Raw genomic sequence first — 57,671 nt, 5'->3', positions numbered from 1 at the left:
AGTCGCTATCCAGACGGGTGAGCTTGACGGCGTTGCATGGTGTGGCGCGACCGAGGCTTATACAGTCGGCTGGGCCGACATCAACAAATACTATCTGACCAACAATATCAACGGCGCATGGGCCGGTTCCTATTTCGCGAACACCGAGAAATGGGACGCCGTGCCGGATCACCTGAAGACGCTCTTCAAGCTGGCAATGGACTCATCGCATTATTATCGCCAGCATTGGTACTGGTGGGGCGAAGCTCACTATCGCACCACCGGTGGGAAGCTGGAACTGACAACTATTCCGGAATCGGAATGGAAGCAGATCGAGGACGCTGCCGAACAGTTCTGGGATGAAATCGCAACCAAGAGCGAGAGAAACGCGAAGGTGGTCGCAATCCTGAAAAAATATCAGGAAACCATGCGAGGTGCGGGTGCACCTTACCGTTATGCCTAAGGATTTTGGACGCGGCACACTGTGCCGCGTCCATCACTTTTTTCCGTTCTGGAGCGAGCATAAATGGCCGGACAATTGACTTTCGATGCATTGAAAAAAGCTGTTGCGAATGATGAAATCGATACGGTTCTCGCATGTTTTGTGGACATGCAGGGACGCTTGATCGGCAAACGCTTCTACGGGCAGTTTTTCGTGGAATCTGGTTACGACGAGACCCACGGCTGCAATTATCTTCTTGCCGACGATATCGATATGGAACCAGTGCCGGGCTATGAGGCCGCCGGATGGGACAAGGGCTATGGTGATTTTGTCATCAAGCCGGATCTTTCAACCTTGCGCGTCGCCACATGGCTGGAAAAGACCGCCATCGTGCTTTGCGACGTGCTCGATCATCACGACCATCAGGATCTGGCGCATTCCCCGCGTGCTATCCTTAAGAAACAGCTCGCGCGCCTGCACGAGCGCGGCTATCGCGCCTATTTCGCGTCTGAGCTTGAGTTCTATCTTTTTGACGAGACCTATAAGACAGCCCGCGCAAAGCACTGGCAGGATATGGAAACGGCATCTCCTTACGTGCAGGATTATGTCATCCACCTGACCACCAAGGAGGAACCGGTTCTACGCGCAATGCGCAACCAGCTCGCGGCAGCGGGAATTCCGGTCGAAAACTCCAAGGGCGAATGGGGTCCGGGACAGGAAGAACTGAATGTGCGCTATGCCGAAGCGCTCGAAATGGCAGACCGCCATGTCATCATGAAGAATGCGATGAAGGAAATCGCCGAAGCACACGGCAAATGCATCACCTTCATGGCCAAGTATGATTACGGCAAGGCTGGAAGCTCCAGCCACGTGCATAATTCCATCTGGAGCGCCGATGGCAAGGAACCGCTCTTCTTTGATCCGAAAGCCCCATACACTATGACGCCGTTGATGCGTTCCTGGGTGGCCGGACAGCTCAAATACGCCACCGACTACACCTATTTCCTGGCGCCCTACATCAATTCCTACAAGCGCTTTCAGGCAGGCACTTTTGCGCCGACGAAAATCATGTGGAGCCAGGATAACCGCACTGCAGGTTTCCGCCTTTGCGGCGAAGGCACGAAAGGCATCCGTATCGAATGCCGCATCGGTGGTGCTGATCTCAATCCATATCTGGCCTTTGCAGCGCTTATCGCATCGGGCTTGCAAGGCATAGATGAACAACTGGAACTTGATGAGCCCTTTGTCGGCGATGCCTATAGTGCGGTCAAACTCAAGGAAATTCCTTACACGCTCCGGGAGGCCGCACAGGCGCTCAAGAACTCGTCGTTTCTCAAGGAAGCTTTTGGGGAGGCTGTGGTCAACCACTATGTCCACACCGCCCATTGGGAGCAGATCGAATACGACCGGCGCGTGACCGACTGGGAACTACATCGCGGTTTCGAGCGCTATTGACCCGCGTGACCGGTCCCGAAATGAATAACGCAATGCCAGACTTCAGAGGAAATTGCAGATGAGCGGCACGGCCAAGATCATCTCTCCGATAGACGGCTCGGTTTATGCCGAGCGTCCTTTTTTAAATGAGGCTGCAATCGCCTCGACGGTGGCGGCAGCGCGCGCTGCGCAAACAGGCTGGGCTCAGTTGAGTATTGCTGAGCGCGCGCGCTATTGCCGGGCCGCACTGGATGCGCTTGCCGGGATGCAGGAAGAGATTATCCCTGAAATCGCATGGCAGATGGGGCGCCCGATCCGTTACGGCGGGGAGAATGGCGGCGTGCAGGAACGCGGCCAATATATGATCGACATCGCCGAAGAGGCGCTGAAACCTTATGTGCCCACACAGAAGGATGGTTTCCGTCGGTATGTGAAGCACGTGCCGCTCGGCGTGGTTCTGGTGATTGCACCGTGGAACTATCCCTATCTCACCGCCGTCAACACAATCATTCCCGCACTTATGGCCGGGAATACCGTGATCCTCAAACATGCAACGCAGACGCTTCTGGCTGGTGAACGCTTTGCAAAAGCGTTTGAGAAGGCCGGGCTGCCCAAGGGTGTCTTCCAGAATATCGTTCTCGATCACGCATCGACCGAAAAGTTGCTTGCATCCGGCACAATTGACCACGTGAATTTCACCGGCTCGGTTGGCGGGGGGCGCGCCATCGAAAAGGCTGCTGCAGGCACATTCATGACGCTCGGGCTGGAGCTTGGCGGCAAGGACCCGGCCTATGTGCTTCCTGATGTCAATCTGGACCATGCCGTCGCCAATCTGGTCGATGGTGCTTTTTTCAATTCCGGCCAGTGCTGCTGCGGGATCGAGCGCATCTATGTTCATGAAGCAGTCTATGACCGCTTCGTCGATGGTTTCATCGACCTGACGAAGCAATATGTCGTCGGCAATCCGCTGGATAACTCAACGACGCTTGGACCAATGGCGCAGGCGCGCTTTGCCGATCTCATCCGCGAGCAGAAGGCGGAAGCGTTGCGCAAGGGTGCGAAGACCCACGTCAATATGAGCGTCGAGAATGATCGCGCGGGCTCTCCCTATGTCGCGCCGGAAGTGCTCACCAATGTCGACCACCAGATGAGCGTCATGCGTGAAGAAAGCTTCGGCCCCATCGTCGGCATCATGAAAGTACGCAATGACGAGGAAGCTCTCGCGCTCATGAATGACAGCATCTACGGCCTCACAGCTTCGCTCTGGACAGCAGATACGGACCACGCTGCCGCTCTCGGTGACCGCATCGAAACGGGCACGGTTTTCATGAACCGCTGCGATTATCTCGACCCCGCACTTGTCTGGACCGGGGTCAAAGACACTGGCAAGGGTGCTGCCCTGTCACCCATCGGCTACGGCAACCTCACGCGACCGAAATCCTTCCACCTGCGTGAGAAAATCTGATCTGAATTGAATTTCTGGAAAGCAATCGACATGACCACTTTGACTGCCAAATGGAATTTCCCCACCACCGTGTTTTTTGGCCCAGGCCGCATCAAGGAATTGCCTGCCGTCCTCAAGGCCGCTGGCATTCAGAATCCGCTCTTTGTGACTGACCCCGGTCTGGCAAAACTTCCAGTGGTGGCGTCCACGCTCGCTATTCTGGATGAAGCCGGTGTGAGATACGGGGTTTTCTCCGACGTCAAACCTAATCCGGTCGAAAGCAATCTCTATGCGGGCGTTGAGGTCTTCAAAAGCGGCAAGCATGATGGTGTCATCGCTTTTGGTGGTGGTTCAGCGCTCGACCTCGGCAAGCTGATTGCCTTTCAGGCAGGGCAGACACGACCGGTCTGGGATTTCGAAGACATTGGTGACTGGTGGACGCGCGCTGACAGCAAAGCAATTGCCCCGATCATTGCCGTGCCCACGACCGCTGGCACAGGATCGGAAGTTGGCCGTGCAGGTGTCTTGACCAACGAAGCGACCCATACCAAGAAGGTCATCTTCCACCCCAAGATGCTGCCGGTCACAGTCATTGCCGATCCTGAGCTTTCCACCGGAATGCCACCTTTCATCACTGCGGGCACTGGCATGGACGCACTGGCACACTGCCTTGAAGCCTATTGCGCTCCGGGATTTCATCCGATGGCCGATGGCATCGCGGTGGAGGGTATCCGTCTGGTTCTTGAAAACCTTCCCACCGCCTATGCCGATGGCAAGAATATTGAAGCGCGTGCGAACATGATGGCAGCGGCCGCAATGGGTGCAACGGCCTTCCAGAAAGGGCTCGGCGCAATCCATTCGCTGTCGCATCCCATCGGTGCCCTTTATGATACCCATCATGGCATGACGAATGCGGTTTTCATGCCCTATGTCCTGCTTCAGAACCGATCTGCCATCGAAAAGCGTATAGAACGGCTTGCCGATTATCTCGGCATCAAGGGCGGATTCGACGGATTTCTGGCAGCAGTCATGAAATTGCGGAGCGATTTGAGCGTCCCCAATACGCTGCCCGAATTCATCAAAGGCCTCACAATGGATGACGCCCGGAAAGACCTGATTGCCGAGATGGCTATCGTCGATCCAACCGCTGGCGGCAACCCGATTGAATTGACAAAAGAACGCGCGTTGAAGTTGCTAAATGCTGCACTCGAAGGTAAGGTCTGACACGCTGAATTCAGGCTCGGCAAGGGCCATAAAAGTAAGCATCGCACCACCTATGGCGGGGGGCGATGCATTGGGGGAGCAGGTTCTTGGGGAGGAGCCTGCTCCCTTTCATTTTGCGCAACATTCAGTCCTGCCCAAAACAGCGAAAACCCGGCTTTCCGCCTGTAGAAAAGCGGGAACAAATCGATATTTCAAGCGTTTACCTTAATCACCTAAGACGGAGGGTTGCACGTGAATATCTTCAAACAGACCTGTGTCGGTGCGTTGGCCGTGATCTTCGGAGCGACGTCCATCGCGCCGACAATGGCAGCGCCTTTGAATCTGGAACGTCCGGTCATCAATCATAATGTGGAACAGGTGCGCGATCATCGCCGCCCGCCACGTCACTATAATGGCCATAGGCCCCACCGGCCGGGATACTGGAACGGTCATCGCGGCTATCGGCATTATCGTCATGGCTATCGTCGCTATAATGACGGGTGGTGGTATCCGCTGGCAGCTTTCGGCGCAGGTGCCATCATTGGCGGTGCCGTAAGTCAGCCTCGCCCCGTTTATCGTGCACCGAGGATGTCCAACGCGCATGTTCAGTGGTGCTATAACCGCTACAAATCCTATCGCTCCTCGGACAATACATTCCAGCCCTATAATGGGCCGCGCAGACAGTGCTATTCGCCCTATTCTCGTTGATAATTGGAAACGCGCCCTTTGAGGGCGCTTTTTCATATAGTTTACGATGTGCCGAACAGAAACGTGATGAAATTTCCGGTTTCTGCGATAACCCAATGCTGGACGCCTCTCTCAAAGAGGAATAAGCAAGCCCGCGTCATAGCAATGTCGCGGGCAAAATTTTCTTCGTTCCCATTCTTTTGCGACATGACGGACAATATTCAGAACGTGGATGGTGAAAGAAATGTGCTCGACTTTCTCCACGACCAGTTCAGTCCAAAGCCGGCAGTCGCTCTTTAGCTGCGTGCATTGCGCGGGCAACAGAACGATTTCGGCACAACCTTGAGTTTGAGAATGTCGCATACCACCGCCGCAAGCCCCGCTCCTACCAATGCGCAACGTCTGGCGATGACCGCTCTGATCGTTGGCGGAATCGCTATTGGCAGCTCGCCGATCTTTGTCCGACTTTCCGAGGTGGGTCCGCTCGCAACAGGCTTCTGGCGTCTTGCACTCGCAGTTTTACCGCTTCTGCTCATGGATGGTCGCGAACGGCGCGACGAAAAGGATACTACCCCGCTCACGCTGTCCGACTGTTTGCGCCTCGCCCTGCCAGGCCTATTTATCGCTTTTGACCTCGGCGCGTGGCACTTGTCGCTGCACATGACATCCGTTGCAAATGCCACGCTGCTTGCCAATATGGCGCCGATTTTCGTGACATTGGGCGCTTGGTTGCTTTTCAAATCGCGCGTGAGCACGTCTTTCATGATCGGCCTTGCCGTCGCGGTCATTGGCGTCGTCGTGCTAAAGGGTGGACCGGGCGAGCTTCTCCAGTCCCAATCGTCCGGCGATGCGATGGCGCTTCTGGCCGCAGTCTTCTATGCCGGTTACATTCTCTCGGTTGGCCGCTTGCGCAGCCGCTTTTCCACCATGCGCATCATGCTGTGGAGCAGCGCGATTGCAGCCGTCTTTTCGCTGCCGGTTGCGTATTTCATGGAAGGTCAGATACTGCCTGCCACGCTCTATGGATGGCTTATTCTTGCAGGCCTCGCATGGGTAACTCATGCCGCAGGCCAGAGCATGATCGCTTATGCCCTCGCCTATCTTCCGGCATCGTTCTCGTCACTCACCCTGCTTCTGCAACCGGTTGTCGCAGCGTTTCTTGCCTGGACTATCCTGTCGGAACCTATCGGCATGTTGCAGGCTCTGGGCGGTATCATCGTGATATCGGGCATTTTGATCGCTCGAAGAGGATAAGGCATGAAAAAGCCCCGGTTTCCCGGGGCTTTCTTCCGGGGCTGATTACTCAGCCAGCCATTCCTTGATGCGGTCCGGATGGTCCGCGATATATTTATCGACGGCCTTCTCATAGGATGTTTCCTGCGCATCGAACATTGCAGCTTCGAGCTCGCTGATCGGAATGCTCATCTTGGTCAGCAACGAAGCAACTTTCGGATTGTCTTCCTTGAAGCCCTTACGTGCAATGGCGTCGATATGTTCGGCACCACCCAGTGCGCCTTCAGGATCGGCAATATAGCGGAGCTTGTACTTGCCGAACATCCAGTGCGGGCTCCACGAAGTTGCCACGAACCAGCCGTCGGAACGTGTGGCGCGATCAACTGTCGTCAGCATGGCCGCTTCACTCGAAATATTGAGCTTGTAGTCCAGCCCATATTTCTTGATCGCTTCCTGCGATAGACGAGTGAGGCCTGCGCCCGGATCGATGCCCTGAATTTCGCCCTTCAGCTTCTCGCGAACTTCTGGCTTCTTCAGGTCTTCAATGGAGCTGATCTCGCTTTCCGGGATGTAAGCCGGAACAATCCAACCGAGCTTTGCACCTTCATAGAGCGGGCCTAGGTCTTCGACCTTGTCCTTCACACGTGCATAGTAATCGGCGTGCGTTTCCGGCAGCCAGGCCATCATCATGGCATCGATATCGCCACGGCTCACGCCCTGATAAAGTGGGGCCACGTCCGTCTGAACCAGTTCAACCTTCTGGCCGAGATTGTCTTCGATCAGTTTCTTGGCAAGTTTGGTGACGAACTCAGCATCCGACCACGGTGCCCAGCCGATCTTCACCGGCTTGCCGTCCTGCGCAAATGCTGCGCCCATAGTCATCGTTCCCGCCACAACTGCCGCCAGACCGAATTTGGTTAGTTTGCCTAACATAGCTTCTCCTTTTCGATTGGTATCAGTTCCCATTGTTATTATTGGGTTATTCTTGGTTATTTTGGCTTTCTTTATGCTTCCTGCTTGCGAAAGGACGAGGCGGACTGAGTGTCCGCCGCCTTTCTTAAAGATGCGAGCCTTTTGAAAAATCCGGCTCCGCCCTTGCCGAAGCTCTGGGTAATGCGGTCGAGAATGACCGCCAGAATGACCACGGCAAGGCCACCTTCAAAGCCGAGGCCCACATTGAGGCGCTGGATGCCGGTCAACACTGTATTGCCGAGGCCGCCCGCACCGATCATCGACGCGATGACCACCATTGAAAGCGACAGCATGATCGTCTGGTTGATGCCGGCCATGATCGAGGGCATGGCGTTTGGAAGCTGCACCTTGAACAGAAGCTGCCGTGACGTGCAGCCGAAGGCCAGCCCGGCTTCAACGAATTCGGCATGTACCTGCCGGATACCAAGATTGGTCAGACGCACAACCGGCGGCATGGCGAATATCACCGTCGCAATTGTTCCGGGCACGGCACCGAGGCCAAAGAACATTGCTGCCGGAATAAGATAGACGAAAGCGGGCATCGTCTGCATGAGGTCGAGCACCGGGCGCACAATCGAGGCGACTGTATCGCTGCGCGCCATGGCGATGCCAAGCGGAATGCCGATCACGACAGCAATAACCGTTGATGCCAGCACCAGAGAGAGGCTTTCCATCGTGCCCGTCCACAATTCCATGTGGATGATAAGGCCCAATGCGAGAGCCGTGAATATCGCGAACTTCCACCCCACACGCCACAGCGCGAGCAGTGTAAGAATTGCGACCCCACCTATCGGCGGGACTGCGAGAAGAGCGTTTTGAATACCGTCAGTCACAAAACCGATGGCGGCTGCGATCATATCGAGCGCAGGCGTAAAGTGGTCGAGAATGTAGTTGACCACAACATCCGCCCATCCGCCGACACTGAAATTCAAATCCATGTTTTACCGTCCATTTCCGTATTTCTTCTGGATTGGACCAATTCTGCCTTCATCAGGCAAAAGGCCGTTGGCGCGCAGGTCTCAGCCCGCGCGACCAAGCGTTTCAAGCAAGGCCGATTTGCTGATAGCACCGACATAACGGTTCTGGCGGTCAGTGACCGGGACCGGCCAAGGGCTTTCCGCCACCTGTGTCAGCAATCCGGCAAGCGGCGCTTCGGCTTCGATAGCAGAGACGCTATCCAGTCTCTCGCCATCCTGCGCGACAGCACCCTTTGCCAGCGCATCACGACTGACCATGCCGCGATATGTACGGTCGGCATCGATCAACACGCCGAACGTCTTGCCGCTCGCGTCGAAACGCTCGAGCGCCGTCGCCAGCTGTTCGGGTTCAAACACGATCAGCTCGTCGTCGCGAGCCACATCAGCGGCTTTGAATACGCGGGACACGTCGACATTGCGGAAGAAGGAACGAACATAATCGTTGGCCGGTGCGGACACGATTTCGTTCGGCGTTCCCACCTGGACGACCTTGCCGTGCTGCATGATGCAGATACGATCACCGATACGCATGGCTTCGTCCAGATCATGGCTCACGAAAATGATCGTCCGGCTATGTTCAGCCTGCAACCGCTTGAGTTCGTCCTGCATTTCGGTGCGGATCAGCGGATCAAGGGCAGAAAATGCCTCGTCCATCAGAAGAATGGTCGGCTCGCTTGCCAGCGCGCGCGCCAGTCCGACACGCTGCTTCATACCGCCGGAAAGCTGATCCGGCATACTGTGGGCATATGGTTCAAGACCAACAGCAGCGAGTGCTTTCAGTGCCTTCTGGTGACGTTCAGCCTCACCCATTCCGGCCACTTCGAGACCGAACGACGCATTGTTCAGAACCGAACGATTGGGCAGGAGCGCAAAAGACTGGAACACCATGCTCATGTCGCGACGACGAAGATCGATCAGCTCGCGCTTCGTCATTTTGACGATATCGCGGCCGTCCACTTCGATGGAACCGGCAGTCGGTTCGATCAAGCGATTGAGCAGACGCAGAAGCGTGGATTTGCCCGAGCCGGAGAGGCCCATAATAACGAATACTTCGCCTTCATAGATGTCGAAGGTCGCATCATCGACGCCGATTGTTGCGCCAAGTTCGCTGTGAATCTGGGTTTTTGATTTACCTGCGCGCAATTCTTGCATTGCACGCTCCGGGTCATCGCCGAAGACTTTAAAAACGCTCTTCAAGCTTATTTTCGTCTCAGCCGGCGACTTCATACTTTCTTCCTTGTATAAAATACCATGCATTAAGTTTAACCCCGCTGTGCTGGCGGACTTAATCTCCTTTTTAACATTGATAGAACTTCATTCCAGCGCAAAGTGCCCACACGCGATCTGCGTTCCGCAAACGGTCCGCATGGAATGATTATCGATAGATTGCTTGATTCTATATAGGTCATTTCCCGACATGTCCACCCACAGCCGTGAATTCATCTGAATGATCCGTCCAGCAACCGTCCCCTTGAATGATTTTTTTGAAGGGTTGCACGACGCATTTCGAGGGCTGTTCGACACTGCCTAAAGCAGGAGGCAATCGACCAGCTTGAAGACAATAGTAGTCCCGATCCAGTCAATTACCGGAACACCCTGCGACAAATATGCTATCAGCTGCGACATCGTCCGAATTAGTATAATTCGGGATAAAAATGACTATAATTACAGAAAAATAGTGTGATTATACTGTCGCTCGGAATTATCTAGTCTATACATAAAGACGACGCGGATTGAGCAATCCGCGCCGTGATAGACCTGTTTCAAAGGCCTGTTTCTTCAACGATAAGCCATATATCCGACAAAGCCGGTGATCTTCCAGCGTGCCCCGTCGCGACGACAAAAATAAAGCGTCTGCCAGTTGAGGCGATCGATTGTTCCGTCCTTTCTGGCGATCGTTCCATCGAATTTTTTCCGTGCGAGAGCGACGTCGCCGGTAATATCGATCACACTCAGGTTGGTCGCACGAAAGATACCGTCCGCCAGAGATTCGGCATATTCCACCGCTGCACTCTCCGCTGCCTGTCGCAGCCATTCATCGCGATAACTTGCGAGCGTCGGAAAACCGGCGTCCCAATTGTCAGGATCGCGATCATTGTGCGCATGAATGCCAAGGAAGCGCACCTCATCGAAATCATCGGCCACCAATGACCAGTCCTGCGATACGAAGGCCTCGATATCGCGCCGTACAAGCATCTCCCAAATCTGCTCGCGATCCTTGTCGCCAGCAAACGGATTGGCCGCACCCTTCATGCTATCCTCCTGATTATCTTAATTTTCCACGTGCGGCGACCGGCAGGATATCGACGACATCCTCGCCCGAAACAAGATGAACTTCATCAAAGAGATTGGAAACGACGCAGACGTGGTCGGGAATAATTCGGAGCCGCTCACCAACCTTCAGACCCGCGACATCACCAACCAGCTTGCCGTGCTCCTCACTCAGGCCGATCACACGGGCATCGGGACGGCCCATCACTTCACCAAAGTCGCTCAGTCCCAGCGTATCGCTGGATAGTGCCTTGGACCCGGCATCAATGATCGCTCGTTCTGATGTTGGATGGCTGACGACCGTTGAAAGCACCGTCAAGGCGCAGTCATCCACTGTCGCCGCGGCCTTTTCGACCTGATAACGATCGAAATAGATATAGGTGCCGGGGCGATATTCGGTGACGACGCTGTCGCTGGGTTTGCGCCACATATCGGGCGTGCCGCCGCTTGAAATCGTCTCGCAGGGAAGGCCATTCGCCTCCAGCAACTCACGGGCCGAATAAAGCCATTGTTCAGCCTCGTCCGGCTTACCCGCTGCGGGATAGGTCATCAGACCACCGAAACGCAGTCCTGCGCTCTGGTCTATAATGCGTGCCAGCTCCAGGGCTTCGGCTGGCGTCTGCACGCCACAGCGCCCCATGCCCGTGTCGCATTCGACAAGCACTTTCAACGGATGCTTTTCATCAGTGAAACGCGCCGCCAGTCCTGCAAGGGAGGTTCGATTATCGACCGTTACAGACAGGGTGATGCGTTGATGCAGCGTATGAAGGCGATCAAGCTTTTCCTGTCCGAGAATATTGTAGGGCAGGAAAATGTTCGTCAGCCCGGCATCGGCCATGACTTCTGCCTCGCCTAGCTTCTGGCAGGTGATCCCGGTCGCGCCCGCTTCCACCTGCATTTTGGCGAAGAGCGGCAGCTTATGCGTCTTGATATGCGGGCGCAGTTTAATCCCCACCGCATCCGCATGGGCCTGTGCCTTAGCGATATTCGCCTTCACGCGATCAATATCGATGAGGATCGCAGGTGTATCCACCTCGTGAACGGTTTTCGGTCTGGTCATGGATCAGTCTCCCAGCGGCAAGCGCGGATCGTCTATGGTGAGCGTATTGAGGCTATGCTTGATGCGGCGCAGGCTTTCCAGCACCTTCGGGCCACGCGCTTCTGCTGTCGCCGTGGCGATCATGTCGAGAATGGCCAGCAGCGCGAAGCGTGACGATGTCGGCTTGTAGATATTGCCGTCTTCATTGGCCTGATATGGAATGAGCACATCCGCCGCCTTGGCGAGATCGGAACCGGCAGGCGTGATCGCTACCGTCTGCGCTCCATATTGCCGCGCAACCAGCACGGCCTCCACCACCGAACGCGCAAAGCCGGAGACGGAGAAAGCGATTACCGTTGTTTCATGCGTGGTGACGGCGGCATACATGCGCTGTAATTGCCCATCAACCTGTGCGCTGACCGGAATACCGAGCCGGAACAAGCGGTTCTGCATTTCTGTTGCCAGCATGGACGAGATGCCGCCAGACCCGAGACATAGCACAGGGCCACCGGCGGCAAGCCGTTCGGCCACTTTCATCAACACGCCCATGTCGAGCCCGTCGCTGGCGCGCTGGATAGCAGCAACTGCCGCATCGGTCACAGCCGTCGCTATGCGGCTTTCACGCACATCCCGCGCGGGGATTTCAGCCGTCAGATACTGCCCGCCGATGGCCAAGGCCTGCGCCAGAAAGAACTTGAAGTCGCGAACCCCGTCACAGCCAAGTGCCCGGCAAAAACGTGTCACCGTGGGTTCGCTGACACCTGCTCTGGCTGCAATTTCCGAGATTGCCGCCTTGGAAGCATAATCGGGATCAGCCAGCACGAGCGCAGCCAGCCTCCGGTCGGATTTCGATCCGTCCTGCGCCACGACATGCAGCCGCGTGATGATGTCGGCAACCTTGCTCATCGGAAATTTAAAGCGGGAGACCGCTATCCTTGTCGAAAAGATGTATGTGTTCGCTCTTCGCAGTTACAGGCACTTGCTCGCCGGGCGCAAGATGTATGCGCTCGCGAAACACAGCTCGTATAGGCTGTCCTGCAATCCGGCCATAAATATGCGTTTCCGGACCAGTCGGCTCGATCACCTCGACGGTGAGTTTCAGCCCCTTGCCATCCGGCGCGACCGTAAAATTTTCCGGTCGAATGCCTGCTTCCACCTGCCGGATTTCGGATGATCCCGCGCCAACAGCGATTTCCTCGCCCTCTCCGGTACGGAATACTCCGTCTGACACAGTTCCCGGAATGAAACTCATCGACGGCGAGCCGATAAAGCCCGCGACAAACTTGTTGGCAGGACGATCGTAAAGATCCAGCGGCGCACCGATCTGTTGAATCCTGCCCTGATTCATGACCACAATCCGGTCGGCCATGGTCATGGCCTCAATCTGGTCATGGGTGACATAGATCACCGTCGACTTCAGCCGCTGATGTAGCGCCTTGATTTCCGTGCGCATCTGTACGCGCAATTGCGCATCGAGATTGGAAAGCGGCTCATCAAACAGAAATACCGACGGTTCGCGAACAATGGCGCGCCCCATGGCGACGCGCTGGCGCTGCCCGCCTGAAAGCTGGCGTGGGTAGCGATCAAGATAGGAATGGAGATTGAGGATGGACGCCGCCCTGTCCACCTTCGCGGCCGTTTCTTCCGATTTCTCGCCGCGAATGCGCGGACCAAAGCCGATGTTTTCACGCGCCGTCATATGCGGAAACAACGCATAGGATTGAAAGACCATCGCAATATTGCGCTTTTGCGGTGGCAACTCGTTAGCCCGTTCCCCACCAATCAGAAGGTCACCACCGGAAATGGGTTCAAGCCCGGCCACCATCCGCAAAAGCGTGGATTTTCCGCAGCCGGAAGGGCCAACTAGCACAAGGAATTCCCCACTTTGAATATTAAGGTCGACATGGTCGAGGACCGTCAATTGTCCGAAAGTCTTGGTGATGCCGCGCAGAGAAACTTCTTTCATCGGTCAGTTCCCTCCGAGAATATCTTCGATGAAAGGACGGCAGCCCGCAGTCAGCCCGGCATCGACCGGAAGGATCGCGCCGGTAATCCCCGATGCGCGGTCAGAGGCCAGAAATGCTACCGTTTCCGCCACTTCACGCGTGTCAACGATGCGCCCCAGCGGATAAAAGCGCTGTAGGCGCTCCAGCACGCTCGCATCCTGTGCGATACGATGATCCCATGCGGGTGTTCTTATCGACCCCGGACAGACGACGTTGGCACGCACGCCCTTCCTTCCGAACTCAACCGCAATACCACGCGCAAAGGCATTGATTCCGGCTTTGGCAGCTGCATAAGCCGGGTTTCCGAAATGCAGGAGACCGTTAACCGAGGAAATGAAGACGAAAACGCCGTGTCCGCGCGACGCCATGGCCTGCGCCATGACATTTGAAAATCCGGCAACCGCAGTCAGGTTGAGATCGATCTCAGCGTCGATGTTGCCCTGATCCAGCCCATCGAAGGTCTCGGCACGGGTCCAGCCCGCATTGTTGATGACAATATCGGGCAGGCCCGATTCCGCTATTATCCGCTTTGCAGCCAGCTCCAGCCCGTCGCGGTCAAGCAGATCAAAGGCATGACGCGCATGAAAATCATCGCCGGTCATTGCCTCCAGTGTCGTATCGCAACCGATCACGCGGGCGCCGCGTTCAGAGAACAGCTTGACCAGCGCGCTTCCAACACCGCCACCGGCTCCGGTAACCAGCACCGACTTTCCGGTAAATTCGCCTGCTTGCTCCACGCTATTCCCCTTTTATGCGGCAGCTTTCTGCACCTGTTTATTCCCACCAGCGTAAAAGTCAAAATGTAAGTTTGCAACAAAACTTTTCGCTTGAAAGTACGGATTAAGCCGATAATGTAAGAAAATAACAAAAATAGATCGTCATCGCACCAATGCGGGGCAAAACAAGGGAACGGGAAGATGTCTATCAATAAATGGAAGGCCGGCCTGCTGGCCGGATTGAGCGTTCTGGCGCTGTCATCGGTTGCGAATGCAGGCGAAGTGCGCATGACTGTCGCGGAGTACAGCTCCAAGACCGGCCCCTACTTCGAAGAGGTCAAGAAGGCATTTGAAGCTGCCAATCCCGGCATCACGCTCAACTTTGAAGTGGTTCCATGGGATGTACTTCTGCAGAAACTGACTACCGATATTTCAGCAGGCACCAATGCGGACCTTTCGATCATCGGCACACGCTGGTTGATCGATTTCGTGCAACAGGGCATCGCCGAACCGCTCGACGATTACATGAACGACGAGTTCAAGGGCCGGTTCATCGAGACTTTCCTGTCTCCGTCCATCCTTGAGGGCAAGACTTACGGCCTGCCGATCGCAGCCTCTGCCCGCGCTATGTATTACAACAAGGATCTGCTGGCCAAGGCAGGCGTCGAAAACCCGCCCGCAACCTGGGACGAGCTGAGAGCCGCCGCCACCAAGATCAAGGCACTTGGCGGAGAGAATTACGGTTTCGGCCTACAGGGCAAGGAAATCGAGACCGACGTTTATTACTATTACGGCATGTGGTCCTATGGGACAGAAATTCTCAACAAGGACGGCACGTCGGGCCTCAGCACACCCGGCGCGCTTGAAGCCGCGAAGCTTTACAAGTCGCTGATAGATGATGGCCTGACCCAGCCCGGCGTCACCTCCTATGCCCGTGAAGACGTTCAGAACCTCTTCAAGCAGGGCAAGGTCGGCATGATGATTACCGCGCCTTTCCTTTCCAACCAGATCAAGGAAGAAGCGCCAAACCTTAAATATGGCGTTGCAGCCATTCCTGCCGGACCGTCAGGCGCGCGTGGTACCTATGGCGTGACCGATTCCGTCATCATGTTCCAGAATTCCAAGAACAAGGAGGAAGCCTGGAAGGTGCTCGACTTCCTGTTCCAGACTGAATGGCGCGCCAAGTTCACGCAGGGCGAAGGTTTCCTTCCGGTCAACAAGGAAGAAGCGAAGATGGATTATTACGTCAATAATGCCGATCTTGCCGCCTTCACCGCGCTTCTGCCGGATGCCCGCTTTGCACCGATCATTCCGGGCTGGGAAGAAATTGCCGACATCACGTCCAACGCCATGCAGAGCATCTATCTCGGCAAGGGCGAACCTGATGCCGTGCTGAAGGACGCCGCCGCCAAGGCGGATGCAATCCTGAAGAAGTAACACTCCCCGCCTGCCCGGCAGTGCCCTCGCTCTGCCGGGCTTTTTTCTTTTCAGGGATTTTGATTGCCAATGCAAAGCCGCACCCTGCCCTATTTCCTGATCCTGCCGAGCCTGCTTCTGGCTGCGGTGGTGATCTTCTGGCCCGTGGTGCATCTCGTTGAAATTGCCAGCCATGACGTAAACCGCTTCGGGCAGCTACGCGATTTCAACGACGGCGCAAATTTCACTGCACTTTTCGCAACACCCGATTTTCTGAATGCACTCTGGCGCACCGCACTCTGGACCGTCGCCGTGGTTGGCGGGGCACTTATCGTCTCCATTCCGGTCGCCATCATCCTCAACATGGATTTCTATGGCCGTTCGGTAGCGCGGGTCATCGTCATGCTGCCGTGGGCAGTTTCGCTCACCATGACAGCCATTGTCTGGCGCTGGGCGCTCAATGGCGAAAGCGGAATGCTCAATTCCGCACTGCGCAATCTCGGTATCATCGACAGCAATATTCAATGGCTGGCGAGCGCGGCCACCGCCTTTCCAATGCAAATACTGGTCGGCATTCTGGTCACCGTGCCGTTCACGACCACCATATTTCTCGGCGGACTGTCATCCATCCCGGAGGATCTTTATGAAGCGTCGTCTCTCGAAGGCGCTAGCCTGTGGCAGCAGTTTCGCGAAATCACGTTTCCGCTGCTCAAGCCCTTCGTCAACATCGCCATCGTGCTCAATACGATCTATGTCTTCAATTCATTCCCGATCATCTGGGTCATGACGCAGGGTGGACCGGCAAACTCCACCGATATTCTGGTAACGCATCTCTACAAGCTGGCTTTCCGCCTCGGAAAGCTGGGAGAAGCCTCCGCCGTATCGCTTATCATGCTGGCAATACTCCTCGTCTTCACGGCGATCTATATCCGCCTCGCAATGCGGGGAGAACGCGCATGACCGGCTCGAAGCTGAAACGCACAATCATTGCCTGGGCCGTTCTGTCGCCGCTTATCGTGCTGACACTGTTTCCCTTCGCGGTGATGTTTTTCACCGCCGTCAAGCCTCCACAGGAGGTCCTGTCTCCAACATGGTGGCCAAGCAGCTTCCGCTGGCAGAATTTTTCGGAAATGTGGGTTCAGACCAAATTCGGGCAAGCGCTTCTGAACTCGCTTTACGTTTCGGTTATTGCTTCCGTCGGTGCCATCATTGTTTCCATTCCTGCCGCCTATGCCATGTCGCGCTTCCGCTTTGCAGGCCACGGTGCATTCCGGCAATTCCTGCTGATTTCGCAGATGATCTCGCCCATCGTTCTGGTGCTGGGCCTTTTCCGGCTGCTCGCCGCCTATGGATTGATTGAAAGTGTCTCCGCGGTCGGCGCGGTCTATATGGCCTTCAACATCGCCTTCACCGTGTGGATGCTGCAAAGCTATTTCGACACCATACCGCGCGATCTGGAAGAAGCTTCGTGGATGGAAGGCGCCGGGCGCGGCAAGACACTGATAAAAGTGTTTCTGCCGCTCTGCCTGCCCGCCATTGCCGTCACGGCAATCTTCACCTTCATCAATGCATGGAACGAATTTGTCGTGGCGCTGACCATGCTGCGCAGGCAGGAAAGCTACACCCTGCCCATTCAGGTCTTCTCGCTCGTCGCGGGGCGCTACACGGTCGAATGGCACTACGTCATGGCAGCCACCTTTCTTGCAACACTGCCGGTCGCCATCCTTTTCATCTGGCTCCAGCGCTATCTCATCAAGGGACTGGCCCTTGGAGCAGTCAAATAACCGGAGAAAATCATGTCCAGAAAACAGGTCTTCGGCGCATCACATGTGCCACTTTCCCCCGCCGTTCGCGCAGGCGACACAGTCTATGTTTCGGGTCAGGTACCGGTTGGACCAAACGGCCAGATTGTTGAAGGCGGCATCGAAGCCCAGACAAAACAGGTCCTCGAAAACGTCAAGGCCGCACTTGCGCTTGCAGGCGCCACAATGGAAGACGTGGTCAAAACCACCATATGGCTGGAAGATGCTCGGGATTTCGGGCGGATGAATGCCGTTTACGGCACCTATTTTCCAAAAGAGCCTCCCGCGCGCACCACGGTTGAATCCCGCCTGATGATCGACATCAAGATCGAAGTCGAAGCCATCGCCTACGCACCACAAAAATAAGCACGTCACCTCCCCGCACAGAGTATTTCCATGCGCATTTTCACCGCATCGCTTGCGACAGAAACCAACACGTTCTCGCCGGTTCCAACCGACAGGGCCTCGTTCGAGATGGCTTTTTATGCCGCGCCGGGCAAGCATCCGGAAACGCCGACGCTTTGCTCTTCGCCCATTGTCGCGTTGCGCAAGCGTGCGGCAGCGGAAGGGCTGACCGTCATCGAAGGCACTGCCACCTGGGCGGAACCGGGCGGATTGTTGCAGCGGCAGGCGTTCGAGGAATTGCGCGATGAAATCCTTGACCAGCTGAAAGCCGCAATGCCCGTTGATGCAGTCGTGCTCGGCCTGCATGGCGCCATGGTCGCTCAAGGTTACGACGATTGCGAGGGGGATCTTCTGGAACGCGTGCGCGCCATTGTCGGGCCGGATATTCTGGTTGCCAGCGAATTCGATCCGCATAGCCACCTGACGCCGAAGCGTGTCGAAAACCTCAATATTTTCGCGTCGTTCCTCGAATTTCCTCACACGGATTTTTATGAGCGCGGCGAGCATGTGGTCGATCTTGCGCTGGACGCCCTGAAAGGTCACATCAAGCCGGTCATATCCACATTCGACTGCCATATGATCAGTGTGTTTCCCACAAGCAAGGAGCCGATGCGCTCCTTCGTCGATCGCATCAAGGCGATGCACGGCAAAGACGGGATTCTGTCGATCTCCGTCATTCATGGCTTCATGGCTGCCGATGTGCCGGAAATGGGAACCCGCATTCTCGTCGTCACAGACAACGATCCGGCAAAGGGGGCAGCACTTGCCGAAAAACTCGGGCGTGAACTGATTGCGATGCGCGAGCAGACATTGATGACCATGTTCGACACCGATCAGGGCATCGACCGGGCGCTGGCTGCCCATGCAGCCAATCCCGCCAAACCTGCGGTGATCGCCGATGTATGGGACAATCCCGGCGGCGGGGTTGCAGGCGACGGAACCTATGTCCTTCGCCGCCTGATCGAACGCGGCATCGACAATATAGGCATTGCTACGATCTGGGACCCCATCGCAGTGACCTTCTGTCATGCGGCAGGCGAAGGCGCGGTGATCGATCTTCGTTTCGGCGGCAAGTCCGGTCCGCTTGGTGGCGAACCCATCGATGCCCGCGTGACGGTCATGAAAACCCTTGCCGAAGGCTGGCAGAGTTTTGGCCCAAGCCGCGTGACGCTGGGGGCCTCGGCGGTTGTGCGACTTGAAGGCACCGAGATCGATATCATTCTCAACACCAACCGGACGCAGACATTCGAGCCGGATATCTTCTCCAATATCGGCATCGATCCGATGAAGAAGGATATACTGGTAGTCAAATCCACCAATCATTTCCACGCAGGCTTCGTGCCGATTGCTGCCGAGATTATCTATGTCGCGGCGCCCAGCTCCTATCCGAGCAATCCGCGCACGACCAATTACCGCAAGCTCAGCCGTGCCATCTGGCCGCGTGTCGAAAACCCGTGGTGAACAAACGAAAAAAGCGCGGGAATTTCCCGCGCTTTTTTCGAGCATTTCCGGTTTAAATTAAAACATTGGAAATGCTCTATCTCTTTGTTTTTAAGCATTATCCTACGCAAAACCGCTTCGCATTTTTGCTGAAAATGCTCTAATGAGCCAGATAGGTTGAGATAATCGGCACGTAAGTGACCAGCGCCAGCAGGATGAACAGCGCCATATACATGCTGAATGCCTGGCGGGTGAAATCTCCCACCCTCACCTTCGCAATATTGCAGACCATCAGCATGACCGTTCCGACAGGCGGTGTCAGCGTGCCAATCGACAGGTTGATAATCACGATGATACCGAAATGCACAGGATCAATGCCCAGAGCCTTTACCGTCGGTATCAGAAGCGGCACCAGAACGATCATCAGGGCCGTGCCCTCGATCAGCGCGCCGAGAATCAGCAAGATCACGTTGACTGCCAGCAAGAACGCATAAGGATTGCTGGTGAAGGACGAGATCAGCTGCATAAGCGACTGGCCGGCCTGTTCAAGCGAAAACACCCATGCGAGCGCCGATGATGCCATAATGACCAGCATGACGGATGCGGTCGATTTCGCCGTTTCGATCAGCGAATCCACCACATGCGAGACGCGCATTTCGCGATAGATCACGAAGCCGATAATCAGAACCAGCGTAACGGCAACTGCACCGGCTTCCGTCGGGGTGAAGATGTTCAAGCGGATGCCGCCGATGATCGCGAACAGCAGCAGCACCGCAGGCCATGCCGAAGCAAGCGTCGAGGCAACTTCGGCGCCGCTCATCCGCTTTTCACGGCTTGGCTTGTAGCCGCGCTTTACCGATGTCGCATAAGCCGCGATCATCAGGATAACGGCGCCCAGAATGCCCGGCAGCACACCTGCCATGAACATCTTGCCAATGGAAACATCCGCAATCAGACCATAGATGATGAGCGCAATGCCGGGAGGAATGATCGGCGTAATCAGCGAGCCAGCTGCCGTCACCGCGCAGGAGAACGCTTTGTCATAGCCACGCTTGACCATTTCCGGCACCATCATGCGGGTGAGCATGGCGCTGTCGGCCAGATTGGAAGCGCTGACGCCACCCATCAGGGTGGAAACCATGATGTTGGTGAGTGCCATGCCGCCGCGCATACGACCGACCAGAATTTCCGCGACCTTGATCAGACGTTCTGCAATGCCGGTATGCGACATCACCGTACCAAGCATGATGAAGAACGGAATGGCAAGCAGCGACGTGTTCTGTGCCGGGCTGATGAAGCGCTGCACGGCAATCGCTATCGGCATCTGGTTGAAAAAGGTGAAATAGGTGAAGACCGCAATCAAAATGGCCACATAGAGGCGCATATTGAGCGCGATCAGCGCCAGCATGATGAGAACGATGGTTGTCAGGTTCATGCCTTGCCTCCCGCAAAAGCGGCGCGCAAGGATTTGAATGCGCCTGCAAACATATAAAGAGCGATAATGACGAAGCCGACCGGCACAGCGATATCGATCCAGTAATAGGAGACCCGCAGCACGTCAGTCACTTTGAACTGAGCCGCAACCGAAAGCTTGTAACCGGCATAGGACACGTAAAGCAGGAACAGTCCCGACAGGATGGAGACGATGGCGTTGACGACATCGCGCACCTTTTCCGACAGCAGATCCACGAGCATCGGAATGGCAAGATGCTGGTTGCTGCGTTCTGCGGCGACACTGCCAAGCATCACGATCCAGATCATCAACAGACCGGCCATTTCCTCGGTCCATTGCAATGGCTGATGCATCCAATAGCGCATGACGACGGCGATGTTGAACATCGCAAGCAGGATGAACAGCGGCACAGCAGCCAGCCATTCGATCAGTTTTTCAAAGTATTTCATCGGATTGAGTTCCACGATCGAGCCATGCCGCGGCAAACCGCGACACGGCATTATCCGAGTAAGGATGGATCAGTTCAGTTCGGCTTTGATCTTGTCATAAAGGCCGGGCGACCATTCCGGGAACTGGGTGTAGACCTTTTCAGCAAGTGCCTTGAAAGGAGCGCGGTCGACATCGATAATCTCGACACCAGCTTCCTTCATCTTCTCGATCATTTCATTGTCTTTTTCGATCGTCAGCTTCTGGCTGTAGAGACCCGCATCGTAAGCGGACTCATGGATCATCTTGAGCTGATCTTCCGGCAGCGTGGAGAAGAAGGCTTCGCCGCCGACAATCAGAGCAACGTTGGTCAGATAGCCGACCTTGCTCAGATATTTGGCTTCTTCCTGGAACTTCTGGCCGTAAAGAACCGAGATCGGGTTCTCAACGCCATCAATCACGCCCTGCGCCAGCGCAGGGAAGGTTTCGCCCAGCGGCATCGGGGTCGGCGTTGCGCCCATGGCTTCGAAAGTCTTGATCTGCATGACGTTGTTCGGCACGCGAATCTTCATGCCCTTCAAATCTTCAGGCGTACGGATCGGCTTCTTGGAAATGATCTGACGAATGCCGTAGAGATAGTTCGGCATTACGATGTGAATGCCCTTCTTCATCAGCTCTTCACTCTTTTCCTTGAACCAGGGACCATCATAAACTTTGAAAAGCTGTGCCGGATCATCGGTCAGGAACGGACCGTAGAGTACGCCGAGGTCCGGGTCATATTCGGCCAGAAAGCCAACGTCGGAAATGGTCACGACATTGAGCCCCATCATGGCCTGCTCGGTCACGTCCTTCTTGGAGCCAAGCTGCGAGCTTGGATAGAGTTCGAGCGTGATCTCGCCATTGCTGCGCTTGGCAAGATCATCTTTCCAGTAATGCATCACCTCATCGAAAGGCTCGCCGGGGTTGTTTTCATAGGCAACCTTGATCGAAACATTGGCAGCATAGGCGGCCATGCTTCCTGCCAGCAGCATGCTGGCGGCGATCATGCCGGTAACGAGTTTCTTCATCTTTGTCCTCCCATATGGGGTCATTAAACAATTGGCCCTAGGGCCGGTTTCCTCCGTTAGAGCGCCATGCGTCCAATTTGGACGCTTAAAGGACGCTCTAATTTCTTCAGTTTACGCATCGATTTTCCATCGATGCGTGGCAGCCCACGTCTTCCTTCCCGACGTGGAGCATTTGCTTCGATTTCAGTCGCGTTCGATGATGATCTTCAAAACGTTACGGTCGCCGTCCCAGTAAGGGAGTGCCGCTTCAGCCTCATCAAACGGAAATATCTTCGAGATCAGCTTGTCGGCATCCGCCCCAAGCTTTTCCAGATGCGCAATGACGGCCTCGAAATCGGTCAGCGTCGCATTGCGTGATCCCATGATGTCGAGTTCCTTCAGGTTGAAGAACTGCGTCTGATAGGTGACTGGCGCCTTGGAATAGCCGACATAAACCACCCGGCCCGCAAAGCCCGCCAGGTCGACAGCCTGCGTGAAGGTGATCGGCAGGCCGACCGCTTCGAAAGCAACATCCACGCCGTCGTCGTTGGTCAGTTTCTGAACCTTGGCGACGACATCCTCACCGCCCGGCAATGCGTGCGTTGCGCCAAATTGCAGCGCGAGTTCGCGCTTTTCGGCACTTGGATCAATGGCGATGACCTTGGCACCGCGCGCCAGCGCGCCGATGAGAACACCCATACCGATCATGCCGCAACCGAGAACAGCAACCGTATCACCTGCCTGAACACGTCCGCGCTCGACGGCATGGAAGCCAACCGAAAGCGGCTCGACCAGCGCCAGATGACGGGGCGCCAGTGTCTCATTGAGGATCAATTTTTCGGCAGGCAACACGATCTGGTCGGCCAGTCCGCCATTTTGCTGCACGCCGAGCGTCTTGTTATAACGGCACGCATTGAGCTGACCTTTGCGGCAGGACGAGCATTCACCGCAATTCGTATAAGGCAGCACGATAACCCGCTTGCCTTTGACATAGGCAGCGCTGACACCCTCTCCGGCTTCCATGATCTCGCCGCCGATTTCATGCCCAGGAATGCGCGGCAGCTGCACCAGCGGATTAAGCCCCTTGAAGGTGTTCAGATCGCTGCCGCAGAGACCCACGTGCCGAACCCGCACACGGACCTGACCGGCCAGCAACGGCGCTTCGTCGATTTCTGCAAAACGTGTGACGTTTTCGCTCTCGATACGCAGAGCTTTGACCATCGAATTATTCCTGTCAGTCGTCATTAAAGAAAGGGATCAGGTTACGGCGCCGACCTGCCAAGGCACGAATTCGTTGTCGCCATAGTCGTAGACTTCACTCAACGTCTTCTCGCCGGATGCGACCGCGATGATATGTTCGAAGATGCGGATGCCGGACTGTTCGATGGTCTCGTCGCCGGTGACGATACCGCCGCAATTGATGTCCATGTCTTCCTTCATGTGCTCGTACATTTCGGAATTCGTGGCAATCTTGATGCAAGGCGAAGGTTTGAAACCGGAAACCGAACCACGGCCAGTGGTGAAGCAGATCACGTTACAGCCACCGGCCACCTGTCCAGTCACCGCGACGGGATCGTAACCCGGCGTATCCATGAAAGTGAAACCCTGTTCCGTGACGGTTTCGGCAAACTCATAGACGGCCTTGAGCGGCATGGAACCACCCTTGGCAACTGCACCGAGCGACTTTTCCAGAATGGTGGTCAGCCCGCCGAGCTTGTTGCCATGCGATGGGTTGTTGTTGAGTTCGTCGCCATTGCGCGCCGTGTAATCACGCCACCAGTCGATGCGCTGCAACAGCTTTTCAGCGACCGCAGGCGTTACTGCGCGACGGGTCAAAAGATGTTCGGCACCATAGATTTCCGGCGTTTCCGAAAGAACGGTCGTGCCGCCATTGCGCACGATAAGGTCCGAGGCATAGCCCAATGCCGGATTGGCCGAAATGCCGGAATAGCCATCCGAGCCGCCGCATTCCAGCGCTACTTTCAACTTTGACAGAGGCTGTTTGGTGCGCACCGCCGAATTGACCAGCGGCAGCATTTCCTTGATCTCGGCGATCGCATGATCGATGGTCTTGCGCGTGCCGCCATGCTGCTGGATCGTCATGGTACGCAGGCGCGAGCCTTCTTCCATGCGGTAATGTTCGAGGATCGGCGCGATCTGGTTGGTTTCGCACCCAAGGCCGATCAGCAGGATGCCGCCGAAATTCGGGTGCTTGGCATAGCCCTGAATAGTGCGCGTCAAAAGGCGATAGCCTTCCGACTTGGTGTTGAGCGCACAGCCGCTGCCATGTGTCAGCGCCACGACGCCATCGACATTGTCGAAACCATCGAGACCGCCCATGCGGTTGAAATAATCGGCGATGTAACGTGACACCGTGGCCGAGCAATTGACCGACGAAATCACCCCAATGAAATTGCGCGTGCCGACACCGCCAGCACCCCGGTCATAGCCCATGAAATGACGACGCTCCGCCTCGGGCAGCATACCGCGCTCTTCAATATCGATGGAGAACTGATGCTCGTGTTCGGAGGGCAGCATGGCGAGATTCTGCAAATGCACATGCTCGCCCTGAGCGATATCCTTCGTCGCAACGCCGATCACCTGACCGTATTTCAGGACTTCCTTGCCTTCCGGAATATCGCGAATGGCAACCTTATGCCCGCGACCGATCAGTTCGCTGGCCCTGATCCCGTCAAGGCCGATCGGATCACCGGCGCGAACGGAAACGCGCGCAACGGCAACATCATCCGACGGATGCAGCAGAATAACCGGCGCAACCGCTGTATCAACGGATTCATTCATTTGTCTGACCTCACTCCCAAATCGTCCCGGCTAATTACTCGCTGGGTTCATTATCCATCCAACGCTGCTTGGACCGGTCCAGATGCGTTCGCATGGCTGCCTGCGCCTGAAGCGGATCCCTCGCTTCCAGCGCCGCATAGATGGCTTCGTGCTCGGCCAAAGCCAGAGCCCATGTATCGTTGTCCTCGAAGCGCGTCCTGATATGCGACGTCAGCGGACTATGCCGCTCGTCAAAAAGGTCGCGCACGATGCGCACCAGCACGGAATTGCCTGATTGCTCGGCAATGAGCAGATGAAACTGCCTGTCGAGCTCAATCGCCTTGCGCCCGGCATCGACATTCACCTTCATTGCGTCAATCGTTGCGCGCAACTCGGCAAGCCTTTCAGGCGTCATGCGCGCACAAGCCGTGACGACCACGCTGCCTTCGACCATTTCGCGCGCCTGCATGATTTCAAGCGGGCTCTCGCCGATGGAAGCGCCATGTAAAAGCGAACGCTTTTCCGACTCTGCCGTGACATAGATGCCCGACCCCATGCGGATTTCGACATTACCGGCGATTTCGAGTGCGATAAGCGCCTCGCGCAGCGAAGGCCGCGACACGCCAAGTTGCTGCGCCAGCTCGCGTTCAGCCGGTAGCCTGCTGCCAGCAGGAAACTGGCCGTCCTGGATAAGGCTTCTCACCCGGTCTGCAATCTGCTGATAAAGCCTGCGCGGTTCCGCAGTTGCCGTAAAATCGCTCATAGCGCTCCCAAATCCGCCTCTCCTCGAATTGGCCTTACCATATTTCCAACCGGACAGAAGCGCAATATGCTTAAAAACCCGGTTAATTGCGGCAAATCGCGCATTTCAACATGTGGAACCGAACCAATCGTTCGATAAAGAATCCTACTGGCTTGACCAATTTACCCTGCATCGCTTAGTTAAAACCACTGATTTATGGGAGAAGGTCATGCACGAGAAGCCAGCGATCCTGCAGTTCGGCACCAGCCGTTTTCTGTTGGCTCATGTCGATTTCTTTGTTTCGGAGGCGCTTTCCAAGGGCAAAGCCATTGGGACAATTGCCGTCGTGCAGACGACTTCAAACCCGCAGAGCAGCCAGCGCATCGCGGCTTTGAACGAAAGCAACGGCTATCCTGTGATGATCCGTGGGCTTGTCGACAGCAAGCCATCCGAGACGGAACATCAGGCGAAGGGCGTTACCGCTGCCTATTCCGCACATCACGACTGGGCGGCGATTCTCGACCTCGGTGCCAGCGTCGATGTGATCCTCTCCAACACCGGCGACAAGGGCTACGAACTCGACAGAAGCGATGACAGCTCGCTTCTTGCGAACCCGGATGCTTTGCCGAAGAGTTTTCCAGCCAAACTTCTGGTGCTTCTACATCACCGCTGGCAGCACAATCCCGATGCGCCATTGTCGCTGTTTCCCTGCGAGCTGATCTCGCGCAATGGCGACAGGTTGCGCTCGATCCTCATCGATCTTGCCCATAACTGGAAACTGCCGGACGGTTTCGTGCAATGGCTCGAAACCCGATGCATTTTTGCCAACAGCCTTGTCGATCGCATCGTTTCCGAACCCATCGAGCCAATCGGCGCCATCGCCGAGCCCTATGCGCTCTGGGCAATCGAGAAGGCCGATGGCCTGACGCTTCCTTGCGAACACGAAGATATCGTCGTCACCGACGATCTTGCGCGCTATGAGCATCTGAAACTCTACTTGCTCAACCTTGGCCACACATTCATCGCGGAACAATGGCTCAAGGGCAGCCGTCCGAAAGACGAGATCGTACTGGAAGCCATGCAGGACGAAACGATCCGGAATGAACTGGAAGCGGTATGGCGCGAGGAAGTCCTGCCGGTATTTGCTGCGGACGGCCTTGGCGAACAGGCCGAAGCTTACGTGGCTTCGGTGCGGGAGCGGTTTCTCAACCCTTTCCTCAAGCATCGCATCGCAGACATTGCTTCCAACCATGACGAAAAGAAGCGGCGTCGCTTCGCTCCGGTCATCGCCCGTGCGTCGGAACTCGGCCTCAATCTCGCACAGAGCCGTTTGAAGGCAGCTGTCGGCTAAGCCATTCGTTCAGTTCGATTTCTGCGCGTTCCAGCGCACTGTAATTCAGTAGTTTGCGCAAAAGCGCTACCGTCACGGCACGAGCCCGGAGATTGAAACGCCCTTCCTCCGGCTCGCCTTTCTCCTGATAAACGCCAAGTTTTTCATAGAGTTGCTGCAATCTGTTCTGGACGCTTCTCAGCGACAGATTGCGGCGGCGCGCAATAACGCGATCCGTAAGCCCCAGCGCAATATCGACCAGAATTTCATACTCACTTTCGCTGAAACCGCTGGCATGACCGAGGCTCTTTTGCTGCAGGCCGCGCACCTCGCGGTCGATGACGCATTGTGCTTCGACAAAGATACTGCGCAATGCCAGCCGCAGCTTATCGTCGGACGCCGATTTCAGCACATAGCCATAAGCCGCCCCTTCCGGCACGATGCGCGACACACCGCGCACATAGGCTTCGTCGGCATAGTTCGACCAGAACAGGATGCGCGTTTCAGGATTCTCCTTCCAGATGGTGCGGGCGGCCTCAATGCCGTTACGTCCACTCATCTGCAGGTCCATGACGATATGGGCTGCGCGATGCTGACGGGCCAGCTTCTCACCTGCCGAGCCGTTGTCGGCTTCCAGCACATCGCTGCATTCAGGCAATGCCGCACGCACAGCCTCGCCAAGATAGGCGCGATGCAATGGATCATCTTCCACGATCAGAACATGCATTTTACCCTCCCGTCTCCCGGCACATTTCCACAGGCAGATGGATCGTCACGCTGGTGCCACCGCCTTCCCCATTTTTCCTGATAGCAAAACTTGCAGAAATCAACCGCGCGCGCGTGCGCATATTGTCGATCCCATGTCCGACACCATGCCCGTCACTGGAACGTTGCATCTGGCGATCCATGCCGATGCCATTGTCAGCGACTTCGACGTGCAGGCGACCGCCCTTGTCGCGAAACGTAACCCGCAACCGGCTGGCATGAGCATGGCGGATCGTATTGTTGATCGCTTCCTGCACGATGCGGAACAGCGAAGTCGCAACTGTTTCCTCCAGCCGATCGGCCATGCCGTCGCTGCGGTCGTCCAGCGTCCACTCGATGGACGATCCACTGTCGCGCACCGAACGGTCAAGATGGTTTTCCGTCGCTTGCACAAAACCGAACAGCTGAAGAATTGAAGGCTTAGCTTCTTCAATGATTTGCCTGAGATCGTGCATGCAATGCTGCAGCCCGCGAAACAGCGGTTCAAGCTGCTCGCCCGAGAGGTCCGGTGCATGGGTAAGCCGCTCCACGTGACGCGCAAGGCGTGTCAGGTCGGCCAGCGTCTGATCATGCAAATCCATACCGATGCGATGGCGCTCTGTCTCCAGCGCTTCGGTCAGCTTCAACGCGCCGAAACGCAAGCCTTCCTCGCGAGCGCGCGCTTCCGTTTCCACGATAGCGGAACGCTTGGCCTGTTCCGCCGCGCGGATCGCAAAAAAATATGGTGCAAGCAGATCGGCAATCGACTGGGCGTTTTCCACGTCCCGCATGGTGTAGCAGGCGAGCGCGAGACTGGAGCAGCTGAGCGCGCCGATAATATCGCCCTGCGCCTTCAAGGGCACATGCAGGCGGCCTTTCAGATCATGCTCGATGATCGGACTGGAAAAGGAACCTTCAAAGTGAAAACGCTGATCGGTGCGCGCATCGTCGGTCAGAAGATGGTCGACTTCGCCGGAGAGCACTGTTCGAATGGGACTGCCCGACAACAGGGCGGGAGGATTACGGCTCCAGGCCGTCGATATGCCGCTCTCATAGGCGATGTGGAACTTGCCATCGACCATCTTGATGCAAACGTCCAGATGATCATAGGGCACGATATGCGTGATTTCCGCCGCCACCGCCTGAATAATGGAATCGAAGTCGAGTTGTCCCGCCAGCAATCTGGAAATATTCAGATAGTGGTCGAGCAACCTCTGGGGCACGAGTTCGGCCAAGCGTTTCTCCTCCAAACGCAAATTGCTCCTGAAGCACTATAATACGCCGTCACATCCTCGGCGCGTCTTGCGGGTTCCCGCAATTTTGCTGCGGGAACCCGCAAGACAGTTGCTTCATTCGGCCTTCACAGAAGGCTTGTCTTCTTTCATCCTCGCTTCACCAGAAAATTGCCCGCAAGACAAGAGCGTAAAATCGCGTCAGGTGCAGACTGGTGCCGTTGAGGAGCGGCGGTGCGGGAGGCCCGCATCACAATCAATTCAGACGATCCGAAGTGCCGGGGCGCTGCGGGTCGTACACTGGCAACCGGGAGGAAAGAATGAAACTCGCAAGAATCCTTTTCGCATCCGCAGCACTGGCAGGCGTTCTCGCCGCTGGCAGCGCGATGGCTGACACATCGTCGAAGAAGATTGCATTCTCCAACAATTATGCTGGCAACTCATGGCGCCAGGCCATGCTGCAAAGCTGGGACAAGATTACCAAGGAAGCCGTGAAGGCTGGCGTGGTGGCCGCCGCCGATCCGTTCACGACCGCAGAAAATCAGGCGACAGAACAGGCTGCACAGATCCAGAACATGATCCTGCAGGGCTATGACGCCATCGTCATCAACGCGGCTTCACCGACGGCCCTAAACGGTGCCGTGAAGGAAGCCTGCGATGCGGGCATCACCGTCGTCTCCTTCGACGGCATCGTCACCGAGCCTTGCGCATGGCGCATCGCGGTCGATTTCAAGGCAATGGGCGAAGGCCAGATCGACTATCTCGCAAAGCGCTTCCCCGATGGCGGCAACTTGCTTGAAATCCGCGGCCTTGCCGGTGTTTCGGTCGATGACAATATCCATGCCGGCATCGAAGAAGGCGTGAAGAAGCATCCGAAATTCAAGATCGTCGGCTCCGTCAATGGCGACTGGGCGGCGGACGTCGCACAGCGTGCCGTCGCCGGCATCCTCCCAAGCCTGCCGAAAGTTGACGCAGTCGTGACGCAAGGCGGTGACGGCTATGGCGCTGCGCAGGCCTTCGCCGCCGCCAAGCGCGAAACGCCGATCATCATCATGGGCAACCGTGAAGACGAACTGCAGTGGTGGAAGCAACAGAAGGACGCCAATGGCTACGAAACCATGTCGGTTTCGATTGCACCCGGCGTTTCGACGCTTGCTTTCTGGGTTGCCCAGCAGATTCTCGACGGCAAGGACGTGAAGAAGGACCTCGTGGTTCCGTTCCTCAGCGTCAGCCAGGAATCGCTCGACAAGGATCTGGCCAACACCCGGAAGGGTGGCGTCGCCAATGTCGAATATTCGCTGGAAGACGCGCAGAAGGTTATCGACGCGGCCAAGTAAGCCGGGCCTCACATAATCGAGCGATTGGGGCGGGTTTCGTTCCCGCCCTTTTCCATCGTCTATTCTTCAGCATTTCCAGCAATCAGTTGAGCGTATGACAGAAACAGCAGAGAAACGGGAGGTCGTCGCCGCGCGCAATATTCGCGTGCAGTTCGGTGCGGTGAAAGCACTGGATGGTGCCGAGCTCGTGATCCGCGAAGGCGAATGCGTCGGGCTGGTCGGCCACAATGGCGCGGGCAAATCCACCATCGTCAATGTCATCAATGGCGGGCTGTCGCCACATGAAGGCAGCGTTTCCTATCATGAGGAAGCAGGATACGGCGTAACGATGGCGCGCAAGCATGGCGTGCGCTGCGTCTTTCAGGAATTGTCGCTGTTTCCAAACCTGACCATTGCCGAAAATGTCCGCATCATGCAGCGCGACCTGACGGGCGCTGGCTGGCGCGGCAAGGCCGTCGAACTGATTTCCAAAAAGCTCGACGAGATTTTTCCGGGCCACAAGATCGACAGCAGTGCCACCATCGACGAGCTTTCCATCGCCGAGCGGCAGATGGTCGAAATCGCCATCAACTTTACCGCGCCCGGCACTGCGCCAAAACTGGTTATTCTCGATGAGCCGACCTCTTCGCTTGATGCAGGCATCGCCGCGCAGCTCATGGCCTATGTGCGCCGTTTCGTCAGCACCGGCGGCGCGGTTATCCTGATTTCGCATATGTTGGGTGAAATCCTCTCAACCTCCGACCGCATCGTGGTGATGAAGGACGGAAAGGTGGTCGCCAACCGCGCCGCAAACGATTTCACCAATCGCAGCCTTGTCGAAGCCATGGGCAGCGTCGAGCGCGAAAAGGCTGCGCGCCGCGTTGCAAAGACCGATATGAGCGGCACGCCCGTTCTGTCCTTTGCCAAGCGCGCCAGCGACATCAAGCCGTTTCAGGCATTCAGGGGCGAAGTCATTGGTCTCGCCGGTCTTGCCGGACACGGACAGACCAGGATGCTGCTCGATCTCTACTATGCACGGCGGCCGAACTGGGTTCCGGCTCGCAATTGCGAAATCGCCTTCGTTGCGGGCGACCGCAGCCTCAACGGCACCTTCCCGCTGTGGAGCATTCTGCACAATCTCACCATCGGCTCGCTGGACCGGCTGTCGTCGGCAAAGCTGGTTGACCAGAAGCGGGAAGACGTCCTCGGCAGTGACTGGAAAGACCGCATCCAGATACGCACACCGGATATGGGTAACCGCATCCTGTCACTGTCGGGTGGCAACCAGCAGAAAGTGCTTTTCGCCCGTGCACTGGCAACCAGCGCCAACACTATTTTGATGGACGATCCGATGCGTGGCGTCGATGTCGGCACCAAGCAGGAAGTCTATGAAATCCTGCGCCATGAGGCTGACAACGGACGCACCTTCGTCTGGTACTCCACCGAAATGGATGAAATCGAACTTTGTGACCGCGTCTATGTTTTCCGCGACGGCGGTATCGTTGCGGAACTGACCGGCGAAGACATTACGGAAAAGAACGTGCTTGCAGCATCATTTGAGGGAGGTCACGAATAATGCGCCTTTCCTCTTCCTCCATCCGCCTGCTGACGCCGGTTTTCTCGCTGGTTCTGCTGCTTGCCGCCGTCTTCTACATGCAACCACGCGCCATGAGCTATACCGGGCTGAATCTGCTGTTCAATCTGGCCGTCCCCATTGCGCTAGCGACCATCGCCCAGATGCTCATCATGGCGGTCAACGACCTCGACCTCTCGATGGGCACCTTCGTGAGTTTCGTGGTCTGTGTTGCCGCAACCTATCTCAACACTGCGCCCGTCATCGGAGTGCTGATCCTTGCCGCAGCCATTGCAGCTTATGCGGCGCTTGGCGCGTTGATCCACCTGCGCAATCTGCCTTCCATCGTCGTCACGCTTGGCATGAGCTTCGTCTGGGGCGGGTTTGCCGTTCTGCTGCTGCCCTCGCCCGGCGGACAGGCGCCGGACTGGGCGCGCTGGATCATGACCGCCAAGCCGCCTTTCATGCCGATGGCCATTGTCGCCAGCATCCTGATCGCGGTCGTCACGCATTTCATCGTCATGCGCTCGACCTTCGGCGTGCTAATGCGTGGCGCGGGCGGTAACAGCCGCTCCATAGAACGTGCGGGCTGGTCTGTGACCATGATCCGCGCCGGAACCTATGCACTGGCGGCCTTCTTCGCAGTGCTTGCAGGTATCGCACTCGTCGGTCTCACCACATCGGCCGATGCCAATATCGCGTTACGTTATACGCTTCTGTCTATCGCAGGCGTTATTCTCGGCGGTGGTGAATTCGTCGGCGGACGCGTATCGCCTATCGGAGCCGTCATCGGCGCACTGACGCTGACGCTTGCCGGATCGTTCCTCTCCTTCATGCGCATTTCGCCGGACTGGCAGATCGGTGCACAAGGCGGCATTCTCATCGTGGTGCTGGCATTGCGCCTCTTCCTCAATCGCCTCGAAAAGAGGGAGAAAAAGCAATGAGCGGTCTCACCATCCTGACCAACCGTCCGTGGATATGGTCGTTCATCGCCACTGCCGTCGTCTGGATCATCACCATCCTCTTTACCGGCGGCGCTGGCGCGCACGGGCTCTCCCACGCAGCTTTCACTTTCGCGTCCTTTTCGGTGATTGTCGGCCTCGGCCAGATGTTCGTCATCACGCTCGGACCCGGCAATATCGATCTGTCGGTCCCGGCCAATATGACGCTCGCCGCAACACTGGCGCTCAAGCTCATGGATACGCAGGACGGCATGGTGCTTGCGGGGCTTGGTGTTGCCATTCTGGTTGGTGTTGCCATTGGCATCTGCAATTATACGCTGATCAAGCTTCTGCGCATTCCGCCCATCATCGCCACCTTGTCGATGAGCTTCCTGATCCAGTCCACCGCCATCTGGAGCAATCGCGGCCTGCGCGTGAAACCGCCGGAAAGCCTAGCGCAGTTCACGACATCCTCCACGCTTGGCGTTCCCAATGTCGCCCTCGTGGCGCTGATCCTGTCAGTCATTGGCTGGGTACTGTTGAAGAAGAGCATCTATGGACGCTGGATTTCGGCAATTGGCCAGAATCCTTTCGCTGCGCGCATGGCGGGCGTTCCGGTCGATGGCACCCGCTTCATCACCTATCTGCTCTGTGCAGTGCTCGCTTCGCTCTGCGGCTTTCTGCTTGCCTGCTTCTCGGGCGGTGCAGCGCTGAACATGGGCGCGGAATATCTTTTGATGTCGATTGCCGTCGTCATCATCGGCGGCACGGCGGTTGCAGGCGGTGATTCCAACATCCCTGGTATTTGGGGTGCCGCCCTCTTCATGTTCCTCATAGTTTCGATGCTCAACACCTACGGCTTCGGCGCCGGTGTCCGTCTTGTCCTGACTGGCCTCACCATCATTGCGGTGATCATCCTCGCCAGTGGTCGACGCGCCGAGCGCTAATTATCTTCGGAGTATCTCCCTTGTCTCAGACTGTTTCGATTTACGAAATCCACGACGAACGCTTCAAGCAGATGATCGTGCCGAGCGCCGATCTGGACGAACTTTATAGCGGCTGCCGCTGGGCGGAAGGCCCGGTGTGGTTCGGTGACCAGAACTGCCTTTTGTGGAGTGACATTCCGAACCAGCGCATCCTGCGCTGGGTCCCAGATGGCGGCGTTTCAGTGTTCCGCCAGCCCTCCAATTTCTCCAACGGCAACACCCGTGATCGTGAAGGACGCCTCGTCACCTGCGAGCATGGCGGTCGCCGCGTCACCCGCACGGAACCAGATGGCAGCATCACTGTGCTGGCGGACAGCTATCAGGGCAAGAAGCTCAATGCGCCTAACGACGTCATCGTGCGCTCGGATGGAACGATCTGGTTCACCGATCCGACCTACGGCATCATGGCCGATTACGAAGGCTATAAGGCTGAGCCGGAACAGCCGTCGCGCAATGTCTATCGCCTCGACCCGAAGACCGGCAATATCGATGCGGTCATAACTGACTTCCACCAGCCGAATGGTCTCGCCTTTTCACCGGACGAAACAAAACTCTACGTCGCCGACAGCGCCTATAGCCACAATGAGGATGCGCCCCGTCACATCCGCGTCTTCGACGTTGTGGATGGCGGTAAGCGCCTGACGGGCGGCACGGTTTTTTGCACCATCGACATGGGCCTGCCGGATGGCTTTCGTTTCGATACGGATGGTAATCTATGGACCAGTGCTGGTGATGGCGTGCACTGCTTTTCGCCGGAAGGGACGCTTCTCGGCAAGGTCAGGACGCCGCAAACGGTCGCCAATGTGACTTTCGGCGGTCCACGCCGCAATCGGCTGTTCATCACAGCAACGAAGTCGCTTTATGCGGTCTATCTCACAGTCACCGGCGCCCAATATCCTTGATAAAACAACGGCGGCTTTCCAAAACGAAAAGCCGCCGCTCTTTATAAGTATAATAATTCATTGAAAAAACTGCATTCGCCGCACGTCGCATTCATGCGAACCTGCCAATAAGGTTTCTTTATTTAAAACGGATCTTCCCGGCCCAAAACCGGGGCGACCCGCATATCAGAACCGTGAATGACGGAACAAATCAAAGAATGATCTCTTCTGTCCTTCAGCCTGCACTCAACAAGAAAGGCCACAGCCTTACAAGTGAATGCATGCCCTGATGCGCTGAGGCTGTATAGCGCAACCGTCAACGCGATGGAAACAGTTTGTCAACAAAACCGCTCACATTACTGTGAGTAAACTCTGAAAAAGCTACAACTTTTCATGATGTTATCCGAAAACATCAATATTAATATTAGTAATACCTATTTTATAATCCTATTTATTTCCCGTTTATTAGAAGTACCGCAGCAACCGAAACAATGACTTGCAGCCTGACCGATCATGCAGAATGTCTGAGTTCCAACGGGCGCTGACCTGGAGCACGATAGCGGATGTGACAGCCGCTGATGCCCTGATATTCGACGTCGACATCGACACCGAAGACCTCGGCGATACGCTCTGCCCGCAACACCTCTCGCGGTGTGCCGAGCGCGACGAGATTGCCCTTGTCCATCACCGCGATGCGGTCGCAGAACATCGCAGCATGGTTCAGGTCATGCAAGGCAGCCACGACTGTCAGTTTTTGACGACTGACAAGATCAAGCAACCCGATCTGGTGCCCGATATCGAGATGATTGGTCGGTTCGTCCAGAAGCAAAATCCGCGGCTCCTGCGCCAGGGCGCGCGCTATATGCAGGCGCTGCCGCTCTCCGCCGGAAAGCGTATGCCAATAGCGGTCAGCCAGATGGACCATATCGACATTGACCAGCGCCTGGTCAACGATTGCATCGTCTTCCGCCGACCATGGCGACAGGGCCCCAAGATAGGGCGTTCGCCCGAGTTCGACCGCCTGACGCGCCGTAATGCGCTCGGTTGTTCCCGCCTGTTGCTCGACCAGCGCCAGTTGGCGCGCAATCTCGCGACGACTAAAACTGTCGATGGATGCACCGCAGAGGTTCACTTCGCCCACGCGGCATCTGCGAACACCGGAAAGCAAAGACAGAAAGCTGGTCTTTCCCGATCCATTCGGCCCTATGATGCCAAGAAACTCACCTTCCGCCACTTCCAGCGAAACATCGCGCAAGATTTCGACACTGCCCGCCGACCAGCCGACATTGCATGCTGAGAGGATCATGACGACGCCCTCCTTTGTCCAAGCAACAGGGCGAAGGCCGGCGCACCGAACAACGCCGTAATGACCCCGATCGGCAGAACCTGACCCGGAATGATGATACGCGACAGAATATCGGCGACGATCATAAAGATTGCTCCAATAAGGGCCGCCGCGGGCAACAACCTGCCGTGCCTGACCCCGACCACCATTCGCGCCGCATGGGGAATGACGAGACCGATAAAGCCCACAGAGCCGACGATGGAGACCATGACCGCCGTCATCATGGCGCTGACGCCGATCAGCACCGCGTAGACGCGGCGCACCGGTATGCCGAGAGAAGCTGCGGATTCCGTTCCGAAGGTGAAGGCATCGAGCGCACGCGCATGCCACAGACAGATGGCAAGACCGATCAGACAGGCAGGCAGAGCAAGAGTGACATCGGGCCAGCGCACGCCGGAAAGGTTGCCAAGGAGCCAGAACATGATACCGCGCGCCTGTTCGGCATTTGCTGCTTTGGTGACGATGAATGACGTCAACGCGTTGAAAAGCTGTGAACCGGCAATACCCGCCAGAATGATAGCGCTGCTGCCTCGCCCCGCCCGCAGCGCCAGCAGGGACACGAGACAGAAAGCAACAATAGCGCCAATGAACGCACCCAGCGAGAGTGTCAGCACGCCAGCGCCGATGCCAAGAATGGCAACGGCGACGGCTCCAGTCGAGGCGCCGGCGGAAATGCCCAGAATATACGGATCCGCGAGCGAATTTCGGAGCAGCGACTGCAGAATAACGCCGGATATTGCGAGAGACGCGCCGCAACATGCAGCGATAACCGCACGGCTGAGGCGATAGCTCCAGACAATCCCTTCATCGATGGGTTCGAGCGGATAACCGGCGTTCCACACCCGATTGGCTACGGTTTTCGCAACCACATCGAGTGGTATCGCCGTTTCGCCTATCGCCGCTCCGAGCCAAAGGGCAAGAAGAAGCAGGACAAGCGAAAAGGCCAGGAAGAACACGCCGGAGCGGGCCCTTCCCTTCTGTTTGAAGCCTGTTGTCGCTGCCCGCGCCGTCACTTGTTCAGGTCCGAGGCGGCGATATCGGCTGCAAGTGTTTCGATGCCTTCGATCACGCGAAGCGAAGTGCTCATCGACTGCGCATCCATGTCGAAGACATGTTTGTCCTTGACTGCTGGCATCAGCTTCGTGACCGCATCACTATCAAGGAACTGATGCTTGACGGCGATGTCGTCAGCCGGATAGCGGCGGCGGTCCAGCTTTGCAGCAACGATCATCGAAGGGTCTGATTTTGCAATCGTTTCCCATCCAACCGTTGGCCATTCTTCTTCGCTGTTGATGACATTCTTGATGCCGAGTGCCGAAAGAATGTAGGCGGGCGCGCCGAACTTGCCTGCGACGTAAGGATCGGCATCGACCTGCGTGCTGGAGAACCAGACAACGGCAGACAGCTTGCCGCCAGCAGACCCAATTTTTTCGCGCGCGGCCGCTTCGCGCGCCTTCAGGTCGGCGACGAGTTTCTCGCCGCGATCCTGCACATTGAAGATTTCCGCCAGTTCGGTGATTTCCTGATAGACGATATCCATCTTGAAGGCTGCCGTACGAACACCGTCGCCACCGCCGGAATTGTCCTTGCCAACACAATCGGAAGGCGATGTATAGGCCGGAATGCCCAGTTCCTCGAATTGTTCAGGCTTCGCAACAATGCCGGTCGGCCCGACATGCCACTGAAAATCCGCCGTCACGATATCCGGCTTCTGCGCCAGAACGCTTTCGAAACTCGGATCGTTATCGGCGAGCCGCTTTACCTTGGCATTCACCTCCTCAAAACCTTTGAGAACAGGCCCGAACCACACTGCCGTGCCGACGACCTTGTCGCCGAGACCAAGGCTGTAAAGAATTTCTGCGCTGCTCTGGCCGACCGCAACCGCGCGGCTCGGTGCCTGCTTGAAGGTCACGTCACGACCGCAATTTTTCAGCGTCAGCGGATATTGCGTTTCCGCTGCCTGTGCAGCCAAACCGCCTGCGAGAAATGCAACCGCACAGAGGGCGGCGCGAAACGGCATCTTGCCGAGAATATTCATGAAAGTCCCCGAAATGATGAGAAAAAGACGCCCTGTCAGCTGACGGAAAAAATCCGATACGGAAGACGGACAGGCATATCCGGGGACATGTCGAAATCATGTGATGACGATGGAAGGATGCGTCCTGCGACGCGGAAATCTGTCATAACCGGCTCCTGCTCCGGGCATCCCCGCCCGTGACAATGGACAACACTAGACGGCAGGTCTCCTGGCTCACGAATATCTGCTGTTCATCTGCCTTCCCGCGCTTCTCCGGCACAGTGGCATGACGCTTTCAACGTCACGAGGATGAACGGCAATCCGCTTACAGTTGCGGGGGCAGCCACGGTCTTGGCCCCTTTTCGGGTCGTCCTCACCGTGTTCCCTATTAATCCCCTTCGCTCTCGGTCGGGGAACCGTCGTTACACTATTACGTTGACCCGATGTCGCCGTCAAGCAGGTCTCGATGGCTATTTCCAACACACGGTTTTCAAGCGATTCGAAAGCCCGTTATTTAAATTGCGGCCAAACTATCGTCGCATGCGCTGGCCTATTGAATTTGTTTTCGCTAATCTCCATGTAGTTTTCTCCCGCTAGAGGAGCGGGACTTTGGGGAGGTCCGCCGGGAGGCGGCACACATTCTATCTGGGAGGACATATGCGTAGATTTATTCTGGCCCTGACGTCGGTAGCGGCGTTGGCTATGGCAGGCTCTGCTTCCGCAGAAGACTACAAGGTGCTGGCGCCTGCGGCTCCGGGCGGCGGCTGGGACCAGACGGCGCGCACGATGCAGAGCGCGCTTCAGGACGAAAAGATTTCCGGCAGCGTGCAGGTCATCAACGTTCCGGGCGCTGGTGGCACTATCGGCCTTGCCCAGTTTGTGAACCAGAACAAGGGCGACCCAAGCCAGCTCATCGTCGGTGGCTATGTCATGGTCGGCGCTATCCTGACCAACAAATCGCCGGTCACGCTCGACGCCATCACGCCGATTGCACGCCTTACCGGTGAATATGAAGCCATCGTCGTGCCTGCTTCTTCCGACATCCAGAACCTTGGCGACCTTGCCGCGAAGCTGAAGGCTGATCCAGGCTCCGTTTCGTGGGGCGGCGGTTCTGCGGGCGGCACCGATCACATCACCGCTGGCCTCTTTGCCAAGGCAGCAGGCGTCGACCCGACCAAGGTCAATTACATCGCCTTCTCAGGCGGCGGCGAAGCACTGGCAGCCATTCTCGGCAATCAGGTAACCGTCGGCATTTCCGGCTATGGCGAATTCGACGCCCAGATCAAGGCCGGTACGCTGCGCATCATCGGCATTTCGAGCGACGAGCGCGTGGAAGGCATTGACGCACCGACCTTCAAGGAAGGCGGCGTGGACGTTTCTATCCAGAACTGGCGCATGGTGGCCGCTGCTCCCGGCATCACTGCCGAGCAGGAAGCTGCCATCAATGCCGATATCGAGAAAATGGTGAAGTCGGAATCCTGGCAGAAGGCTCTGAAAGACAAGGGCTGGGCGGATACTTATCTCGCCGGCCCGGCGTTCAAGGAGCAGCTTGCCAAGGACGTCGCTGCGACTGAAACCATCCTCAAGGAAATCGGCCTCGTCAAATGACAGGAACAGAACCGCAGGAAAAGCGCCGCCCGGAAGGGGCGGCGCCAGATTTCGCCGCTCTTGTCATCGCCCTTGTTCTTGCCGCTGTCGCCATCGCCATTGCCTGGTCGACAACCTATGGAAACGACGTGACGAGCTACTCGCCGGTCGGCCCGAAAACCGTTCCCTATGTCGTCGCAGCCGGATTGTTCGGCCTTGCCATCTGGACCGTATTCGAGGCGCTTCGCGGTGATTTTCCAGAGCGAGAGCATCAGGAGATCGCCCCGATGGCATGGATCATCGGCGGTCTGGCCATCCAGATGCTGACGATGAAGACTGTCGGCTTTTCCTTGTCCACCGGCCTGCTTTTCGCAGCAACCGCACGTGGCTTCGGCTATCGCAAATTCTGGATCAGCGTTCCCGTCGGCATCGTCTTCGCCTTCGTGATCTGGTTTATCTTTGCACGCGGCCTGCAGCTATCGCTGCCGTCCGGCTGGCTCGAACAATTCGTTTAGAGCATTCCCAGTTTTGACTGAAACATTGGAAATGCTCTAAGTCCTTGTTTTGTCGCATTATTCCACGCAAAACCGCTTCGCATTTTTGCTGGAAATGCTTTAAAGGCTCAGTGCCATCATGGATACTGTCGCACTTCTCGCCAACGGACTTCTGGTGGCGCTTGAACCATCGAACCTTCTTTACGCGCTGATCGGTGTCACGCTCGGCACCGCCGTCGGTGTTTTGCCAGGTATCGGCCCTGCACTTACCGTCGCGCTCCTCCTGCCCGTTACCTACAAGCTGGATCCATCCGGCTCGCTCATCATGTTCGCGGGCATTTATTATGGCGGCATGTATGGCGGGTCGACCACATCGATCCTGCTCAATACACCGGGAGAAAGCGCCTCCATCGTCACCGCATTGGAGGGCAACAAGATGGCCCGGGCCGGGCGTGGCGGGCCAGCGCTTGCAACGGCGGCCATCGGCTCGTTCATCGCAGGCCTGCTCGCCACTCTGGCGCTTGCCTTCGTCGCACCATGGGTCGTGAAATTCGCCCTGTCCTTCGGACCGTCCGAATATTTCGCGCTCATGCTTCTGGCCTTCATGACGGTCTCGGCAGCATTCGGCGATTCCACGCTTCGCGGATTGACGTCCCTGTTCATCGGACTGGCGCTCGGCCTGATCGGCATCGATCAGCTGACGGGTCAGGCACGTCTCGTCATGGGAACGCCGAACCTGCTCGACGGGATCAATGTCACCACATTGGCGGTGGCGCTGTTCGCCATCGGTGAAACCCTTGCGGTCGTGTCGAAGAAGCTTCGACCAGAGGATGAAGTCATCGCCGTCAAGGGTTCCGTCTGGATGACCAAGAATGACTGGAAACGCTCATGGATGCCGTGGTTGCGCGGCACCGCCATCGGCTTTCCAATCGGAGCCATGCCAGCAGGCGGCGCCGACGTGTCGAGCTTCCTTTCCTATTCAGCGGAACGGCAGTTCTCGAAACATCCGGAAGAATTCGGCAAAGGCGCTATCGAAGGCGTTGCGGGACCGGAGGCGGCCAATAACGCTTCGGCTGCGGGCACCCTCGTGCCGCTTCTGACGCTCGGCCTGCCAACCACGGCAACGGCAGCAATCATGCTTGCCGGTTTCCAGCAGTTCGGCCTGCAGCCCGGCCCTCTCCTGTTCGTGACCAATGCCAAGCTGGTATGGGGTCTGGTGGCGAGCCTTCTCGTGGCCAATCTGATGCTGCTGGTTCTCAACCTGCCGCTGATCGGCCTGTGGGTGAAGATGCTCACCATCCCGCGCCACTGGCTCTATGCAGGCATTCTGGTTTTCGCAACGCTTGGAACAATCGGTGCGAATGCCTCCACCTCGATGCTGTTCGGCCTGCCGGTTTCATTCGAGCTCGGCCTGCTACTGGCATTCGGTGTGCTGGGCTACGTGCTGCGGCGCTTCTCATATCCCATCGCGCCGGTTGTTGTTGGCCTGATCCTCGGGCCAATGGCAGAAAAGAGCCTGCGTCAGGCATTGCAGATCAGTCAGGGCAACCCGATGGCTCTGGTGCATTCCTGGGTATCGATCGTGCTGATCGCACTGGCGATTGCAGCAGTCGTTGTGCCGATGATCATGCGCCAGCGTGGCAAGGGTGCCCTGCTGAGCCAGATGGCAACGGACGAAGACTAAAAACAAAAGCCCCGGAAACCCGGGGCTTTTTTACTCAGATACACATACGCTTACTTGATTGCTCAACCCTGAATACGACGGAACTGGTCAACGTCGATGCCAAGCGTCTCAAGGTCCTGGGCAGTAGGCTTCTGACCAGCGCGCACAGCAGCAGAAGCACGAACGGCGCTGCCGAATTGCGCGAATGCACGACCGAAACGATTATGGAAGCGGGTAAACATTTTTCTCTCCATCACGGACACTTCATTGGTCCGTGCCCATGAGATGGGGATCGCACTGACAACTTAGAAGATCGGCATTTGCATGCCAGCCATGCAGTTTCCGCATATTCCTTTCCGCTCAACTTGATCGCGATCAATGCCTTTGGCTCGCTGGCTTGCGAAGCTCTTTTCAACAAAGGAAGGAGCTAAAGAATGTCGAACACCCCCCATACACTTGGAGAAGAGTTTCCCGGCCAGCTCGACGCCATTCACGCATTGAAGGCAAAGGATGCGCATTTTGCCCGCATTCTGGAAGAATACGATTCCGTCAATGACCGCATCCACCGCGCTGAAACGAAGATTGCGCCAGTAAGCCAGGAAGAAGAAACAAACCTGCGCAAACAGCGCCTTGCCTTGAAGGACAGCATCGCCGAAGCGCTCGCCGACGCTTAATCCGTCACTCCGGCAAACTGTTGGCTCGGTAACAGCTCAGGAGGTTTTGTCCTCGACTTTGCTGTTGTCCGGGCCAACCGAGTTTTCCATCCTGCCCACCACGACCAGAACCGTGACGGCAATCAACGTCGCCATGATTGCGATATGCCAGAGGCCCAGACCACTGGCGAGCCCCACTGAGGCCGCAAGCCACATGCCGGCGCCGGTCGTGATGCCGGTTATTTTTCCGCGTGCGAAGATGATGAAGCCCGCCGCCAGAAAGGCGACGCCGCTGGTGATTGCTTCAACGAGCCGCGAAGGGTCCATCCGGATATTCTGATCGTTGAATACCGGCACATTGACCAGTTCCAGCGAAACAATCGTGAAGGTAGCGGAGGCGAGACAGACGAGCATATGGGTTTTCAACCCGGCCGGTCGCCGACGCCATTCCCGCTCCAGACCGATAATGGAACCGAGCAGTGTTGCCAGCAGCATCCGCGCCAGAACCACCGGCAAACTGATTACATTCTCATGCGTAAATTCAGCCCAGAATTGTTCCATGCTTCACAACGGGCACCATTGGGTTTGGTTCCGCTATAGACGAATGTACCAACGACGCGCACTCGCAAGCAAACGATCATTTCGCCGACGCCGGTGGGACCGATTCCGTCGTGGCGGGTGGCAGGGAGTTCTCGCCATTGGGCGTATTCTCATCGGGAGAAATAACGGTTCCGTAGATTTCGACCAGCACCCACACGACCAGTGCCGCCGCGATACTGACCAGCAGCACGATGAGAACGGGCTTGCCTTCGCGCCCCTGCCTTGCCTCAGTCGGGTTGACCTGTTTCATGGATCAAATCCTCCTGTTGGTTTCAGCGGCATAAGATTTGCCGCTACAGACCTAATGGCAGGGTAGGCTATTGGTTCCAATTAAAGCATCGAGCGCGCTATCGCATTCCTGCAATTCGCGTCAAACTGTTGTTTTTATGAATTTTTCTCAGATCTACGAACCAGCGTTTTATCGCTGATTTAAACTCGCAACGAATATATGAGAGACAATGGTACGGTCGGTTGGAGTTGAACCAACGACCTCAGGAGCCACAATCCTGCGCTCTAACCAACTGAGCTACGACCGCGTACCTTTGTGTCGGCTGCGTGACGCTCTGGCGTCGCCGACAGGGGGTCACATACGGAGAATCGATCCATATTGCAAGTGATTATAGCTCTCTTTTTTGAGAAATTCCCAATTGCGGGGTTCAATATCAAATCCTGCTGTTAACGGTCACCGGCTGGTAACCATTATAGGTGACCGGCTGTGCACAACCCGGATATTGGCCCGAGCCTGTAAAATTGCCTTTCCCGTATTAACTAATGAAACAGAAAATGCAGCCCATACCAAATGGCAATGTGGACCCGCGCCCATAAGAGGCTTATTAACAGGGTGTTAACGAGCACTGCGGGCGGTCGAAAGAACAGGTAAGGACAGGTATGTCAGGATCATACCCCTTCATCGATATTGCCGCGCTGGATTCTATCCGCGAAGGCTTTGCAAAGGGCGATGCGCAGCTCGTGCTGAAGCACGACCTGTCGGCAGTGCTTTGGGTCAACGGCCCCGGCGCGCAGCTTTTCGGCTTCGATCGCGTGGAAGACATGATCGGCGGCGGCCTTGATCTGCCCATCGCCACACGCCGGCAGATCGCCTCTTCGAACAGCAATGCGGAGGGTGAAACCCGAACCGTTTCCGTTCGCCTCGGCGGCGGACTACGTTCCGACCTTACCCGGTTCAGCGTGTCGCATATTACACTTCCCGACGGCGTGTCCGGGCTGCTGCTGACTGCCGATGGCAAGGACACAGAAGCTGAAGACATCATTTCCGGCCTCAGCGACGACAGCACGCATATTGCGCTGATCGACGCGAACAGCCGGGTGATTGCCGCAAGCCCGCGTTTTGCTGTGCTCGACATTTCCTCCACGACACTGGAAGACCTTGTCATCGAAGCTGCAGATGCGACCGACCGTATCGTCAAGCGCCGTATCCGCGCCGGAAAGCATTCCGTGCCGGGAGCGATTACGCGGCTGACCGATACACCGCCCATGCATCTTCTTTGCATCATTGGTGATGCTCCCGTCGCGACATTGGAAGCACCCGCTGCTCTGCAGGGTGAAGCCGAAGAAATTCTGGAAGAGATACTTCCAGAGCCTGTGGAGAGCGCAAATACTGAAGATGCTTCCGCTGATCAGCAGAAGCCCCGCAGTTTTGTGTTCGAACAGGATGCTCCGCCCGCGCGCTTCATCTGGAAGGTGGGACCGGACGGCACATTCAGCGAAATATCGCCGGACCTCGCCGCCACGATTGGGCCGAATGCGGCTGATGTCGTCGGGCGTCGCTTTGCCGATGTGGCCAATGTCTTCGGCTTCGACCCTGATGGCAGTATTGCGGCGCTGCTGGACAAGCGTGACACATGGTCGGGAAAACGGTTGATGTGGCCGGTGGAAGGCACGGATTTGCGCGTGCCGGTCGAGCTTGCCGCCCTGCCCGTTTATTCGCGCGATCGGGAATTTACCGGTTTCCGCGGCTTTGGCCTGGTGCGTCCGGCTGAGGCCGAAAAGGACCCGGAAAAAATCGGACTGGTGCTTGCAGGCGGCATTCCGCAGGCGCGCAAGCCCGTCAGCGAACCGGTCGAAACGGCAACGCCTGTCGAAGACGACGATGTTCTGGCGCTAGGCGAAGAAATTGCCAATGACGACAGTCCTGTCGCAACGCTGCCCAAGCCGCCGCTGGATATCGCGCCAACACCGGGACGCCGAGAATCCGATAAGGTGATCAGCTTACTGAACGCTTGCGCAGAAGAGAAAGTGGCTGCGGACCAGGCACGGATGCTTAAAGAACGGGAGCGCGAAGAGCGTCCCGAAGGCGGGCTGACCAAGACCGAGCGCAACGCATTTCGCGAAATTGCTGATCGTCTGCGCAAGCAGGGTCTTGCCAATTCGCGCGCCGAAACCGAAACGGTCGCCATATCGGACGAGACCGTTATTGACAGCTCGCAGCCGGTCGAAAAGACCGAAGTGAAAGCGTCGCTCATCGACGAAGTTAGCGCCGACGAAGCATCACTTCCGTCATCCGGAATGGCCTATGGAGATGAAACGGCCCTGCTGGCCAATCTGCCTGTGCCGGTCATCATTCATTCGGGCGATAAGATCCATTACGTCAATCAGGCCTTGCTCGATCTCACCGGCTATGAATCGCTTGATGATATTCGCGGTGCGGGTGGCGTCGATGTGCTGTTCAACAGCGAAAGCGACGATGGCGAAACGCGACAGGGTATGGTGTTGCGCCGCGCCAATGGCAGTGAAGAACCTGTCGATGCGCATCTCAACGCCATTTCCTGGCGCGAAGGCCGCGCACTCATGCTGAGCCTGATGCCGGTGGCAGCTGCACCGGTATCCGTTGAAGCCGTTGCGCCCCCCGCTGAAGCGCCGGTTGCGATCGACAAGGACGACGAGAAGCAGGCACTTGCGGATCATGTCGAGGAACTGAAGACCATTCTCGACACGGCGACGGATGGCGTTGTCCTTATTGACCCTGAAGGCCGCATCCGCTCGATGAACCATTCGGCCTCCGCCCTCTTCGGCTATGAACGCGACGAGACGGAAGGCAAGTTCTTCTCGATGCTGTTCGCCATCGAAAGCCAGCGCGCCGCCATGGACTATCTGCACGGACTTTCCGGCAACGGTGTTCTAAGTGTCCTCAATGATGGGCGCGAAGTGATCGGCCGCGAAGCCAAGGGCGGCTTTATTCCGCTGTTCATGACCATCGGCAAACTACCGCACACGCGTGGGTTCTGCGCCGTTCTGCGTGACATCACCCAGTGGAAACGCACCGAGGAAGAACTGACCAATGCGCGCAAGGAAGCTGAACGCGCTTCAAGCCAGAAAACAGAGTTTCTGGCACGCATCAGCCACGAAATCCGCACGCCGCTCAATGCAATCATCGGTTTTTCCGAGCTGATGGCCGATGAAAAGTTCGGCTCCATCGGCAATGATCGCTACCGGGATTACCTGCGCGACATCAACCGTTCCGGCAATCACGTGCTGGCATTGGTCAATGATCTGCTCGACATTTCAAAGATCGAAGCTGGCGCTCTCGACATGCAGTTTGAAGCGGTCTCACTCAACGATGCTATTGCCGAAGCCATTGCACTGATGCAACCGCAGGCCAACCGCGAGCGCGTCATCATCCGTTCGAGCTTCCAATCCAACCTGCCCGACATTGTTGCCGATACGCGTTCAATCAAGCAGGTAGCCCTGAACCTTCTGTCCAACGCTGTGCGCTTCACGGCTCCGGGCGGTCAGGTGATCGTGTCGACAAGCTATGAAATGAACGGCGATGTCGTGATGCGGGTGCGCGATACCGGCATCGGCATGACCAAATCCGAGGTCGAGCAGGCACTGAAACCATTCCGGCAGGTCAACGCGCTGGAACGCCGCAAGGCCGAGACCGCGAAGGACTGGCGCAGTGAAGGCACCGGGCTGGGCCTGCCCCTGACAAAAGCCATGGTAGAAGCCAATCGGGCGCAATTTGCCATCGATTCCACTCCGGGACACGGAACGGTGGTCGAGATTGCCTTCCCGCCCACACGCGTACTGGCTGACTGATCGGCACCTTGAAAGACTAAAGAACCTCCCCTTGCGGGAGGTTTTTTCATGTCCTGATTCAACACAAAAAAAAGCGCCGGACGAACCGGCGCTATCAGAATCTCAGAGACAAAGGACACAAAAGCAATTCGCAACGGAGCACCGGAAACGGCAGCTCGATCATCACTCAGTGTTGCATTCCTTATCGCGTGAAGCCGGTTAACGACGCCTTAAGTTCTTCGTTCAGAATTTACGCATTAGTAGCGACTGTAAAATCAGGGTTAATTTCCGCGCAGCAATTGATTAACCATAGGAAAGAAGCAGCGTTGTTGATTTGATTCCGTTCTCTGCAACCGTAGACGACTTATCATAAAACTAGCGTCTTTGCTTTGACCCATTGCTGGTTTACAGCTTGAAATACGTCGCGCAAAAGTGCTCAGCAGTTTTGCGATAACTATATGCAAAAAACGAATACCAGAGGCGCGGCGCGAAGAAAAAACGTGGCGTGTTTCTATGAAACTTCACTGATTGGATGGTTGATGCGCTGGCCCCGATTTACGCGCCTCATAATTGCGCTCGTCATTCTCTGCGCCGCGGCTGCAGCAACCTTGCTGGCCGTGGTGCCTTTTATCGTCTCTACCGATGCCATCCGTATCCGCGTTGCACAGGAAATCAGCGCCTGGACCGGCTATAGCGTTGAACTGCGACAAGCCCCTCGCCTGAAGGTGTTCCCCGTTTTGCGCGCATCGTTGAACGGCGTGACGCTCAGCAAACTTACCGATCAGGGGCAGAAGCCACTCATGAGCGCTGATCGCATCGATGTGGAGCTTTCTCCGCTCGATGCCATCATGGGACATATCTCGTTTTCCGAAACGCAGATCGTCCGTCCGCATGTGAACCTCGACGGACCGATTTCGAATTTCTCACAGCTCCTCGACGCCATCGCCAATTCCAACGGACGCCTCGGCACCGCGATCCGTGCGCAGCGCGCCCTGCAAAAAGACGGTTCCGGAGATAATGCACAGGCAACGCAGCAGGCTTCACAACCGTTTGGCCGTGTCGTGGTTCGTGATGGGACGATTGCCTTCAACCGTCCGGATAGCGAGCCGGAAATCACCAGTGACGAACAGATAACCGATGTCAACGCAACGCTGGAATGGCCGCGCACATCGAGTGCCGCAACGCTGAAAGGCAGCGCCAAATGGCGCGAAGAGACCTCCCAGTTCAGCCTGACTGCCGCACAAGCGCTGCCGCTTCTGGCGGGCGGCACATCGGATGTGACCGCAAGCCTGACCGCCAATCCGCTAAGCCTCACATTTCAGGGCAAGGCGAATATTTCCAAGGATCGTTTTTTCGAAGGAGATCTGACTGCCAAGACCCCGTCACTCAGCGGCGCGGTGCGCTGGCTCAGCCTTCCGCCAATTGCGGGCAGCGCCGAAATCGGTGCATTCTCGCTGGAATCCACCATAACCGCGACGCCGAAACGGCTGAAATTCGCCGATGTGGAAATGACCGCCAGCGACAGCCCGGCCAAGGGCGTGATCGAGATCGGTCTGGAACAGGAACAGCCTGCGGTAACCGGAACACTGGCTTTCGACAAGCTTGACCTTGGTCGCCTGTTTTCAGCCTTCATTCCACTGCCCGACAGCGGCGCGCGCTCGCCGAACGAGCGCAACAATCACGACCGCGACGTGGTCGATACGAGCTTCATTGATCGCGCAGAAGTCGACCTTCGCCTTTCCGCGCAGAGTGCCACGGCGGGCCCGGTGAACATGACGGGTGTAGCTGCTGCGGTTCAGATACGAGGCGGACGTGCCATCTTCGACATCGGCGACGCCAAAGCCTTCAACGGCATCATGCAAGCCAATGTGCAGATCGTGCGTGACCTGAAAAGTGCGAGCGGCGAATTGCGTTTCAACGCCTCAGATATCGACAGTTCGCAGTTCTTTACGGCACTTGGCTTCGACAAGCCTTTCGTAAGCGGCAAAGGCAATGTTTCCCTGTTCATGAAAGGTCCGGCCAATCGCTGGTCCGGCCTTTTGACCAATGCGCAGGGCAATGTTTCCATCCAGCTCAACAATGGTCAGATGCAGGGCTTTGCCGTGCAGGATTTTCTGACCAAGGCGCAGAGCCAGCGCTTCTTCGCTCTGGAGCGGAAGGAAAACGTCGCGCTTGCCTTCAATCGTCTGGATGTGAAAGCCAATCTTTCCGATGGTGTGGCGACGCTGGAAAATGCGCGTCTCGACACTTCCGATGGCACGCTGACGCTGGCAGGTATTGTGCCTTTCGTGGATCGCAGTCTGGCGCTGAGTGGTGAAGTCGTTTTCCCGAACAGCCAGCCGCAGCAGCCACAGGAAGGCAGCACAGACGGTCAGGATAGCCAGCCGCCAGCCGAAACTCCGCCCGCCAAGCCGCCGCTCAATTTCTTCGTCGGCGGCTCGTGGGATCGGCCATTTATTTCACCGTCATCCATGGGAACGGGGCAGTAAGCCCCGTTTTTCATTATCCCATACGGAATGCCGCCTGCTCGTCGCGGCGGCGCTGCACTTCGCGACGCTTGTTGACGACCGAGGCGATGATGACACCAATGGTCACCAGCGCGATCAGGATTGTACAGACAGCGTTGATTTCCGGCGTCACACCAAGGCGCACCTGGCTGTAGATCTTCATCGGCAGCGTGGTTGCGCCCGGACCGGAGGTAAAGCTTGCAATCACCAGATCGTCGAGCGACAGGGTGAATGCAAGCATCCAGCCTGAAACCACGGCAGGCAGGATGACCGGCAGAGTTACCTTCATGAAGGTCGTGACCGGCGGCGCACCCAGATCCATTGCCGCTTCTTCCAGCGAACGATCAAAGCTCACCAGACGCGACTGCACGACGACCGCCACGAAACACATCGAAAAGGTGATGTGCGCAAGCGTCACCGTCCAGAAGCCACGGTCGAAATTCATCGCCACGAACAGCAGCAGCAATGAAAGACCGGTGATGACATCCGGCATGACCAGCGGTGCGTAAACCATGCCCGAAAACAGGATGCGTCCACGAAAGCGCGTATAACGTGTCAGCGCCAGCGCTGCGAGCGTGCCCAGAACAGTGGCAATCGTTGCGGACAGAAGCCCGACACGGATCGTCACCCATGCCGCATCCATCAGCGCCTGATTGCGAAACAGCTCGACATACCATTTGGTCGAGAACCCTGCCCAGACCGTGACCAGTCGGGATTCGTTGAACGAGTAAATCACCAGCAGAACGATGGGCAGATAAAGGAAGGCAAAGCCCAGAGCCACCGATGCGATATTGAAGCGGGACCAGTTGTTCTGCATCCTATTTCCCCTTTTCCTGTGCCCGCGCCTGCGCCTGCTGGAAAATTACGATCGGAATGATCAGCAGGATCAGGAGCACCACGGCCACCGCCGACGAGACCGGCCAGTCGCGATTGGAGAAGAACTCACTCCAGATCGTCTTACCGATCATGAGTGTCTGCGAACCACCGAGAAGGTCCGGAATGACGAACTCACCTACGGCCGGAATGAACACGAGGAAGCAGCCCGCAAGCACACCTGCTAGCGACAATGGGAAAGTGATCTTCCAGAAAGCGGCGAACGGTGTGCAGCCGAGATCCTGTGCCGCTTCGATGAGCGAATAGTCCATCTTTTCCAGCGAGGAATAGATCGGCAACACCATGAACGGCAGATAGGAATAGACGATCCCGATGAAGATGGCCGTATCGGTATTGAGAATATTGAGCGGCGTATCGATGACGTTGAGCCACATCAGAAACTGATTGAGCAGGCCTTCCGGCTTCAAAATGCCGATCCATGCATAGACGCGGATCAGAAACGAAGTCCAGAACGGCAGGATCACCAGCATCAGCAATGTCGGACGGATTGTCGTCGGCGCGCGCGCCATGCCATAGGCCATCGGATAGGCGACAAGCAAGGTCAGGAAGGTGGAGATAGCCGCAATGCGGACACTGGACAGATAGGCTTTGTAATAAAGCGGATCATCCAACAGCCAGAGATAATTGTCGAAGGAGAGTTGTTTGATTTTCTCCCACGTTGCTGCGAACCCCTGTGCCAGATCGAAAGTTGGCATATAGGCCGGGATCGCCATCGCGACTTCCGACAGGGAAATCTTGAAGACGATGAAGAACGGGACGAGAAAGAATACCAGCAGCCAGAGATAAGGCACTGCGATGACGAGACGGCTGGCAATGGAAGCGACGAGCTTCTGCATGGTGCCCTCCTCAGGCGGTCAGCACCAGACCGGCATCGGTATCGAAGGAAACCCAGACGCGCTCGTCATAGGTCAGCGGATTTTCCGTCTTGCGCACGGCATTGAGGCTTGCAGCCTTGATCGTGCGCCCATTTTCGAGCCGCACGTGAAACACCGTCATATCGCCGAAATAGGCAATATCCCAAAGCTCGCCTTCCACCGCATTGACCGACGCATCGTCCGGCTTTTCGCGTGTGATCCGCGTCTTTTCAGGACGCACCGCATACCAGACCTTCTGGCCCGGATTGAGTTCTTCGCGAGTCTCGGTCTGAATGTGGAAACCGAATTTTTCGGTAGCGATCTCGGCCTCGCCATTGGCGGCTTTCACCACTTCGCCTTCGATGATGTTCACATTGCCGATGAAGTCGGCCACGAATTTGGAGCGCGGTGCCTCATAGACTTCCGCCGGCGTCGCCACCTGCTTGATACGGCCCTTGTCCATCACCGCGATGCGGTCGGACATGGTCATTGCTTCTTCCTGATCGTGGGTGACGACCATGAAGGTCATGCCAAGCTTGACCTGCAAATCCATCAGTTCGAACTGGGTTTCCTCGCGCAGCTTCTTGTCGAGCGCGCCCAGCGGCTCATCCAGCAGCAACACCTTGGGGCGCTTGGCGACAGAGCGGGCGAGCGCCACGCGCTGACGCTGGCCGCCAGACAACTGATGCGGCTTGCGCTTGCCATATTGCTCCAGCTTCACGAGCTTGAGCATTTCAGCGACGCGCGCATCGATTTCCGACTTCGCCATGCCGTCCTGCTTGAGGCCGAAAGCGATATTATTCTCGACCGTCATATGCGGAAACAGCGCATAGGACTGAAACATCATGTTGACCGGGCGCTTATAGGGCGGGATGCCGCGCATATCCTGGCCGTCGAGCGTGATGCGGCCCGATGTCGGCTCCTCAAAGCCTGCCAGCATGCGCATCAGCGTGGTCTTGCCACAGCCGGAAGCGCCAAGCAGCGCGAAGAACTCGCGGTTGAAAACATTGAGCGAGAGATCATCGACGGCGGTAAAATCGCCGAATATTTTCGTCACATTCTCAAAAGAAATGAAGGGCTTGGCCGCCGGATCGTTCCAGGGCGCAAATTTGCGGCGAAAACTGCCAAAAGATTCCATTCCGTTCCCCTATCCGATCTACCCGGAACCAAAAGCCTGTCTATAAAGCGGGACCGCTCTCGATAATTTGCTGTATTACAAGACGCAGAGCGGCCCTCCGTCTGCACAGTGGGCCGCTCTTCACGATGTCGGGCGGGACATATCGGTCCCATAGTATTTCGGCTCTTACTGGCCGGTGACGATCTTGGTCCAGGCGCGGGTGACCACGCGCTGGGTCTTGGTGTCATAAGGCGTGGGCACGAACAGCTTCTTCATGACGTCTTCGGTCGGATAGATTTCCGGATCGTCAAGAATTTCCTTGTCGATGAACTCCTGCGACGCCTTGTTGCCATTGGCATAGAACACGTAGTTCGAAGCCTTGGCAGCCACTTCCGGACGCATCATGTAGTTCATGAATTCAAGCGCTTCCGGCACATGCTTGGCGTCTGCCGGGATCGCCATCTGGTCGAACCAGATCAGCGCGCCTTCCTTCGGGATCGAATAGCCGATCTCGACGCCCTGCTTTGCCTTTTCAGCGCGATCACGTGCCTGGAAGATATCGCCCGAATAGCCGATGGCCATGCAGATATCGCCATTGGCCAGCGCATTGATATATTCAGACGAGTGGAACTTGCGGATATTCGGGCGGATCTTCAGATAAAGGTCCTGCGCCTTCTGCAGATCGTCCGGCGACGGCGAATTCGGGTCGAGACCCAGATAATTCAAAGCCGGGCGCAGCATTTCGCTGGCCGAATCAAGAAGATAGATGCCGCAACCTTTAAGCTTCGCAGACTTTTCCGGGTCGAAAAGCACGTCCCAGGAGTCGATCGTGTCGGTGCCGAGCGCTTCCTTGATCTTGGCCTTGTTGTAGCCAATGCCGGTCGTGCCCCACATGTAGTTGACGGAATATTCGTTGCCCGGATCGTAGGTTGCCGCGCGGTTGGAGATTTCATCCCACATGTTCTTGAGGTTCGGCAGTTTGTCCTTGTCGAGTTTCAGGAACACCCCTGCCGGAATCTGACGGCCAAGGAATTCGCCCGATGGCACCACGAGATCGTAGCCGCTGCCACCGGCCAGAAGCTTGGTCTCCAGAATTTCGTTGGAGTCGTAAACGTCGTAGACGACCTTGATCCCGGTTTCCTTGGTGAAATCCTTGAGAATGGAGTCGTCGATATAATCCGACCAGTTATAGATATTGACCACCCGCTCCTGCGCGCTCGCGGAAAATGTGGCAGCCGCTACAAAGCCCGTCACGACGGTCGTTGCCAGAAGGAAGGATTTGATCCCCATCATTTGCTCCAATCTGCACGATAAATTCCGGTGCAGGTTCAAGGTGGATATACTGTTTCTTTATTGCACTTTTTTAGATTGCACAGCATTCGTCAACAGGGTCGTGACAGGACGAACATAAAAATTGCATCGCAGGACCCACCCGCCCCCATCCGTGGGGCAATAAGATTTGGGCTGTGCTGAGTCGAAAATGGTGGGGCTTGAGAACCGGAGCGGAGCGTACTTTTGGGTACGTGAGCACCGGAAGCGAAAAGCCACGCCATTTGCAGGCCAGCAAAGCCGAAATATCGCGCCCCTACTGGAAGTCAAAGGCCGATAACCCCGCCACCATCTCATCCAGCCCGAGCGGACGTGTCAGCGGTGGCTCGGCACGAGTGATGCAGCCCTGCCTTTCGCACAGACGACAGGCCGGACCGATCTCGGTATTGCCAGCCTTTGAAAGTGACGCGCCATAGACCGTGTCGCTCCCCGCTTCCAGCGCACAACCAAGCAACAGCGCTGTCCGGCGCGGACGCTCGCTGAATGCGCCCTGCGGCCCTTCCAGCGTGCGGGCAATTGTCAGGAAAGCCGAGCCGTCCGGCAGTTCCGCCGGTTCCACCAGCACCTGCCCTGCCTGAGCGAAAGCCGCATAGACCGGCAGCTTGGGGCATTGACCGCCGAAGCGGGTCGGAAAACCTTCCGCCCCTGCAACGCGCAGGCGATTGCCCGCATGGTCGATTTCCATCACGAAGAAGGGCTGCGCACTTGCCCCCTGTCGCTGCAAGGTAGTCAGTCGGTTTGCCGCCTGCTGGAATGAAACCCCGAAACGCGTGCGTAGCACATCGACATCATAACGGGCCCGCACGGCTGCATCGCGAAACTGGCGATAAGGCATCATCAAAGCCTGCGCCGCATAGCGCGCCAGTTCGAACCGCGCGATGCGCTTGGCCTCGCCCGACGACAGTTTCAAGCCTTCCGTCTCTGCGCCGATCACCACCTGCATCCGGATCAATGCCGCCTCCATGGCAATTTCCTGCAACTGATCGAAGGGCGACAGACGCTCCGAAATAAACAGCCGCTGCGAATGCCGGTCATAACGCCTGCGCCAGTTCGGCATGGTGGCGACCGGCAACGTGCGAACCGTGATGCCATGCTCGCGGCGCAGCCAGTCCTTCAAGGCGCTGGGTAAATCCCCGTCCGGCTTAAGGAGGGTGTAAAAGCTCTCCGCCTCTTCCTCGATACGAGGATAATGGTTGGCCCGCCGCGCCATCACATCGCGCACTTCATCGAGCGGCAGGCGCGTCGCGGAAAGCTCAGCCCCGCTTCCCTCATGCGACAGCAATTGCGACAAATCGGACAAGCGTTGCTGCTGCTCGCGATAGGCACGGTAAAGTTTCATAATGCCGACGGCAGCATTGGGCGCGGCCTCGCCGATTTCGACCAATTCCTGATCGCCCGGCAGTTCACCGGTCAGAAGTGGATCGGAAAACACTTCCTTCAGCCCCGTGATCGTGGAGCCGCTTTCGGCCTGAAGACTGTCGAGGTCGAGCTTGTAAACACTGGCGAGCTTCAACAGGAGCTGCACCGTCAAGGGCCGCTGGTTGCGCTCGATCAGGTTGAGATAGGACGGCGAAATGCCAAGCGCCTCGGCCATCGCCGTCTGGGTCAAGCCTCGCTCGTTGCGGATGCGCCTGATGCGTGGGCCGGCAAATATCTTGCGTTCGCTCACCTGATCCTCCCGACCCATAACGGCAGTTTTACAATTCATGACAAAATAGCTGTAAAATTCAACTTTGACAAGATTTACAAATTTACAGTGCCATCCAGTCAAAACTCCGACAGCATTACCTCAATTATAAGCTCTTTTTATTGGTTTTTCTGGCGCACTAACAATCTCGATTGTAAATCTGGTCACAGAAAGAGCGCAGACAAATTGCTCTTCCAGAACCAGTCCAAAGTGTGAGGAGACACCGAAATGACAGATTTTTACAGCCTTATTCCTTCGGCACCAAAGGGTCGCTTCGACGGCATCCAGCGTGCGCATACGGCCGAAGATGTAAAAAGGCTGCGTGGTTCGGTGGAGATCAAGTATTCGCTGGCCGAGATGGGCGCCAACCGCCTCTGGAAGCTGATCCATGAGGAAGATTTCGTCAATGCGCTGGGCGCGCTTTCCGGCAATCAGGCCATGCAGATGGTTCGCGCCGGACTGAAGGCAATCTACCTCTCCGGCTGGCAGGTTGCAGCGGATGCGAACACGGCTTCGGCCATGTATCCGGACCAGTCACTCTATCCGGCGAATGCCGCCCCGGAACTGGCCAAGCGCATCAACAAGACGTTGCAGCGTGCCGACCAGATCGAAACCGCCGAAGGCAAGGGACTTTCGGTCGATACCTGGTTTGCCCCCATCGTTGCCGACGCTGAAGCAGGATTCGGTGGTCCGCTGAACGCTTTCGAGATCATGAAAGCCTTCATCGAGGCGGGTGCAGCAGGCGTTCACTACGAGGACCAGCTTGCCTCGGAAAAGAAGTGCGGCCATCTTGGCGGCAAGGTTCTGATCCCGACGGCAGCGCACATCCGCAACCTTAACGCGGCGCGCCTGGCTGCTGACGTGATGGGAACGGCAACGCTGGTTATTGCCCGCACGGATGCGGAAGCCGCCAAGCTTCTGACCTCGGACATTGACGAGCGCGACCAGCCCTTCGTCGATTACGATGCTGGCCGTACGGCGGAAGGCTTCTATCAGGTGAAGAACGGCATCGAGCCATGTATCGCCCGTGCGATTGCCTATGCGCCCTATTGCGATCTGATCTGGATGGAAACATCCAAGCCGGATCTCGAACAGGCCCGCCGCTTCGCGGAAGCCGTACACAAGGCACATCCGGGCAAGAAGCTCGCCTATAACTGCTCGCCGTCGTTCAACTGGAAGAAGAACCTCGACGATGCCACGATTGCCAAGTTCCAGCGTGAGCTGGGCGCGATGGGCTACAAGTTCCAGTTCATCACGCTGGCCGGTTTCCACCAGCTCAACTTCGGCATGTTCGAACTGGCACGCGGCTACAAGGACCGGCAGATGGCAGCCTATTCCGAATTGCAACAGGCGGAATTTGCAGCCGAAGCCAACGGCTACACCGCGACCAAGCATCAGCGTGAAGTCGGCACCGGTTATTTCGATGCCGTGTCACTCGCAATCACCGGCGGCCAGTCTTCGACCACCGCCATGAAGGAATCGACTGAAACAGCACAGTTCAGACCGGCTGCTGAATAACAGCCCGGCGACAAACAGGAGGAACAGTTCCATGAATTCGCCAGCACGCGTCAAGGAAAGAGCAGAAGAACAATCTTCAAGCATGACCACGGATCAGCAGACCGTTATCCGTATGCTCGCCAACGATCTGCATCGCCTCAACTACACCGTCATGAAGGCGGTCGAGGCAGGCGTTTCCGTGGAATTGGTCCGCTCGGCCCGGCATCATGGTGGCGACGGCAACTGGGGTGACCTACTGATCCCAGTCATCGTCACCCACGACAAATGATGATGCTCCCGACTATCGCCGTCGCCGCCATGTTCCTTCATTTTGTGTGCCTTCGGCAGCACGGGAACGGCGACGGCAACCGGGGTGATCTACTGATCCCAGTCATCGTCACCCACGACAAATGATGATGCTCCCGACTATCGCCGTCGCCGCCATGTTCCTTCATTTTGTGTGCCTTCGGCAGGC

52 protein-coding genes, 1 tRNA gene and 1 riboswitch (1 of these 54 only partly in view) are annotated in these 57,671 nt (G+C 56.7%); of the genes, 25 read left to right on the top strand and 28 right to left on the bottom strand.

Going from position 1 to position 57,671, the window contains the following annotated elements; genetic code table 11:
• The 6 genes from FG152_RS01710 to FG152_RS01685 all read left to right on the top strand — a co-directional run.
• Positions 1-442, top strand: the 3' portion of a protein-coding gene (locus FG152_RS01710) for a TRAP transporter substrate-binding protein (protein WP_012093235.1). It extends 626 nt beyond the left edge of the window; 442 of the gene's 1,068 nt are visible here — the last part of the coding sequence; its start codon lies beyond the left edge, outside the window; the stop codon is at positions 440-442.
• Positions 443-505: 63 nt separating this feature from the next.
• Complete coding sequence (locus tag FG152_RS01705) at positions 506-1,876, top strand: glutamine synthetase family protein (protein ID WP_010659066.1); 1,371 nt, start codon at positions 506-508, stop codon at positions 1,874-1,876.
• A 58-nt stretch (positions 1,877-1,934) separates the two neighbouring features.
• Positions 1,935-3,320 (top strand): aldehyde dehydrogenase family protein, encoded by a 1,386-nt coding sequence (locus FG152_RS01700; RefSeq protein WP_010659067.1) that lies wholly within the window; start codon positions 1,935-1,937, stop codon positions 3,318-3,320.
• Positions 3,321-3,350: 30 nt separating this feature from the next.
• Positions 3,351-4,523 (top strand): iron-containing alcohol dehydrogenase, encoded by a 1,173-nt coding sequence (locus FG152_RS01695; protein WP_010659068.1) that lies wholly within the window; start codon positions 3,351-3,353, stop codon positions 4,521-4,523.
• Between the two features lie 231 nt (positions 4,524-4,754).
• Entirely contained in the window at positions 4,755-5,210 is a 456-nt protein-coding gene (locus FG152_RS01690; protein WP_010659069.1) for a BA14K family protein, read from the top strand.
• Positions 5,211-5,543: 333 nt separating this feature from the next.
• Positions 5,544-6,443 (top strand): DMT family transporter, encoded by a 900-nt coding sequence (locus FG152_RS01685; RefSeq protein ID WP_029375998.1) that lies wholly within the window; start codon positions 5,544-5,546, stop codon positions 6,441-6,443.
• Positions 6,444-6,488: 45 nt separating this feature from the next.
• Here the strand turns inward: FG152_RS01685 and FG152_RS01680 are convergent, their stop codons facing one another.
• The 8 genes from FG152_RS01680 to FG152_RS01645 form a co-directional block, all read right to left on the bottom strand.
• Entirely contained in the window at positions 6,489-7,355 is an 867-nt protein-coding gene (locus tag FG152_RS01680) for a glycine betaine ABC transporter substrate-binding protein (RefSeq protein WP_010659072.1), read from the bottom strand.
• A 71-nt stretch (positions 7,356-7,426) separates the two neighbouring features.
• Positions 7,427-8,332 (bottom strand): ABC transporter permease, encoded by a 906-nt coding sequence (locus FG152_RS01675; RefSeq protein WP_010659073.1) that lies wholly within the window; start codon positions 8,330-8,332, stop codon positions 7,427-7,429.
• Between the two features lie 81 nt (positions 8,333-8,413).
• Entirely contained in the window at positions 8,414-9,598 is a 1,185-nt protein-coding gene (gene proV / locus FG152_RS01670; protein WP_010659074.1) for a glycine betaine/L-proline ABC transporter ATP-binding protein ProV, read from the bottom strand.
• A 552-nt stretch (positions 9,599-10,150) separates the two neighbouring features.
• Positions 10,151-10,624, bottom strand: a complete 474-nt coding sequence (locus tag FG152_RS01665) for a hypothetical protein (protein WP_010659075.1) — start codon at positions 10,622-10,624, stop codon at positions 10,151-10,153.
• A gap of 13 nt (positions 10,625-10,637) precedes the next feature.
• Positions 10,638-11,702 (bottom strand): D-TA family PLP-dependent enzyme, encoded by a 1,065-nt coding sequence (locus FG152_RS01660; protein WP_010659076.1) that lies wholly within the window; start codon positions 11,700-11,702, stop codon positions 10,638-10,640.
• 3 nt (positions 11,703-11,705) lie between these two features.
• Positions 11,706-12,587, bottom strand: coding sequence for a MurR/RpiR family transcriptional regulator (locus FG152_RS01655; protein ID WP_010659077.1), 882 nt, complete (start codon positions 12,585-12,587; stop codon positions 11,706-11,708).
• Positions 12,588-12,594: 7 nt separating this feature from the next.
• Complete coding sequence (locus FG152_RS01650) at positions 12,595-13,647, bottom strand: ABC transporter ATP-binding protein (protein WP_010659078.1); 1,053 nt, start codon at positions 13,645-13,647, stop codon at positions 12,595-12,597.
• A 3-nt stretch (positions 13,648-13,650) separates the two neighbouring features.
• A complete protein-coding gene (locus FG152_RS01645) occupies positions 13,651-14,424 on the bottom strand; it encodes an SDR family oxidoreductase (protein ID WP_010659079.1) in 774 nt (257 codons plus the stop codon).
• A gap of 180 nt (positions 14,425-14,604) precedes the next feature.
• On the opposite strand from FG152_RS01645, the gene FG152_RS01640 reads away from it, so the two are divergent.
• From FG152_RS01640 to FG152_RS01620, 5 genes are all read left to right on the top strand, one after another.
• Positions 14,605-15,840 (top strand): ABC transporter substrate-binding protein, encoded by a 1,236-nt coding sequence (locus FG152_RS01640; RefSeq protein WP_498985102.1) that lies wholly within the window; start codon positions 14,605-14,607, stop codon positions 15,838-15,840.
• Positions 15,841-15,909: 69 nt separating this feature from the next.
• Positions 15,910-16,779: a carbohydrate ABC transporter permease gene (locus tag FG152_RS01635; RefSeq protein WP_010659081.1), complete on the top strand. Its 870-nt coding sequence runs from the start codon at positions 15,910-15,912 to the stop codon at positions 16,777-16,779.
• The gene (locus tag FG152_RS01630) at positions 16,776-17,603 is read left to right on the top strand and encodes a carbohydrate ABC transporter permease (protein ID WP_010659082.1); all 828 of its coding nucleotides are present in this window, start codon (positions 16,776-16,778) and stop codon (positions 17,601-17,603) included. Before FG152_RS01635 ends, FG152_RS01630 begins: the two co-directional genes overlap by 4 nt.
• A gap of 12 nt (positions 17,604-17,615) precedes the next feature.
• Complete coding sequence (locus FG152_RS01625; protein WP_010659083.1) at positions 17,616-17,987, top strand: RidA family protein; 372 nt, start codon at positions 17,616-17,618, stop codon at positions 17,985-17,987.
• A 30-nt stretch (positions 17,988-18,017) separates the two neighbouring features.
• Positions 18,018-19,487 (top strand): M81 family metallopeptidase, encoded by a 1,470-nt coding sequence (locus FG152_RS01620; RefSeq protein ID WP_010659084.1) that lies wholly within the window; start codon positions 18,018-18,020, stop codon positions 19,485-19,487.
• A 139-nt stretch (positions 19,488-19,626) separates the two neighbouring features.
• On the opposite strand, the gene FG152_RS01615 is transcribed toward FG152_RS01620, so the two are convergent.
• The 6 genes from FG152_RS01615 to FG152_RS01590 all read right to left on the bottom strand — a co-directional run bounded on the left by FG152_RS01615 (position 19,627) and on the right by FG152_RS01590 (position 25,935).
• Positions 19,627-20,901, bottom strand: a complete 1,275-nt coding sequence (locus tag FG152_RS01615) for a TRAP transporter large permease (RefSeq protein WP_010659085.1) — start codon at positions 20,899-20,901, stop codon at positions 19,627-19,629.
• Positions 20,898-21,368 (bottom strand): TRAP transporter small permease, encoded by a 471-nt coding sequence (locus tag FG152_RS01610; protein WP_181152405.1) that lies wholly within the window; start codon positions 21,366-21,368, stop codon positions 20,898-20,900. The genes FG152_RS01615 and FG152_RS01610 overlap by 4 nt, the downstream gene beginning before the upstream one ends.
• A gap of 69 nt (positions 21,369-21,437) precedes the next feature.
• The gene (locus tag FG152_RS01605; RefSeq protein ID WP_010659087.1) at positions 21,438-22,412 is read right to left on the bottom strand and encodes a C4-dicarboxylate TRAP transporter substrate-binding protein; all 975 of its coding nucleotides are present in this window, start codon (positions 22,410-22,412) and stop codon (positions 21,438-21,440) included.
• 183 nt (positions 22,413-22,595) lie between these two features.
• The gene (locus tag FG152_RS01600) at positions 22,596-23,612 is read right to left on the bottom strand and encodes a zinc-binding alcohol dehydrogenase family protein (protein ID WP_010659088.1); all 1,017 of its coding nucleotides are present in this window, start codon (positions 23,610-23,612) and stop codon (positions 22,596-22,598) included.
• Between the two features lie 36 nt (positions 23,613-23,648).
• A complete protein-coding gene (locus FG152_RS01595) occupies positions 23,649-25,193 on the bottom strand; it encodes a UxaA family hydrolase (protein ID WP_010659089.1) in 1,545 nt (514 codons plus the stop codon).
• Positions 25,194-25,227: 34 nt separating this feature from the next.
• Positions 25,228-25,935, bottom strand: a complete 708-nt coding sequence (locus FG152_RS01590; protein WP_010659090.1) for a FadR/GntR family transcriptional regulator — start codon at positions 25,933-25,935, stop codon at positions 25,228-25,230.
• Positions 25,936-26,143: 208 nt separating this feature from the next.
• Here FG152_RS01590 and FG152_RS01585 point away from each other — a divergent pair, with 208 nt between their 5' ends.
• Positions 26,144-27,265 carry a mannitol dehydrogenase family protein gene (locus FG152_RS01585; protein ID WP_010659091.1) on the top strand — a complete coding sequence of 374 codons (1,122 nt, stop codon included), beginning with the start codon at positions 26,144-26,146 and terminating at the stop codon, positions 27,263-27,265.
• Here FG152_RS01585 and FG152_RS01580 read toward each other — a convergent pair.
• Positions 27,225-27,971 (bottom strand): response regulator transcription factor, encoded by a 747-nt coding sequence (locus FG152_RS01580; protein ID WP_010659092.1) that lies wholly within the window; start codon positions 27,969-27,971, stop codon positions 27,225-27,227. The genes FG152_RS01585 and FG152_RS01580 overlap by 41 nt on opposite strands.
• 1 nt (position 27,972) lies before the next feature.
• Entirely contained in the window at positions 27,973-29,223 is a 1,251-nt protein-coding gene (locus FG152_RS01575) for a GAF domain-containing sensor histidine kinase (RefSeq protein WP_010659093.1), read from the bottom strand.
• Between the two features lie 317 nt (positions 29,224-29,540).
• On the opposite strand from FG152_RS01575, the gene FG152_RS01570 reads away from it, so the two are divergent.
• From FG152_RS01570 to FG152_RS01550, 5 genes are all read left to right on the top strand, one after another.
• A complete protein-coding gene (locus tag FG152_RS01570; RefSeq protein ID WP_010659094.1) occupies positions 29,541-30,557 on the top strand; it encodes an ABC transporter substrate-binding protein in 1,017 nt (338 codons plus the stop codon).
• A 94-nt stretch (positions 30,558-30,651) separates the two neighbouring features.
• Positions 30,652-32,112 carry an ATP-binding cassette domain-containing protein gene (locus FG152_RS01565; RefSeq protein ID WP_010659095.1) on the top strand — a complete coding sequence of 487 codons (1,461 nt, stop codon included), beginning with the start codon at positions 30,652-30,654 and terminating at the stop codon, positions 32,110-32,112.
• The gene (locus tag FG152_RS01560) at positions 32,112-33,053 is read left to right on the top strand and encodes an ABC transporter permease (protein WP_010659096.1); all 942 of its coding nucleotides are present in this window, start codon (positions 32,112-32,114) and stop codon (positions 33,051-33,053) included. Before FG152_RS01565 ends, FG152_RS01560 begins: the two co-directional genes overlap by 1 nt.
• Positions 33,050-33,997 carry an ABC transporter permease gene (locus tag FG152_RS01555; RefSeq protein ID WP_010659097.1) on the top strand — a complete coding sequence of 316 codons (948 nt, stop codon included), beginning with the start codon at positions 33,050-33,052 and terminating at the stop codon, positions 33,995-33,997. The genes FG152_RS01560 and FG152_RS01555 overlap by 4 nt, the downstream gene beginning before the upstream one ends.
• Positions 33,998-34,068: 71 nt before the next feature.
• Positions 34,069-34,938, top strand: coding sequence for an SMP-30/gluconolactonase/LRE family protein (locus tag FG152_RS01550; RefSeq protein ID WP_050897432.1), 870 nt, complete (start codon positions 34,069-34,071; stop codon positions 34,936-34,938).
• Positions 34,939-35,428: 490 nt separating this feature from the next.
• Here FG152_RS01550 and FG152_RS01545 read toward each other — a convergent pair whose 3' ends face one another.
• The 3 genes from FG152_RS01545 to FG152_RS01535 are packed head-to-tail and all read right to left on the bottom strand — an operon-like array spanning position 35,429 to position 38,300.
• Positions 35,429-36,223: an ABC transporter ATP-binding protein gene (locus FG152_RS01545; protein WP_010659099.1), complete on the bottom strand. Its 795-nt coding sequence runs from the start codon at positions 36,221-36,223 to the stop codon at positions 35,429-35,431.
• Entirely contained in the window at positions 36,220-37,275 is a 1,056-nt protein-coding gene (locus FG152_RS01540; protein ID WP_010659100.1) for a FecCD family ABC transporter permease, read from the bottom strand. Before FG152_RS01540 ends, FG152_RS01545 begins: the two co-directional genes overlap by 4 nt.
• A complete protein-coding gene (locus FG152_RS01535) occupies positions 37,272-38,300 on the bottom strand; it encodes an ABC transporter substrate-binding protein (protein WP_010659101.1) in 1,029 nt (342 codons plus the stop codon). Before FG152_RS01535 ends, FG152_RS01540 begins: the two co-directional genes overlap by 4 nt.
• Positions 38,301-38,481: 181 nt before the next feature.
• Positions 38,482-38,715: riboswitch (cobalamin riboswitch) on the bottom strand.
• A gap of 221 nt (positions 38,716-38,936) precedes the next feature.
• On the opposite strand from FG152_RS01535, the gene FG152_RS01530 reads away from it, so the two are divergent.
• The 3 genes from FG152_RS01530 (at position 38,937) to FG152_RS01520 (ending at position 42,044) form a co-directional block, all read left to right on the top strand.
• Entirely contained in the window at positions 38,937-39,887 is a 951-nt protein-coding gene (locus FG152_RS01530; RefSeq protein WP_010659102.1) for a Bug family tripartite tricarboxylate transporter substrate binding protein, read from the top strand.
• Positions 39,884-40,381: a tripartite tricarboxylate transporter TctB family protein gene (locus FG152_RS01525; protein WP_010659103.1), complete on the top strand. Its 498-nt coding sequence runs from the start codon at positions 39,884-39,886 to the stop codon at positions 40,379-40,381. The genes FG152_RS01530 and FG152_RS01525 overlap by 4 nt, the downstream gene beginning before the upstream one ends.
• A gap of 118 nt (positions 40,382-40,499) precedes the next feature.
• Positions 40,500-42,044, top strand: coding sequence for a tripartite tricarboxylate transporter permease (locus tag FG152_RS01520; RefSeq protein ID WP_498985092.1), 1,545 nt, complete (start codon positions 40,500-40,502; stop codon positions 42,042-42,044).
• A 62-nt stretch (positions 42,045-42,106) separates the two neighbouring features.
• Here FG152_RS01520 and FG152_RS01515 read toward each other — a convergent pair whose 3' ends face one another.
• Complete coding sequence (locus tag FG152_RS01515) at positions 42,107-42,265, bottom strand: hypothetical protein (protein ID WP_010659105.1); 159 nt, start codon at positions 42,263-42,265, stop codon at positions 42,107-42,109.
• Between the two features lie 192 nt (positions 42,266-42,457).
• On the opposite strand from FG152_RS01515, the gene FG152_RS01510 reads away from it, so the two are divergent.
• Positions 42,458-42,697, top strand: coding sequence for an HP1242/YdcH family protein (locus FG152_RS01510; RefSeq protein ID WP_010659106.1), 240 nt, complete (start codon positions 42,458-42,460; stop codon positions 42,695-42,697).
• A 36-nt stretch (positions 42,698-42,733) separates the two neighbouring features.
• On the opposite strand, the gene FG152_RS01505 is transcribed toward FG152_RS01510, so the two are convergent.
• The 3 genes from FG152_RS01505 to FG152_RS01495 form a co-directional block, all read right to left on the bottom strand.
• Positions 42,734-43,237 carry an MgtC/SapB family protein gene (locus FG152_RS01505; RefSeq protein WP_010659107.1) on the bottom strand — a complete coding sequence of 168 codons (504 nt, stop codon included), beginning with the start codon at positions 43,235-43,237 and terminating at the stop codon, positions 42,734-42,736.
• Positions 43,238-43,313: 76 nt separating this feature from the next.
• Positions 43,314-43,526, bottom strand: coding sequence for a hypothetical protein (locus FG152_RS01500; RefSeq protein WP_010659108.1), 213 nt, complete (start codon positions 43,524-43,526; stop codon positions 43,314-43,316).
• Between the two features lie 209 nt (positions 43,527-43,735).
• Positions 43,736-43,812: transfer RNA gene (locus FG152_RS01495), tRNA-His, on the bottom strand.
• Positions 43,813-44,164: 352 nt separating this feature from the next.
• Here FG152_RS01495 and pdhS point away from each other — a divergent pair.
• A complete protein-coding gene (gene pdhS, locus FG152_RS01490) occupies positions 44,165-47,332 on the top strand; it encodes a cell-division control histidine kinase PdhS (RefSeq protein WP_010659109.1) in 3,168 nt (1,055 codons plus the stop codon).
• A 518-nt stretch (positions 47,333-47,850) separates the two neighbouring features.
• Complete coding sequence (locus FG152_RS01485) at positions 47,851-49,800, top strand: AsmA family protein (RefSeq protein ID WP_010659110.1); 1,950 nt, start codon at positions 47,851-47,853, stop codon at positions 49,798-49,800.
• 13 nt (positions 49,801-49,813) lie between these two features.
• Here FG152_RS01485 and FG152_RS01480 read toward each other — a convergent pair whose 3' ends face one another.
• The 5 genes from FG152_RS01480 to FG152_RS01460 all read right to left on the bottom strand — a co-directional run bounded on the left by FG152_RS01480 (position 49,814) and on the right by FG152_RS01460 (position 55,681).
• Positions 49,814-50,635, bottom strand: a complete 822-nt coding sequence (locus tag FG152_RS01480; protein ID WP_010659111.1) for an ABC transporter permease — start codon at positions 50,633-50,635, stop codon at positions 49,814-49,816.
• Position 50,636: 1 nt separating this feature from the next.
• A complete protein-coding gene (locus FG152_RS01475) occupies positions 50,637-51,548 on the bottom strand; it encodes an ABC transporter permease subunit (RefSeq protein ID WP_010659112.1) in 912 nt (303 codons plus the stop codon).
• A gap of 10 nt (positions 51,549-51,558) precedes the next feature.
• Positions 51,559-52,704 (bottom strand): ABC transporter ATP-binding protein, encoded by a 1,146-nt coding sequence (locus FG152_RS01470; RefSeq protein WP_010659113.1) that lies wholly within the window; start codon positions 52,702-52,704, stop codon positions 51,559-51,561.
• Positions 52,705-52,869: 165 nt separating this feature from the next.
• Complete coding sequence (locus FG152_RS01465) at positions 52,870-53,973, bottom strand: polyamine ABC transporter substrate-binding protein (protein ID WP_010659114.1); 1,104 nt, start codon at positions 53,971-53,973, stop codon at positions 52,870-52,872.
• A 295-nt stretch (positions 53,974-54,268) separates the two neighbouring features.
• Positions 54,269-55,681 (bottom strand): helix-turn-helix domain-containing protein, encoded by a 1,413-nt coding sequence (locus tag FG152_RS01460; RefSeq protein WP_010659115.1) that lies wholly within the window; start codon positions 55,679-55,681, stop codon positions 54,269-54,271.
• A 246-nt stretch (positions 55,682-55,927) separates the two neighbouring features.
• Here FG152_RS01460 and aceA point away from each other — a divergent pair, with 246 nt between their 5' ends.
• Together aceA and FG152_RS01450 are read left to right on the top strand one after the other, a co-directional pair.
• Entirely contained in the window at positions 55,928-57,217 is a 1,290-nt protein-coding gene (aceA, locus tag FG152_RS01455; RefSeq protein WP_010659116.1) for an isocitrate lyase, read from the top strand.
• 31 nt (positions 57,218-57,248) lie between these two features.
• Positions 57,249-57,485: an SMc00767 family acetate metabolism repressor gene (locus FG152_RS01450; RefSeq protein ID WP_010659117.1), complete on the top strand. Its 237-nt coding sequence runs from the start codon at positions 57,249-57,251 to the stop codon at positions 57,483-57,485.
• The last annotated feature ends 186 nt before the right edge of the window (positions 57,486-57,671 follow it).

The sequence above is a fragment of the Ochrobactrum sp. XJ1 genome (assembly GCF_024701725.1).
Lineage (GTDB): Bacteria > Pseudomonadota > Alphaproteobacteria > Rhizobiales > Rhizobiaceae > Brucella > Brucella anthropi.
This window is presented reverse-complemented; position numbering and strand designations above follow the sequence as displayed.

Excerpts from the sequence above, each read along its gene's own strand:
- FG152_RS01545 (WP_010659099.1), bottom strand. The coding sequence starts at position 36,223 with ATGATCCTCTCAGCATGCAATGTCGGCTGGTCGGCGGGCAGTGTCGAA.
- FG152_RS01675 (WP_010659073.1), bottom strand. The coding sequence starts at position 8,332 with ATGGATTTGAATTTCAGTGTCGGCGGATGGGCGGATGTTGTGGTCAAC.
- proV (WP_010659074.1), bottom strand. The coding sequence starts at position 9,598 with ATGAAGTCGCCGGCTGAGACGAAAATAAGCTTGAAGAGCGTTTTTAAA.
- FG152_RS01700 (WP_010659067.1), top strand. The coding sequence starts at position 1,935 with ATGAGCGGCACGGCCAAGATCATCTCTCCGATAGACGGCTCGGTTTAT.
- FG152_RS01610 (WP_181152405.1), bottom strand. The coding sequence starts at position 21,368 with ATGAAATACTTTGAAAAACTGATCGAATGGCTGGCTGCTGTGCCGCTG.
- FG152_RS01555 (WP_010659097.1), top strand. The coding sequence starts at position 33,050 with ATGAGCGGTCTCACCATCCTGACCAACCGTCCGTGGATATGGTCGTTC.
- FG152_RS01510 (WP_010659106.1), top strand. The coding sequence starts at position 42,458 with ATGTCGAACACCCCCCATACACTTGGAGAAGAGTTTCCCGGCCAGCTC.
- FG152_RS01580 (WP_010659092.1), bottom strand. The coding sequence starts at position 27,971 with ATGCATGTTCTGATCGTGGAAGATGATCCATTGCATCGCGCCTATCTT.
- FG152_RS01480 (WP_010659111.1), bottom strand. The coding sequence starts at position 50,635 with ATGCAGAACAACTGGTCCCGCTTCAATATCGCATCGGTGGCTCTGGGC.
- FG152_RS01680 (WP_010659072.1), bottom strand. The coding sequence starts at position 7,355 with ATGTTAGGCAAACTAACCAAATTCGGTCTGGCGGCAGTTGTGGCGGGA.
- FG152_RS01595 (WP_010659089.1), bottom strand. The coding sequence starts at position 25,193 with ATGAATGAATCCGTTGATACAGCGGTTGCGCCGGTTATTCTGCTGCAT.
- FG152_RS01695 (WP_010659068.1), top strand. The coding sequence starts at position 3,351 with ATGACCACTTTGACTGCCAAATGGAATTTCCCCACCACCGTGTTTTTT.
- FG152_RS01650 (WP_010659078.1), bottom strand. The coding sequence starts at position 13,647 with ATGAAAGAAGTTTCTCTGCGCGGCATCACCAAGACTTTCGGACAATTG.
- FG152_RS01530 (WP_010659102.1), top strand. The coding sequence starts at position 38,937 with ATGCGTAGATTTATTCTGGCCCTGACGTCGGTAGCGGCGTTGGCTATG.
- FG152_RS01660 (WP_010659076.1), bottom strand. The coding sequence starts at position 11,702 with ATGACCAGACCGAAAACCGTTCACGAGGTGGATACACCTGCGATCCTC.
- FG152_RS01465 (WP_010659114.1), bottom strand. The coding sequence starts at position 53,973 with ATGGGGATCAAATCCTTCCTTCTGGCAACGACCGTCGTGACGGGCTTT.
- FG152_RS01475 (WP_010659112.1), bottom strand. The coding sequence starts at position 51,548 with ATGCAGAAGCTCGTCGCTTCCATTGCCAGCCGTCTCGTCATCGCAGTG.
- aceA (WP_010659116.1), top strand. The coding sequence starts at position 55,928 with ATGACAGATTTTTACAGCCTTATTCCTTCGGCACCAAAGGGTCGCTTC.
- FG152_RS01705 (WP_010659066.1), top strand. The coding sequence starts at position 506 with ATGGCCGGACAATTGACTTTCGATGCATTGAAAAAAGCTGTTGCGAAT.
- FG152_RS01635 (WP_010659081.1), top strand. The coding sequence starts at position 15,910 with ATGCAAAGCCGCACCCTGCCCTATTTCCTGATCCTGCCGAGCCTGCTT.
- FG152_RS01655 (WP_010659077.1), bottom strand. The coding sequence starts at position 12,587 with ATGAGCAAGGTTGCCGACATCATCACGCGGCTGCATGTCGTGGCGCAG.
- FG152_RS01525 (WP_010659103.1), top strand. The coding sequence starts at position 39,884 with ATGACAGGAACAGAACCGCAGGAAAAGCGCCGCCCGGAAGGGGCGGCG.
- FG152_RS01485 (WP_010659110.1), top strand. The coding sequence starts at position 47,851 with ATGCGCTGGCCCCGATTTACGCGCCTCATAATTGCGCTCGTCATTCTC.
- FG152_RS01570 (WP_010659094.1), top strand. The coding sequence starts at position 29,541 with ATGAAACTCGCAAGAATCCTTTTCGCATCCGCAGCACTGGCAGGCGTT.
- FG152_RS01565 (WP_010659095.1), top strand. The coding sequence starts at position 30,652 with ATGACAGAAACAGCAGAGAAACGGGAGGTCGTCGCCGCGCGCAATATT.
- FG152_RS01450 (WP_010659117.1), top strand. The coding sequence starts at position 57,249 with ATGAATTCGCCAGCACGCGTCAAGGAAAGAGCAGAAGAACAATCTTCA.
- FG152_RS01560 (WP_010659096.1), top strand. The coding sequence starts at position 32,112 with ATGCGCCTTTCCTCTTCCTCCATCCGCCTGCTGACGCCGGTTTTCTCG.
- FG152_RS01515 (WP_010659105.1), bottom strand. The coding sequence starts at position 42,265 with ATGTTTACCCGCTTCCATAATCGTTTCGGTCGTGCATTCGCGCAATTC.
- FG152_RS01630 (WP_010659082.1), top strand. The coding sequence starts at position 16,776 with ATGACCGGCTCGAAGCTGAAACGCACAATCATTGCCTGGGCCGTTCTG.
- FG152_RS01685 (WP_029375998.1), top strand. The coding sequence starts at position 5,544 with ATGTCGCATACCACCGCCGCAAGCCCCGCTCCTACCAATGCGCAACGT.
- FG152_RS01615 (WP_010659085.1), bottom strand. The coding sequence starts at position 20,901 with ATGAACCTGACAACCATCGTTCTCATCATGCTGGCGCTGATCGCGCTC.
- FG152_RS01470 (WP_010659113.1), bottom strand. The coding sequence starts at position 52,704 with ATGGAATCTTTTGGCAGTTTTCGCCGCAAATTTGCGCCCTGGAACGAT.
- FG152_RS01600 (WP_010659088.1), bottom strand. The coding sequence starts at position 23,612 with ATGGTCAAAGCTCTGCGTATCGAGAGCGAAAACGTCACACGTTTTGCA.
- FG152_RS01505 (WP_010659107.1), bottom strand. The coding sequence starts at position 43,237 with ATGGAACAATTCTGGGCTGAATTTACGCATGAGAATGTAATCAGTTTG.
- FG152_RS01625 (WP_010659083.1), top strand. The coding sequence starts at position 17,616 with ATGTCCAGAAAACAGGTCTTCGGCGCATCACATGTGCCACTTTCCCCC.
- FG152_RS01665 (WP_010659075.1), bottom strand. The coding sequence starts at position 10,624 with ATGAAGGGTGCGGCCAATCCGTTTGCTGGCGACAAGGATCGCGAGCAG.
- FG152_RS01590 (WP_010659090.1), bottom strand. The coding sequence starts at position 25,935 with ATGAGCGATTTTACGGCAACTGCGGAACCGCGCAGGCTTTATCAGCAG.
- FG152_RS01500 (WP_010659108.1), bottom strand. The coding sequence starts at position 43,526 with ATGAAACAGGTCAACCCGACTGAGGCAAGGCAGGGGCGCGAAGGCAAG.
- FG152_RS01520 (WP_498985092.1), top strand. The coding sequence starts at position 40,500 with ATGGATACTGTCGCACTTCTCGCCAACGGACTTCTGGTGGCGCTTGAA.
- FG152_RS01585 (WP_010659091.1), top strand. The coding sequence starts at position 26,144 with ATGCACGAGAAGCCAGCGATCCTGCAGTTCGGCACCAGCCGTTTTCTG.
- FG152_RS01605 (WP_010659087.1), bottom strand. The coding sequence starts at position 22,412 with ATGAAGAAACTCGTTACCGGCATGATCGCCGCCAGCATGCTGCTGGCA.
- FG152_RS01640 (WP_498985102.1), top strand. The coding sequence starts at position 14,605 with ATGTCTATCAATAAATGGAAGGCCGGCCTGCTGGCCGGATTGAGCGTT.
- pdhS (WP_010659109.1), top strand. The coding sequence starts at position 44,165 with ATGTCAGGATCATACCCCTTCATCGATATTGCCGCGCTGGATTCTATC.
- FG152_RS01550 (WP_050897432.1), top strand. The coding sequence starts at position 34,069 with ATGATCGTGCCGAGCGCCGATCTGGACGAACTTTATAGCGGCTGCCGC.
- FG152_RS01535 (WP_010659101.1), bottom strand. The coding sequence starts at position 38,300 with ATGAATATTCTCGGCAAGATGCCGTTTCGCGCCGCCCTCTGTGCGGTT.
- FG152_RS01620 (WP_010659084.1), top strand. The coding sequence starts at position 18,018 with ATGCGCATTTTCACCGCATCGCTTGCGACAGAAACCAACACGTTCTCG.